Annotated in this window: 43 protein-coding genes (2 of these 43 only partly in view); 25 read left to right on the forward strand and 18 right to left on the reverse strand. The window is 73.8% G+C overall.

Going from position 1 to position 57671, the window contains the following annotated elements; genetic code table 11:
• The 7 genes from ACMXGY_RS19590 to ACMXGY_RS19620 form a co-directional block, all read left to right on the forward strand.
• A protein-coding gene (locus tag ACMXGY_RS19590) for a metal ABC transporter substrate-binding protein (RefSeq protein ID WP_483774639.1) crosses the window boundary here: on the forward strand, window positions 1–138 show its 3' end. 843 nt of this gene lie to the left of the window's left edge; 138 of the gene's 981 nt are visible here — the last part of the coding sequence; its start codon lies beyond the left edge, outside the window; it ends in the stop codon at window positions 136–138.
• A complete protein-coding gene (locus tag ACMXGY_RS19595) occupies window positions 135–887 on the forward strand; it encodes a metal ABC transporter ATP-binding protein (RefSeq protein WP_483774640.1) in 753 nt (250 codons plus the stop codon). Before ACMXGY_RS19590 ends, ACMXGY_RS19595 begins: the two co-directional genes overlap by 4 nt.
• Complete coding sequence (locus ACMXGY_RS19600; RefSeq protein ID WP_483774641.1) at window positions 884–1756, forward strand: metal ABC transporter permease; 873 nt, start codon at window positions 884–886, stop codon at window positions 1754–1756. Before ACMXGY_RS19595 ends, ACMXGY_RS19600 begins: the two co-directional genes overlap by 4 nt.
• Window positions 1757–1868: 112 nt before the next feature.
• A complete protein-coding gene (locus ACMXGY_RS19605) occupies window positions 1869–2369 on the forward strand; it encodes a hypothetical protein (RefSeq protein ID WP_483774642.1) in 501 nt (166 codons plus the stop codon).
• A 70-nt stretch (window positions 2370–2439) separates the two neighbouring features.
• On the forward strand, window positions 2440–4068 hold the full coding sequence (locus ACMXGY_RS19610; protein ID WP_483774643.1) for a phosphatase PAP2 family protein: 1629 nt from the start codon (window positions 2440–2442) through the stop codon (window positions 4066–4068).
• A gap of 171 nt (window positions 4069–4239) precedes the next feature.
• Window positions 4240–4542 carry a hypothetical protein gene (locus ACMXGY_RS19615; protein WP_483774644.1) on the forward strand — a complete coding sequence of 101 codons (303 nt, stop codon included), beginning with the start codon at window positions 4240–4242 and terminating at the stop codon, window positions 4540–4542.
• A 194-nt stretch (window positions 4543–4736) separates the two neighbouring features.
• Window positions 4737–5831 carry an LLM class flavin-dependent oxidoreductase gene (locus ACMXGY_RS19620; protein ID WP_483774645.1) on the forward strand — a complete coding sequence of 365 codons (1095 nt, stop codon included), beginning with the start codon at window positions 4737–4739 and terminating at the stop codon, window positions 5829–5831.
• 146 nt (window positions 5832–5977) lie between these two features.
• Here ACMXGY_RS19620 and ACMXGY_RS19625 read toward each other — a convergent pair whose 3' ends face one another.
• The 3 genes from ACMXGY_RS19625 to ACMXGY_RS19635 all read right to left on the reverse strand — a co-directional run bounded on the left by ACMXGY_RS19625 (window position 5978) and on the right by ACMXGY_RS19635 (window position 9250).
• Window positions 5978–7024, reverse strand: coding sequence for an NAD-dependent epimerase/dehydratase family protein (locus tag ACMXGY_RS19625; protein WP_483774646.1), 1047 nt, complete (start codon window positions 7022–7024; stop codon window positions 5978–5980).
• A 144-nt stretch (window positions 7025–7168) separates the two neighbouring features.
• Complete coding sequence (locus ACMXGY_RS19630; protein WP_483774647.1) at window positions 7169–8017, reverse strand: siderophore-interacting protein; 849 nt, start codon at window positions 8015–8017, stop codon at window positions 7169–7171.
• Window positions 8018–8122: 105 nt separating this feature from the next.
• On the reverse strand, window positions 8123–9250 hold the full coding sequence (locus tag ACMXGY_RS19635) for an epoxide hydrolase family protein (protein ID WP_483774648.1): 1128 nt from the start codon (window positions 9248–9250) through the stop codon (window positions 8123–8125).
• Window positions 9251–9382: 132 nt separating this feature from the next.
• Between ACMXGY_RS19635 and ACMXGY_RS19640 the strand changes: the two genes are divergently transcribed.
• The gene (locus ACMXGY_RS19640; protein WP_483774649.1) at window positions 9383–10333 is read left to right on the forward strand and encodes a helix-turn-helix transcriptional regulator; all 951 of its coding nucleotides are present in this window, start codon (window positions 9383–9385) and stop codon (window positions 10331–10333) included.
• A gap of 196 nt (window positions 10334–10529) precedes the next feature.
• Window positions 10530–11093, forward strand: a complete 564-nt coding sequence (locus ACMXGY_RS19645) for an N-acetyltransferase family protein (protein ID WP_483774650.1) — start codon at window positions 10530–10532, stop codon at window positions 11091–11093.
• A gap of 84 nt (window positions 11094–11177) precedes the next feature.
• Here ACMXGY_RS19645 and ACMXGY_RS19650 read toward each other — a convergent pair whose 3' ends face one another.
• Together ACMXGY_RS19650 and ACMXGY_RS19655 are read right to left on the reverse strand one after the other, a co-directional pair.
• Window positions 11178–11603 (reverse strand): PIN domain-containing protein, encoded by a 426-nt coding sequence (locus ACMXGY_RS19650; RefSeq protein WP_483774651.1) that lies wholly within the window; start codon window positions 11601–11603, stop codon window positions 11178–11180.
• A gap of 1 nt (window position 11604) precedes the next feature.
• Window positions 11605–11859 carry a FitA-like ribbon-helix-helix domain-containing protein gene (locus ACMXGY_RS19655; protein WP_483774652.1) on the reverse strand — a complete coding sequence of 85 codons (255 nt, stop codon included), beginning with the start codon at window positions 11857–11859 and terminating at the stop codon, window positions 11605–11607.
• 107 nt (window positions 11860–11966) lie between these two features.
• Between ACMXGY_RS19655 and hrpA the strand changes: the two genes are divergently transcribed.
• Window positions 11967–16868, forward strand: a complete 4902-nt coding sequence (gene hrpA / locus ACMXGY_RS19660; protein WP_483774653.1) for an ATP-dependent RNA helicase HrpA — start codon at window positions 11967–11969, stop codon at window positions 16866–16868.
• Window positions 16869–16890: 22 nt separating this feature from the next.
• On the opposite strand, the gene ACMXGY_RS19665 is transcribed toward hrpA, so the two are convergent.
• On the reverse strand, window positions 16891–17769 hold the full coding sequence (locus ACMXGY_RS19665; protein WP_483774654.1) for an endo alpha-1,4 polygalactosaminidase: 879 nt from the start codon (window positions 17767–17769) through the stop codon (window positions 16891–16893).
• A 146-nt stretch (window positions 17770–17915) separates the two neighbouring features.
• Between ACMXGY_RS19665 and ACMXGY_RS19670 the strand changes: the two genes are divergently transcribed.
• The 3 genes from ACMXGY_RS19670 (at window position 17916) to ACMXGY_RS19680 (ending at window position 20700) form a co-directional block, all read left to right on the forward strand.
• Window positions 17916–19124 carry a beta-ketoacyl-[acyl-carrier-protein] synthase family protein gene (locus ACMXGY_RS19670; protein WP_483774655.1) on the forward strand — a complete coding sequence of 403 codons (1209 nt, stop codon included), beginning with the start codon at window positions 17916–17918 and terminating at the stop codon, window positions 19122–19124.
• Window positions 19125–19212: 88 nt separating this feature from the next.
• Window positions 19213–19419, forward strand: a complete 207-nt coding sequence (locus ACMXGY_RS19675; RefSeq protein ID WP_483774656.1) for a PspC domain-containing protein — start codon at window positions 19213–19215, stop codon at window positions 19417–19419.
• 240 nt (window positions 19420–19659) lie between these two features.
• Entirely contained in the window at window positions 19660–20700 is a 1041-nt protein-coding gene (locus ACMXGY_RS19680) for a pectinesterase family protein (RefSeq protein WP_483774657.1), read from the forward strand.
• Window positions 20701–20788: 88 nt separating this feature from the next.
• Here the strand turns inward: ACMXGY_RS19680 and ACMXGY_RS19685 are convergent, their stop codons facing one another.
• Window positions 20789–23827 carry an esterase-like activity of phytase family protein gene (locus ACMXGY_RS19685; protein ID WP_483774658.1) on the reverse strand — a complete coding sequence of 1013 codons (3039 nt, stop codon included), beginning with the start codon at window positions 23825–23827 and terminating at the stop codon, window positions 20789–20791.
• 410 nt (window positions 23828–24237) lie between these two features.
• Between ACMXGY_RS19685 and ACMXGY_RS19690 the strand changes: the two genes are divergently transcribed.
• On the forward strand, window positions 24238–26265 hold the full coding sequence (locus ACMXGY_RS19690) for a hypothetical protein (RefSeq protein WP_483774659.1): 2028 nt from the start codon (window positions 24238–24240) through the stop codon (window positions 26263–26265).
• A gap of 176 nt (window positions 26266–26441) precedes the next feature.
• On the opposite strand, the gene ACMXGY_RS19695 is transcribed toward ACMXGY_RS19690, so the two are convergent.
• Genes ACMXGY_RS19695 through ACMXGY_RS19710 form a run of 4 tightly spaced genes read right to left on the reverse strand, consistent with a single transcriptional unit; the run spans window position 26442 to window position 31870 of the window.
• On the reverse strand, window positions 26442–27278 hold the full coding sequence (locus ACMXGY_RS19695) for an energy-coupling factor transporter transmembrane component T family protein (protein WP_483774660.1): 837 nt from the start codon (window positions 27276–27278) through the stop codon (window positions 26442–26444).
• Complete coding sequence (locus ACMXGY_RS19700) at window positions 27275–29035, reverse strand: ABC transporter ATP-binding protein (protein WP_483774661.1); 1761 nt, start codon at window positions 29033–29035, stop codon at window positions 27275–27277. The genes ACMXGY_RS19695 and ACMXGY_RS19700 overlap by 4 nt, the downstream gene beginning before the upstream one ends.
• A complete protein-coding gene (locus tag ACMXGY_RS19705) occupies window positions 29035–30012 on the reverse strand; it encodes a DUF8171 family membrane protein (protein WP_483774662.1) in 978 nt (325 codons plus the stop codon). The genes ACMXGY_RS19700 and ACMXGY_RS19705 overlap by 1 nt, the downstream gene beginning before the upstream one ends.
• 55 nt (window positions 30013–30067) lie before the next feature.
• Window positions 30068–31870, reverse strand: a complete 1803-nt coding sequence (locus ACMXGY_RS19710) for an HAD family hydrolase (protein ID WP_483774663.1) — start codon at window positions 31868–31870, stop codon at window positions 30068–30070.
• 175 nt (window positions 31871–32045) lie between these two features.
• On the opposite strand from ACMXGY_RS19710, the gene ACMXGY_RS19715 reads away from it, so the two are divergent.
• Together ACMXGY_RS19715 and ACMXGY_RS19720 are read left to right on the forward strand one after the other, a co-directional pair.
• Window positions 32046–32870, forward strand: a complete 825-nt coding sequence (locus ACMXGY_RS19715) for a hypothetical protein (protein WP_483774664.1) — start codon at window positions 32046–32048, stop codon at window positions 32868–32870.
• Complete coding sequence (locus ACMXGY_RS19720; RefSeq protein WP_483774665.1) at window positions 32867–33874, forward strand: LacI family DNA-binding transcriptional regulator; 1008 nt, start codon at window positions 32867–32869, stop codon at window positions 33872–33874. The genes ACMXGY_RS19715 and ACMXGY_RS19720 overlap by 4 nt, the downstream gene beginning before the upstream one ends.
• A 36-nt stretch (window positions 33875–33910) precedes the next feature.
• Here ACMXGY_RS19720 and ACMXGY_RS19725 read toward each other — a convergent pair whose 3' ends face one another.
• From ACMXGY_RS19725 to ACMXGY_RS19735, 3 genes are read right to left on the reverse strand one after another with little or no spacing between them, the layout of a single operon-like run.
• Entirely contained in the window at window positions 33911–34507 is a 597-nt protein-coding gene (locus tag ACMXGY_RS19725; protein ID WP_483774666.1) for a GNAT family N-acetyltransferase, read from the reverse strand.
• Window positions 34508–34559: 52 nt separating this feature from the next.
• Window positions 34560–35411 carry an ABC transporter permease gene (locus ACMXGY_RS19730; protein WP_483774667.1) on the reverse strand — a complete coding sequence of 284 codons (852 nt, stop codon included), beginning with the start codon at window positions 35409–35411 and terminating at the stop codon, window positions 34560–34562.
• Window positions 35408–36472 (reverse strand): ATP-binding cassette domain-containing protein, encoded by a 1065-nt coding sequence (locus tag ACMXGY_RS19735; RefSeq protein WP_483774668.1) that lies wholly within the window; start codon window positions 36470–36472, stop codon window positions 35408–35410. The genes ACMXGY_RS19730 and ACMXGY_RS19735 overlap by 4 nt, the downstream gene beginning before the upstream one ends.
• A gap of 114 nt (window positions 36473–36586) precedes the next feature.
• Between ACMXGY_RS19735 and ACMXGY_RS19740 the strand changes: the two genes are divergently transcribed.
• Window positions 36587–37462 (forward strand): TetR/AcrR family transcriptional regulator, encoded by an 876-nt coding sequence (locus tag ACMXGY_RS19740; RefSeq protein WP_483774669.1) that lies wholly within the window; start codon window positions 36587–36589, stop codon window positions 37460–37462.
• 584 nt (window positions 37463–38046) lie between these two features.
• On the opposite strand, the gene ACMXGY_RS19745 is transcribed toward ACMXGY_RS19740, so the two are convergent.
• Together ACMXGY_RS19745 and ACMXGY_RS19750 are read right to left on the reverse strand one after the other, a co-directional pair.
• Window positions 38047–39747: a tetratricopeptide repeat protein gene (locus ACMXGY_RS19745; protein ID WP_483774670.1), complete on the reverse strand. Its 1701-nt coding sequence runs from the start codon at window positions 39745–39747 to the stop codon at window positions 38047–38049.
• A gap of 7 nt (window positions 39748–39754) precedes the next feature.
• Window positions 39755–41311 (reverse strand): ATP-binding protein, encoded by a 1557-nt coding sequence (locus ACMXGY_RS19750; RefSeq protein ID WP_483774671.1) that lies wholly within the window; start codon window positions 41309–41311, stop codon window positions 39755–39757.
• Window positions 41312–41514: 203 nt separating this feature from the next.
• Between ACMXGY_RS19750 and ACMXGY_RS19755 the strand changes: the two genes are divergently transcribed.
• Entirely contained in the window at window positions 41515–42150 is a 636-nt protein-coding gene (locus ACMXGY_RS19755; RefSeq protein WP_483774672.1) for a DNA-3-methyladenine glycosylase I, read from the forward strand.
• Window positions 42151–42218: 68 nt separating this feature from the next.
• Window positions 42219–43661: an L-serine ammonia-lyase gene (locus ACMXGY_RS19760; protein ID WP_483774673.1), complete on the forward strand. Its 1443-nt coding sequence runs from the start codon at window positions 42219–42221 to the stop codon at window positions 43659–43661.
• A 66-nt stretch (window positions 43662–43727) separates the two neighbouring features.
• On the opposite strand, the gene ACMXGY_RS19765 is transcribed toward ACMXGY_RS19760, so the two are convergent.
• A complete protein-coding gene (locus tag ACMXGY_RS19765) occupies window positions 43728–45266 on the reverse strand; it encodes a glycoside hydrolase family 43 protein (protein WP_483774674.1) in 1539 nt (512 codons plus the stop codon).
• A gap of 123 nt (window positions 45267–45389) precedes the next feature.
• Here ACMXGY_RS19765 and ACMXGY_RS19770 point away from each other — a divergent pair, with 123 nt between their 5' ends.
• The 6 genes from ACMXGY_RS19770 (at window position 45390) to ACMXGY_RS19795 (ending at window position 57065) form a co-directional block, all read left to right on the forward strand.
• Window positions 45390–45989 carry a sulfite oxidase-like oxidoreductase gene (locus tag ACMXGY_RS19770; RefSeq protein WP_483774675.1) on the forward strand — a complete coding sequence of 200 codons (600 nt, stop codon included), beginning with the start codon at window positions 45390–45392 and terminating at the stop codon, window positions 45987–45989.
• Complete coding sequence (locus tag ACMXGY_RS19775; RefSeq protein WP_483774676.1) at window positions 45982–46800, forward strand: ferredoxin reductase; 819 nt, start codon at window positions 45982–45984, stop codon at window positions 46798–46800. The genes ACMXGY_RS19770 and ACMXGY_RS19775 overlap by 8 nt, the downstream gene beginning before the upstream one ends.
• A gap of 187 nt (window positions 46801–46987) precedes the next feature.
• Window positions 46988–50128, forward strand: coding sequence for an alkaline phosphatase D family protein (locus tag ACMXGY_RS19780; protein WP_483774677.1), 3141 nt, complete (start codon window positions 46988–46990; stop codon window positions 50126–50128).
• Window positions 50129–50168: 40 nt separating this feature from the next.
• Entirely contained in the window at window positions 50169–51464 is a 1296-nt protein-coding gene (locus tag ACMXGY_RS19785) for a serpin family protein (RefSeq protein WP_483774678.1), read from the forward strand.
• A gap of 43 nt (window positions 51465–51507) precedes the next feature.
• Entirely contained in the window at window positions 51508–52857 is a 1350-nt protein-coding gene (locus ACMXGY_RS19790; RefSeq protein ID WP_483774679.1) for a serpin family protein, read from the forward strand.
• 851 nt (window positions 52858–53708) lie between these two features.
• A complete protein-coding gene (locus ACMXGY_RS19795; RefSeq protein WP_483774680.1) occupies window positions 53709–57065 on the forward strand; it encodes a discoidin domain-containing protein in 3357 nt (1118 codons plus the stop codon).
• A 30-nt stretch (window positions 57066–57095) separates the two neighbouring features.
• On the opposite strand, the gene ACMXGY_RS19800 is transcribed toward ACMXGY_RS19795, so the two are convergent.
• Window positions 57096–57671 carry the 3' portion of a pyridoxamine 5'-phosphate oxidase family protein gene (locus ACMXGY_RS19800; RefSeq protein ID WP_483774681.1) on the reverse strand. It continues 12 nt past the right edge of the window, so the window shows 576 of its 588 coding nt (coding positions 13–588); its start codon lies off the right edge, out of view — the gene reads right to left on this strand; the stop codon is at window positions 57096–57098.

Genomic DNA, 57671 nt, shown 5'->3' on the forward strand with positions numbered 1-57671 from the left:
GTGTTCGGTGGGACGCTCTACGTCGACTCGCTGTCCGAGCCCGGCGGGCCGGTGCCCACGTACCTCGACCTCCTGCGCCACGACACGGACACGATCGTGGCGGGCCTGACCGGCACGACGGCCGAGGGCGACGCGTGAGCGCGGGCGGGCGGGCGCCGTCGGGCACCCCCGCGATCGACGTGCGCGACCTGACGGTCCACTACGGCGACGTGCTCGCGCTCGACGGTGCGACGGTCGCGCTCGGGCGAGGCACCGTGTGCGGGCTGGTGGGCATGAACGGCTCGGGCAAGTCGACGCTGTTCAAGGCCGTCATGGGCATGGTCCGGCCGGACCGCGGCACCGTCCTGGTCGACGGCGCACCCCCCGCGCGCGCCCGGCGCGCCCAGGCGGTCGGGTACGTGCCGCAGAGCGAGGACGTGGACTGGGCGTTCCCGCTGAGCGTGCGCGACGTCGTCATGACGGGCCGCTACGGCTACCAGGGGTTCACGCGCCGCACGCGGCCGGCCGACCGCGAGGCCGTCGCGCACGCGCTCGAACGAGTCGAGCTGACCGACCTGGCGGACCGCCAGATCGGCGCGCTCTCGGGCGGGCAGCGCAAGCGCGCGTTCGTGGCGCGCGGGCTCGCGCAGGGCGCGACGATCCTCCTGCTCGACGAGCCGTTCGCGGGCGTCGACAAGCGCACCGAGAAGACGATCACCGCCCTGCTGCGAGACCTCGCGGCGGGCGGCGCGACCGTCCTCGTCTCGACCCACGACCTGCACGCGCTGCCCGAGCTCGCGGACGAGGCCGTGCTGCTGCAGCAGCGCGTCCTGCTGCACTCGACGCCCACCGAGGTGCTGCGGCCCGAGAACCTCGCGCTCGCGTTTGGTGTGGAGGTGGCGCCGTGAACGACGTCCTCGCCGTACTCCTCGAGCCGTTGTCGTACGAGTTCCTCCGCACGGCGCTCGCCGTCACCGTCACGGCGGGGGTCGTGTGCGGGGTGCTGTCCTGCTGGCTGGTGCTCGTCGGCTGGTCGCTCATGGGCGACGCCGTCTCGCACGCCGTGCTGCCCGGCGTCGTCCTCGCGTACGTGGTCGGGGCGCCGTTCGCGCTCGGGGCGCTGGTCTTCGGGCTGCTCGCGGTCCTGCTCATCGGTGCCGTGCGGGACACGAGCCGCGTCAAGGAGGACGCCGCGATCGGCGTCGTGTTCACGACGCTGTTCGCCCTGGGCCTGGTGCTCATCTCCGTCACGCCGAGCCAGACCGACCTCAACCACATCCTCTTCGGCAACCTCCTCGGGGTCTCCCGGGCCGACCTCCTCCAGGTCCTGGTCCTCGGCGCGGTGACGCTCGCCGTCGTCGTGCTCAAGCGGCGCGACCTCACGCTCTACGCGTTCGACCCGACCCACGCGCACGCGATCGGCCTCTCGCCGCGCCGGCTCGGCGCGCTGCTGCTCGGCCTGCTCGCGCTCACGGTCGTGGTCGCGCTGCAGGCGGTGGGCGTCGTGCTCGTCGTCGCGCTGCTCATCACGCCCGGCGCGACCGCGTACCTGCTCACCGACCGCTTCTCCCGCATGCTGTGGATCTCGCCGCTCGTCGCCGCGGTGTGCGGCGTCGTCGGGATCTACGTGAGCTACTACCTCGACACCGCCTCGGGCGGGACGGTCGTCGTGGCCCTCGGCGCCGTCTTCGCGCTCGCGTACCTGTTCAGCCCGCGCCACGGCCTGATCGCCACGCGTCTCGCCGCTGCACGACGCCGCCACCTCGCCCGCGTCTGACGGCACCGGACCGGCACGGCTCGCGCCTCCCTCGTGCGCTGTGTGCGAAATCTCCATGAATTCGCCCAGGATTCCCTGGTGCTTCTCAGGTTGGACCGGGAGACTTGCGGACATGTCAGCGAGGACGAGCGAGCCCACGACGCCGCAGCGCACGCGCACGTCAGCCCGGTTCGCCGCGGCGAGCCTGCTCGCGCTGGCCATGATGCTCCCGATGTGCTCGACGGCGAGCGCCGCCGAGGTGCAGCAGCTCATCGCCGACGCGCAGGTCCAGACCGACACGATCGGCGACGACCTCGGCCGCGTCCACGCCCAGCTCCCCGCTCTGCACCCCGTGCTCCGCAACGACGTGCTCGACGCCGTCGAGTCGGTCGAGGCGGCGACCGCCGAGGCCCGCTCCGCGCTCGACCGCGCGTCCGACGACGACGAAGCGGCAGACGGCCGAGCTGCCGTCGCTCTCGCCGACGCCCAGGTCGCGCTCGACGCCGCAGCCGCGCAGCTCCGCTACGTGACCGACCTCGCGCACGACGCGGGCGAGGGCGTCGCCGTCGCGCTGGAGCGCCTCCAGACGCACATCGACGGGCTCCGCGGCCAGACGAGCCGCGCCGGGGCCTGATCGGCCCGCTCCTCCGCACGATCGGCCGGGCCGCCGCGCGGTCCGGCACGACGCTTCCTACGATGGCCAGATGCCTCGCGTCACCGGGATCGTCAAGCCGCACGAGGCGTTTCCCGGGATCGCTCGGCTCGACCGCGCGGTCAGCGCCTGGACCAACAGCCGTGCGCTCGGGCCGGTCGCGGACGCCGCCCTCTCGCGCCTGTCGACCGTCGCGGACCGCAGCGTGCTGTGGGCCGGGGCGGCCCTGGGCATCGCGGCGACCGGGCGGCGCGGGCGCGACGCGGCACTGCGCGGCTACGGCTCGCTGCTCGCGTCGAGCCTCCTCGCGAACGTCGTCGGCAAGACGGTCTTCGGTGGCGAGCGGCCGTCGCTCGAACAGCTCCCGCTGTGGCGTCGGCTCGCCGACCCGCCGACGTCTCCGTCGTTCCCGTCGGGGCACTCGGCGTCGGCCGCCGCGTTCGTCACGGGCGTCGCGATCGAGTGGCCGTCGCTCGGCCTGGCCCTCGCACCCCTCGCGGGCGCGGTGATGTACTCGCGGCTCCACACGGGCTCGCACTGGTTCTCGGACGTCGTCGCTGGCGCCGCCCTCGGTGCAGGCGTGGCACTCGTGGGGCGCGTGCTCGTGCCGGGCGCGGCCGAGCAGGGCCATGACGTGCCCGCGGGGCCCCTCGCCGCCGTGCCCGCGCTCGACGACGGTGCCGGGCTGTTCGCCGTCGTCAACCCGGCGGCGGGCTCCGGGCGCCTGCTCAAGGAGGACCCGCTCGCCGTGCTGCGCGAGGGGCTGCCGCGCGCCGACGTGCACGTGCTGGGCGAGGGCGACGACCTGCGCCGCCTCTTCGACGACGCCGCCGCGCGCGGCGCCCGCGCGCTCGGCATCAGCGGCGGCGACGGCACCGTCTCGACAGCCGCCGCCGCGGCCCGTGCGCACGACCTGCCGCTCGCCGTCTTCCCGGGCGGCACCCTGAACCACTTCGCGCGCGCGGCGGACCTCACGTCCCTCAGCGCGACGGTCGCCGCGGTGCGCACGGGCTCAGGGGTGACGATCGACGTCGCCGACCTCGAGGTCGACGGCCTCGACGGGCCACCGCGCACCGTGCTCAACACCTTCTCGGCCGGCGTCTACCCGGAGCTCGTCACGGAGCGGGAGAAGTACGAGCATCGGCTCGGCAAGTGGCCCGCGGCCGTGCTCGCGGCGGCACGGGTGCTGCGGCGGGCGCACCGCGTCCGTATGTCGGTGGAGGGGCACGAGGGCGAGTACTGGTCGCTCTTCGCGGGCGTCAACCGGTACTTCCCGCAGAGCCTCGCGCCGGTCGAGAGGCACCGCCTCGACGACGGCGTGCTGGACGTCCGCACGGCCCGCGCCGAGCGCCGGGCGAGCCGGTTGCGCACGTTCTTCGAGGTCGCGGTCGGAGACACGGGGACCCGGTTCGCGCGGCGCGTGCCCGGGGTGCGTCGGCACCTCGTCGTCGACGCGACGGTCGTCCCGTCGCTCGAGCTGCGGTTCCCCGCCCACGGTGCGGTGGTCGGGCCCGACGGGTCCGCGTCCGGGGGAGCGGAGGCCCCGACCGTGGTCCTCGCGCACGACGGGGAGACGCTGGCGCTCGACGGGGTCACGACCACGGGCCCCGTCGGCGTACGTCTCACGATGCGACGCGCTGCCCTGCGCATCTACGCTCCCGCCGACCCCACGGTCGGGTAGTTTCACCGGTCATATACTTTTTATCCGTTTTTCACAGGCTTCGGGGAGAACTCCCCCTGTTCAGACACACACCACATGCTCCACAATGAGGCCCGCAGTCGCGCGGACGGCACCGTCCGCGCCCCGTCAGGACTCGACGACGTCGGCCCCACCAGAAAGCAGAAGAGACCCATGACCCAGCAGTACCCCGCCGCCCCGCAGGCCCCCGCCGGTTACGCCGCCCCGATGGAGGACCCGGGCAAGACCCTGGGCATCATCGGCTTCGTCCTCGCGTTCGTCTTCGCGATCGCGGGCATCGTCGTCAGCGCGATCGCCCGCAAGAAGAGCAAGGAGGCGGGCTTCGACAACCAGCTCGCCAAGTGGGGCCTCATCCTCAGCATCGTCTTCACCGTGCTCGGCGCCATCATCGGCATCATCTACTTCGTCGCCATCGCCGCGCTCATCGCGAACGGCGAGGTCGCGTCGACGTACTGACGTCGCCGCGCCCCCGGCGCTCCCGACGGCCGTCGCCCCTGCCGGGGCGGCGGCCGTCGTCGTACCACCGCCCTCGCGACGGGCCCGACGGGTCGCGGAAGATCCGACGGCCGGGCACGGTTGAGACGGCGCACGACCGCGCCGCCGGTGAGAGCACCGGCCCGACGACGGTCGACCGACCGCAGGAGCAGACGATGACCGACGACACGACCTCTCCGACCGCACCCGGGACCACCGGCGGCTCACCCGCGGACCTCGCGACCGTGGAGCTGGGTCTCGACACGTTCGGCGACGTCACCGCCGAGCCGGACGGCACGCCGGTGAGCGGCGCCCGCACGATCCGCGACGTCGTCGAGGAGGCGGTGCTCGCGGACGAGGTCGGGGTCGACTTCTTCGGTGTCGGCGAGCACCACCGCGCGGACTTCGCGGTCAGCGCGCCCGAGGTGGTCCTCGCGGGGATCGCGACGCGGACGTCGCGGATCCGCCTCGGGTCGGCGGTGACCGTCCTCAGCTCGGACGACCCCGTGCGGGTCTTCGAGCGCTTCTCGACGGTCGACGCGCTGTCCGGCGGACGTGCGGAGGTCATCCTGGGACGCGGGTCGTTCATCGAGTCGTTCCCGCTGTTCGGCTACGACCTCGCGGACTACGAGGTGCTGTTCGAGGAGAAGCTCGACCTGTTCGTGCGCCTGCTCGACGAGGGGCCGGTCACGTGGTCCGGGACGACGCGCGCCGGGCTCGCCGACCAGGAGGCCTGGCCCAAGACGGACGGCGGCCGGCTGCGCACGTGGGTCGGCGTGGGAGGGTCGCCCGAGTCGGTCGTGCGGACCGCGCGGCACGGCCTCGGGCTCATGCTCGCGATCATCGGCGGCGAGCCGGAGCGGTTCCGGCCCTACGTGGACCTCTACCACCGGGCGGTCGAGGAGCTCGGCAACCCCGCGCTGCCGGTCGGCGTCCACTCCCCCGGCCACGTGTCGGAGACCGACGAGCAGGCGCAGGAGGAGGTCTACGAGCACTTCGCCGCGATGAACAACCGCATCGGGCGCGAGCGCGGCTGGCCGGCGTACCACCGCGGGCGGTTCGCGCACGACGTGCGCGACGGCTCGCTCTACGTCGGGTCGCCCGAGACCGTCGCGCGGAAGATCGCGCGCACGGTGCGCCTCCTCGACGCCGGGCGGTTCGACCTCAAGTACTCGGCCGGCACGCTGCCGCACAGCACGATGATGCGCAGCATCGAGCTGTACGGGACCCAGGTGGTCCCGCGCGTGCGCGAGCTCCTCGCCGAGGGCTGAGCCGCCGTCGGACCCTGCACCACCCCCGCGCGAACACGACGTTTCTGTCGTTGTGCGGCCGATAACGACGCCAACGTCGTGCTCGGCGGCGAGCAACGTCGTGCTCGGCGGCGCGAGGGTCTTACGTGGCGCCACCGCAGCGCCCGTCACAGACGGCGCAGCACAGTGGCCTCGAGGTTCGGAGGCAGCCCGACGGCGGGGCGGTCCGCGCGGTGCGGCGTCGCCTCGCCCGCGGCGTCGAGCTCGCGGAGCCAGGCCCAGGTGTCGTGGACCGTCTCGCGGACGTCGCGCGTGCGCAGGCCGAGCGCGAACGCGCGCGACGTGTCGGACCCGTGCAGCGCGTCGTGCAGCTCGCCGGGCGGCAGCCACACCGGGAGCTGCGACCACGGCTCGATGCCGGCCGCGAGCACCGTCTCGGGCTCGACCCAGACCAGCTCGGCGGGCGGGCTCCCGGCCGCTGCGGCGTCGTCGGCCGTCACCGCGACGCACGCGGCGAGCAGCTCCCCCATGGTCGTGTGCCCCGGCGCGCTCACGACGTCGACCGGCCCCGACGCCCCCGCGCCCGCCGCGTCGAGCGCGAACGCCGCGAGGTCGCGCGCGTCGACGTACTGCAGCGGCAGCTCCGCCGGGCCGGGCGCGAGCACCGGACCGCCCTGCGCGATGCGTCGCAGCCACCACGGCAGCCGCCCGACGTTCTCGCGCGGGCCGAGGATCAACCCCGCACGCAGCAGCAGCGCCCGGTCCCCGAGCGTCTCCACCGCGGCGATCTCGGCACCGCGCTTGGCGCGCGCGTAGTCGTCGGACGTCTCGTCGTCGGGGTCGCCCTCGACGAGAGGTGCCGACTCGTCGGCGCCCCGCGCGGTCGGGAACGGGTAGACCGAGCGCGACGACACGTACACGTACCGGCTGTCGCCCGGCAGCCGACCCGCGAGGAACCGCGCGGCGTCGCGCACGGCGGCCGGCGCCCACGACCACGTGTCGACGACGACGTCCCACTTCTGCGGGACGTCGTCCCCACCCAGCGCGTCCAGGCCGTCCGCCCGGGCGCGGTCGCCCACGAGCTGCCGGACGCCGTCAGGAACGGGGGTGGAACCGCGGTTGAGGACGGTCACGTCCCAGCCGCGCTCGAGCGCGTCGTCGACGACGGCCCGCCCCACAAAGTCGGAACCACCGAGCACGAGAAGTCGGGTCATGCGCACAGCCTCGCGCGACGACGGCCCACGCGCAGCCCGTTACGCCCCGGGCAGACACCGACAGGTCGCCCCGAACCCGGGGTTGATGTTCACGCAGCCGACGAATCGCCCCGTAGATTCGGGTTCGGCGGGTGGTCCCGCTCGTCAGTCGGGGTCGGTCGGGTCGAGCGGCGCGTCGGGGTCGAGGTTCACGACGCCGCGGCGCCAGTAGCCGTGCAGCGCGAGCTGGTCGGGACGTGCGCCGCCTCGTCGCAGGTCGCGGCGGACGGGCGCGAGGTCGGTCGCCTCGCCCGCGCCGAACACGTACTCGTCGGGGTCGAGCGCACCCAGCGCGCGGACGGCCTCCGCGAGCTGGCCGGGTCCGTCGGTGCGGTAGAGGAGCTCGAGCGACGCGCGCCCCATCTCGTCCTCGACGAACGCCTCGTCGACGTCGTCGCCGATCTCGACGATCGCAGTCACGGGGACGTCCGGGCCGACGGCCCCCACCCACCGGGCGAGAGCCGGCAGCCCTGTCTCGTCCCCGACGAGCAGAAGCCGGCCGACGCCGTCCGGGACGCCGCGGCTCGTCGTCGGGCCGGCGAGGACGACCTCGTCCCCCGGCGTCGCGCGCGCCGCCCACGCCGACGCCGGCCCGCCGGCCTCTCCGGGCGGGGCGCCCGGCGCGTCGTCGCCGTGCAGGACCCAGTCCACGTCGACCTCGCCGACGCCGTCGACGACGCGCGTCGCCCGGACCGTCAGCTCGCGCGAGATGGAGACCACGCCGGTCGGACGCTGGAGCGCGCCGTCCGCGGTGAGCGTCGGCGCGTGCAGGACGCCGGTCGTCGGGTCGGGGAGGAAGACCTTGACGTGGTCGTCGGGGCCGGGGGCGCGCAGCGTCGCGAGCGAGGCGTCGCGGAACGTGATGCGCCGCAGCGCGGCGGACGTCTCCTGGACGGCGTGCACGCGGACGTGCCGAGGGACGAGGTCGAGGCGGGTGCCGGGTCGGTCGAACACCGCCCCATTCTGCGCCGACCACGACGTTGCTGTCGTTATCCGGCCGATGACGACAGCAACGTCGTGGTCGAGGGTGCGTCACCACGTTCTCGACGGTCGCCCGTGTCAGGCGAAGAACACCCGCAGGTCCGCGACGACGTCCTCCGGAACCTCGAGCGACGCGTAGTGACCGCCGCGGGGGAACTCGGACCAGTGCTCGATCCGGGCGTTGTCCCGCTCGGCGAAGGCGCGGATCGTCTGGAAGTCGTCCTGGAACACGGCCACGCCGATCCGGCCCTGGCTGACGACGGGCTCCGCGCCCGACCGCTGCTCGGCGTAGTGGTAGCGAGCCGCCGTCGCGTAGGAGTTCGTCAGCCAGTAGAGCGTCGCCTGCGCGAGCACCTGCTCGGCGCTCACGAGGCTCGTGCCGTTGCCGAAGCTCTCGAACAGCTCGTGGTAAGCGAGGACGGCGACGGGCGAGTCCGCGAGTCCTGCGGCCATCGTCTGGGGTCGCGACGCGTTCATCGTGTTGTACGCGCCGACGGACTGGAACCACTGGAGGTGGCCGAGCGCGGCGTACTCCTTCTCCCCGAACCCGTCCATCTCGCCCGGGGCGCCGGACGGGAAGGAGAAGAGCTGGAGCACGTGGGCACCCCGGAAGCCCTCGGGGTCGAGGACGGCGAGCTCGCGCGCGACCATCGCCCCGCCGTCGCTGCCGTGGATGCCGTAGGAGTCGTAGCCGAGGTCGCGCATGAGCGTGTCGTAGGCACGGGCGACGCGCGCCATCGTCCAGTCGGTGTCCCCGACGACCGGCGTCGAGAACCCGAACCCCGGCATGGACGGGATCACGAGGTGGAACGCGTCCTCGGGCCGGCCACCGTGCGCGACGGGGTCGACGAGCGGGTCGATCATGTCGAGGAAGTCGAGCATCGAGCCGGGGTAGGTGTGCGCGAGGAGCAGAGGCGTCGCGTCCTCGTGCCGCGAGCGCACGTGCAGGTAGTGGATCGGCTGGCCGTCGATCTCGGTGAGGAAGCCCGGGTAGGCGTTGACGCGGGCCTCGACGGCGCGCCAGTCGAACGCCGTCCAGCGTCCGACCATGTCGCGCAGGTAGGACTCCGGCGTGCCGTAGTCCCAGGAATCGCCGGGCGCGGCCGGCGCGAAGCGGGTCCGCTCGAGGCGCTCGCGCAGGTCGTCCAGGTCGGCCTGCGGGACGGCGACGGAGAACGGGCGGTGCTCGAGGGCGGTGCTGCTCATGGTGTCTCTCCTCGGTCGGGCGGGGCGTCGTGCCCTGCTGTGATACCGACGTTACGCAGGGTTCCGGAACGGTTCTTTCCGTTATTCTGAGCAGGTTCGGCACTCTTTTCGGCGATCCCTCGGAGGGACCCTGTGGCCTCCACCTCGGCCCGCATGCTCGCCCTGCTCGGCCTGCTCCAGTCGCGGCCCGACTGGTCGGGCGCCGAGCTCGCCCAGCGCCTCGACGTCACCGACCGCACGGTGCGCAACGACGTCGCCCGGCTGCGCGAGCTCGGCTACCCCGTCGACGCCGTGCGCGGGCCGGGTGGCCGGTACCGGCTCGGGGCCGGTGCCCGGCTGCCCCCGCTCCTGCTCGACGACGCCGAGGCCGTCGCGGTCGCCGTCGGGCTGCGGGCGGCCACCGGGACGGCCGGGTTCGAGGAGTCGGGGGCGTCGGCGCTCGCGAAGCTCGAGCAGGTCATGCCCGACCGTCTGCGCCGTCGTCTCGCCGCGCTGCGGTCCGCGAGCGCCACCGGCCCGGCGAACACCGACTCGAACGTCGAGGACCCGGTCGTCGACCCGGACACGCTGAGCGCCCTGGCCGACGCCGTGCGCGACCACCAGGGTCTGCGCGCCTTCTACCGCGACGAGCCGGTCGAGCTCGAGCCGTACCGCCTCGTCGCCTGGCAGCGACGCTGGTTCCTCGTGGCGCGCGAGCCCGCGACGGGTACGTGGGCTCCCTACCGCGTCGACTGGCTCGTGCTGCGCGTGCCCGGCGGGCGGCGGTTCGCGCCCGCGGAGTTCCCCGGGGACATGACCGAGTTCGTCGTGCGCGAGGTCGCTCGGACGGGGTGGGTCGTGCACGCGCGGGTCGTCGTCGACGCTCCCGCCGAGGAGGTGCTGCGGCGGATCAACCCCACGGTCGGCACGGTCGAGCCGCTGCCCGACGGCCGCAGCGTCCTCGTCACCGGCGGCGACAGCGCCGAGGTGGTCGCGGTGTGGATCGGCATGCTCGGCCTCGACTTCCACGCCACCGAGCCGCCCGCCCTCGTGGCACACCTGCGGACACTCGCCGCCCGCTACGCCCGCTCGACCCCGGACTGACCCGGTCCGCGCCGCCCCCGGCCCGCCGGCTGACCCCGTCTCCCGCCGAACACGACGTTGCTGTCGTTCTGGGCTTCTTTCCGGCACTGACGTCGTGCTCGACCGCGAGCAAGGTCGTTCTCGGCACACCGGTCGGGCGGGGCGCTGCCCGACGGCGGCGCTCGCCCGTGTGGGCGGGCGCGCCTAGCGTGGCGGCATGGACGTGGAGGTGCGCGCCGCCGTCGGGCGGTTCGACGACTTCGCCACCGTGGTCGGGCCGAGGAAGCCCGGGGTGCACGGCTGCTGGTGCATGTCCTACCGCGACTCACGCGTGACGAACGACGACCGACCCGCGTTCATGGCCGACCTGTGCCGGTCCGAGCCCGGGCCGGGGGTGCTCGCGTACGTCGACGGCGAGGTCGCGGGCTGGTGCTCCGTCGCGCCGCGCAGCACCTACCGACGGCTCATGAACGCCCGGACCATCCCGTTCGTCGACGACCTCGACGCCTGGAGCGCGGTGTGCTTCGTCGTCCGGCCCGGGTACCGGAAGAAGGGCCTCATGCACCACCTGCTCGCTGGCGCCGTCGAGCACGCGGCCTCGCACGGCGCCCCGGCCGTCGAGGGCTACCCCGTGGACGCCGGCGGTGAGCGCGTCGACGTCATCTCCGGGTACGTCGGGACGGTCGCGCTGTTCGAGAAGGCAGGCTTCGTCCGCGCCGCCCCGACGACCGGCGTCAGCGGCGGCGTGCCACGAGTCGTGATGCGGCGCGCGCTCGACTGAGCCGGCCAGCTCGAAGGTTCGGGGCCCCCGAAGCGACCGGGTGACAGGCGGTCCTGGGTTCGGCGTCACGGCTCCCAGTGCACGTCAGAGCACGTCGACCTGCCACGGGTCGACGACGTGCACGCCCGTCCCGGCGAAGTCGCGGACGTTCCGCGTCGCGAGCGTCGCGTCGTGCACACGGCAGATCGCGGCGATCTGCGCGTCCGTCGTGCTGATCGGCCTGCCGACATGGTCGCGGACGGCCATGACCGCGCCGAACGCGTGCGCGGCAGGCGCGTCGAACGGGAGGATCTGCGCGGCGAGCCCCTCGAGAACCCGCTCGACTCGCCTGACGAGCTCGTCCCGACGCCGTCCAGCCGGGAGACGTGCGACGCCGTAGGACATCTCGGCGATCGTGACGGCGCTGAGGCGTACCTCGTGCGCGGGCTGCGCATCGAGCCACCGCACGACGGCAGCCTTCGGCGACGTCCTCGTGAGCTCCGAGACGACGTCGGTGTCGAGGACGATCACCTCAGTCCCCGAAGTCGACCGGTCGAGGACGATCGTCGCGACGCACGTCGAAGACGTCCGCCTCGACTCCCCCGATCCCCGCGAAGGTCTCCGCGATCCAGGTACCGAGTCCGCGTTCGATCCCGCTCCGTGAGCTCACGGCAGCAGCCAGGATCTCGCGCACCTCCGCCTCCATCGACCGCCCGTGCTCCATGGCTCGTGCTCGCAGACGCTCGCGCACCTCGTCGTCGAGCCCTCGGATCGTCAGCGTCGCCATCTCATCCACCTCCGAGCGCCACGCTAGCAAAATGACAGCACCGCTCGCCAGGGCCGCGGCGCCCCAGGCGGCAATGAAGTTGCGGCGGCTTGAGAGAATGGACCGTCGTGAGTACCGAGCCCCAGCCTGACGTGCGCCCTCCCGAGCGGGACGGCGCCGTCGAGGGCACCCCGCGCGCGTCTCGGCGACGCCGTGGGAACCGCCGGGGACGCGCTCAGGGCGACCGTGCGTCGTCGGGCACCGGCACGACGACTGACGTCCCGGGGACGACCGGCGGGTCGCGACGCGGGCGGGGCGAGCGGACGCCGTCGGGCCCGCGGCAGGTGAGCCGTGCGCAGCTCGAGCGGGCGGCGCAGGCGCGCGAGGCCGTCACGGTGCCGCCCATCACGTACCCCGAGCAGCTCCCCGTCAGCGCCCGGCGCGCGGACATCGCCGCCGCGATCCGCGACCACCAGGTCGTCATCGTCGCGGGCGAGACGGGCTCCGGGAAGACGACGCAGCTCCCGAAGATCCTGCTCGACCTCGGGCGTGGGCGGGCCGGCCAGATCGGGCACACGCAGCCGCGGCGCATCGCCGCGCGCACGGTCGCGGAGCGCATCGCGGAGGAGCTCGGCACTGAGCTCGGCGGCGTCGTCGGGTACCAGGTGCGGTTCACCGACACGTCGAGCGCGGACACGCTCGTCAAGGTCATGACCGACGGAATCCTGCTCGCGCAGATCCAGCGCGACCCGGAGCTGCTCGCGTACGACACGATCGTCGTCGACGAGGCGCACGAGCGGTCGCTCAACATCGACTTCCTGCTCGGCTACCTCGCGCGCCTCCTGCCGCGCCGGCCCGACCTCAAGCTCATCATCACCTCGGCGACGATCGACTCCGAGCGGTTCGCGCAGCACTTCTCCCCCGCGCACCTCGCGTCGCTCGGCGGCGCGCCGGACTACGTCGTCGACGCGCTGCCCGAGGCCACGCCCGTCGTCGAGGTGTCCGGCCGCACCTACCCGGTGGAGATCCGGTACCGGCCGCTGTCCCCCGACGTCGACCCCGCGTCCGGGAAGGCGACTGGCCGGGCCGGCCGGCGGCCGGACGACGAGAAGGATCTCGTCACCGGGATCGTCGACGCGTGCGACGAGCTCCTGCGGGAGGGGTCGGGCGACATCCTCGTGTTCCTCTCGGGCGAGCGCGAGATCCACGACGCCGCCGACGCGCTCGAGGGGCATCTCAAGGACCGCGTCCGCGACCCGAAGCACCCGCAGCGCGTCGAGATCCTGCCGCTGTACGCGCGGCTCTCGTCGGCGGAGCAGCACCGCGTCTTCCAGGCGCACGCGTCGCGGCGCATCGTGCTCGCGACGAACGTCGCCGAGACGTCGCTCACCGTGCCCGGCATCCACTACGTCGTCGACCCCGGAACTGCCCGCATCTCGCGCTACTCCAAGGCGACGAAGGTCCAGCGCCTGCCGATCGAGCCCGTCTCGCAGGCGAGCGCCAACCAGCGCTCCGGCCGTTCAGGCCGTGTCGCGGACGGCATCGCGATCCGCCTCTACTCCGAGGACGACTTCCTCTCCCGGCCCGAGTTCACCGAGCCCGAGATCCTGCGCACGTCGCTCGCCTCAGTGCTCCTGCAGATGATCTCGGTCGGCGTCGTCGACACGCCCGACGCCGTCGCGCGCTTCCCGTTCGTCGAGCCCCCGGACACGCGTGCCGTCCGCGACGGCGTCCAGCTCCTCACCGAGCTCGGCGCCCTCGAGACGTCCGACGGCGCCACGCGCCTCACCGAGGTCGGCCGCATCCTCGCGCAGCTCCCCATGGACCCGCGCCTGGCCCGCATGATCTGGGAGGGCTCGCGGCTCGGCGTCGCGCGCGAGGTCGCGATCATCGCCGCCGTCATGTCCATCCAGGACCCGCGCGAGCGGCCCGCCGAGGTCCGCGCCCAAGCCGACCAGGCCCACGCGCGCTTCACCGACCCGCACTCCGACTTCCTCACGTACCTCAACATCTGGGAGTACGTCCGCGAGCAGCAGCACGAGCTCTCCAGCAGCGCGTTCCGCCGCCTGTGCAAGGCCGAGTACCTCAACTTCCTGCGCATCCGCGAGTGGCAGGACGTCGTCGCGCAGCTCCGCGAGATGTCCAAGCCCCTCGGCATCGACATGTCCTACCAGCCGCGCACGCGCGGCACCGAGCGGGACGGCGACCCACGGGGACGCACGGGACGAGCGGTGGGTGCGGCGTCGGATGCGAAGGGCGTCAAGGCCGCGCTCGCGAACGGACAGCCGAACGCCGCAGGTGACGGCGCGGCCAGCCCGAGCACCGACGGCGCGCCCACCGCGGACCCGACCACGAGCGACCCGACCACGGCCGCGTACAAGCGCGCCTGGGACGGCGACACGATCCACAAGGCGCTGTTGTCCGGGCTGCTGTCGCAGATCGGGATGCAGGACACGGGCGACGTCAAGGCGTCGTCGGTCGCTCATCTCAAGGGCGAGGCGCGCGCGAAGGCGCTGCGACGTGCGCAGAAGCAGGCGCGCAACGAGTACACCGGTGCGCGCGGCGCGCGGTTCGCGATCTTCCCGGGGTCGCCGCTGAGCAAGAAGCCGCCCGCCTGGATCATGGCGGGCGAGCTCGTGGAGACGTCGCGGCTGTGGGCGCGCGACGTCGCACGTATCCAGCCGGAGTGGGCGGAGGACCTCGCGGGCGACCTCGCGCGCCGCACCTACTCCGAGCCGCACTGGTCCACCAAGCGCGGCGCGGCGATCGCGACTGAGAAGGTGCTGCTCTACGGGGTGCCGATCGTCGCTGACCGCAAGGTGCTCTACGCGAAGGTCGACCCCGAGGCCGCACGCGAGCTGTTCGTGCGGCACGCGCTCGTGCAGGGCGAGTGGACGACGCACCACCGGTTCTTCCACGAGAACCGCCGCCTGCTCGAGGAGGCGGAGGAGCTCGAGGCCCGGTCGCGCCAGCGCGGCCTCGTCATCGACGACGACGCGCTGTTCGCCTTCTACGACGAGCGCGTGCCCGACGACGTCGTGTCCGCCGCGCACTTCGACCGCTGGTGGAAGGCCGCGCGCCGGGACGACCCGGACCTGCTCACGTTCACGCTCGAGCAGCTCGTGCCCGACGCCGAGCAGATCGACACCTCGCAGTTCCCCGAGACCTGGCCGCAGGGCGAGCTCGCCCTCCCGCTCACCTACCAGTTCCAGCCGGGGACCGAGGCCGACGGCGTCACCGTGCACGTCCCGATCTCCGTCCTCAACCGCGTCGTCCCCGACGGGTTCGACTGGATGGTCCCCGGCCTCCTCGACGAGCTCGCGACGGCGACGATCCGCTCCCTGCCCAAGCCCGTGCGCGTCCAGCTCGTGCCCGCCCCGGACGTCGCGCGCGACGTCGTCGCCTGGCTGCGAGAGCACACGCCCGCATGGGAGGACATGGCCCGCGCCGGCGACATGGCCGAGCCGTTCCACGTCGCCTTCACGCGCGCGGTCCGCGCCCTGCGGGACGTCGCCATCCCCGACGACGCCTGGGGCCCCGAGCAGGAGGCGCGCCTCCCCGCGCACCTGCGCATGACGTTCCGCGTCGTCGACCCCCGCCGCCAGGGCGAGGTCGTCCTCGACGAGTCGAAGGACCTCCTCTCCCTCCAACGCCGCCTCGCCGCCCAGAACCAGGCGGCGGTCCGCGCGGCCGTGAAGGGCGCCGTCGGCGCCGCGCTGCGTGAAGCGGGTGCTCGGGCTGGGGCGCCGCACGGGGCCGGGACGGCGGTGGAGGGGGCGTCGGCGCTCGGGCTACCATCCGCATCGCTCGTTCCTCGCGATGCTCCCGCCAGCCCCACCACGCCCTTCGCCACCGACGCCCCCTCCACCGCCTCCGCGTCCGGCTCGCCGACACGTCGCGGCCAGGGCACGGCGTCCGACGGCGCGGGGTCACCCACAACGACCGGCTCGCCAGGGCGAGTCGACGGACGAGCGGGTGGTGCGGCGTCGGATGCGAAGGGCGTCAAGGCCGCGCTCGCGAACGGACGGCCGAACGACCGAGGTGACGGCGCGGCCAGCCCGAGCGCCGACGGCGCACCGCCCGCGGACCCGACCACGAACCTGGTGACCGAGCGCTCGAACCTGACCACATGGCCCGACGAGACGTTGCCGACCGCGGTGTCGACGGACCTCGGGGGTGGGGTCGTCGTCCGGGGGTACCCGGCGGTCGTCGAGGAGCAGGACGCGAAGGGCAGGCCGACGGTCGCGCTGCGGGTGCTGGCCGACGCGAACACGCAGGCGCGGGAGCACGCGCGGGGCGTGCGACGGCTGCTGCTGTCGGAGACGGCGTTGCCGACGGGGCGGATCACGAGCCGGTGGAGCTCGATGCAGTCGCTGACGCTCGCCGCCAGCCCGTACCGGAACACCGAGGCGCTGGTCGCGGACCTGCAGCTCGCGGCGGTGATCGCCCTGACGAGCGGGGGCACCGGACCGTACGGTGCGCAGCCGGAGGCCGTCGCGATCCGGGACGCCGACGCCTACGCCGCGGCCCGCACGTTCGTCCGGGCGCACCTGGAGGACCAGGTGAACCAGGTGGTGGGGCACGTCGTGGCGGCGCTCACGGCGTCGCGCAACCTCGACGCGGAGATCCGTGGGTCGAACAGCCTCGCGCTGCTCAACACGCTCACGGACCTGCGCGACCAGGCCGCGGGGCTGATCCACGACGGCTTCGTCTCGCAGACCCCGCCACGACGGCTGCCGCACCTGACCCGGTACCTGCGCGCGGCGTCGTACCGGTTGGAGAAGGCGCAGACGAACCCGAACCGCGACGCCGAGCTCGCGTGGCGCGTGCACGACGTCGAGGAGGCGTACCAGCGAGCACGCGCCGCCTACGCGAAGGGACCGACCGACCCGGCCCGTGCCGCCGATCTCGCGGAGGTGCGCTGGCTGGTCGAGGAGCTGCGAGTGTCGCTGTTCGCGCAGCAGCTCGGCACCGACGGCCCGGTGAGCGAGAAGCGCATCCGCAAGCTCCTCGCGCCCGACGGCTGGTGACGGCCCGCCTCCGACGAGTCGTTCAGCAGGTGGCGTAGACGTAGTCGGGCTCGTCGGGGGCGACGAGGTCGCGGTCGCGCACGATCGTCAGCGGGGCGCGGTCGTCGAGGGCGCACACGTCGGCGAACGTGAGGCCGGCGTCAGCGAGGGCGTCGGGGTACTCGACCTGGAGCACGTGGTCGCCGTACGCGTCGGTGTAGGCCGCGCACTCGTCCCAGACCGCGCACTCCTCGGTGACGGCGAAGTCGAAGCCGAGGTCGTCGTGCGCGAGATGTGCGATCTCTGCCGCGTTCTTCTGCGCGACCGCCAGGCCGGCGTCGTGCGCGAGCTCGACGTAGGCACGTGCGAGGGCGTGCGCTCCGTCCTCGTCGATCTCGTCGAACCGCGTCCAGGTGTCGAGGTTGTCGATCTCGACGGCGTCGAAGCCGTCGTCGGCGCAGCCCACGACGACCGGGCCGAGGAACGCGAGGATGCCCTCACGCTGCTCGGGGGTCGACGGGTCGAGGACGTACTCGTCGGGCCAGTCGGGGTCGACGACGAGCCCCCCGCCGTCGTCATGCAGGAGGAGGTCCTCGTGGTCGTCGAGCCACCGCTCCGCCTCGCCCGGCTGGGTCTGGAAGCCGTTGACGTAGCAGACCGAGTACGCCCCGGGCAGCGGGTCGGCGGTGGCGTCCCGGACGACGACGTCCGGAGCCACCGGCCCGGAGCCGTCGTCGACCACGTCGGCCGTTCCGCCGAGCTGGTAGTCGAGCACGCCGCGCGTCGGGGGTAGCTCCGGCGCGGTCAGCGGGAGCGGCGTCGCCGTCACCGTCGTGGCGGGCTCGGAGGCGCACCCGACGAGGCACGTCGCGAGAAGGCACAGCAGCAAGGCGGCACCCGCCCTCCGCACGACAGCTCTCACGGCTCGACCTCCCGCGCCGACCGTACCCGCGGACAGTCATACTCTCGAACAGGACAACCGTGACCGGATGTCATGAAATAGGACTGATCGAGAAGTTCGTCGTCACCTGCAGGACGACACCCGCGCACGCTTTGGGGGCACACACGATGACACGAGCCGTCGTCACCGGATACGGCGCGGTGACTCCCGTGGGGCTCACCGCCGGAGAGTCGTGGGAGGCGCTGCTGCGCGGAGAGCCCGGGGTGCGGGCGATCAAGGACGACTGGGCCGGCGACCTGCCGGTGCGCATCGCGGCACGGGTGGACGACGCGTTCGCCGAGTCGCTCGCGGTGCGGGAGGTGCGACGCACCGACCGGGCCGAGCAGCTCACGCTCGTCGCGGGGCGCGAGGCATGGGCGTCGGCAGGGTCGCCCGACGTCGACCCGACGCGTCTCGCGGTCGTCGTCGGCTCGGCGAACGGCGGGATCGCGACGACGCTCGACCAGTCGCGCGTGCTCGACGAGCACGGCCCCCGGCGCGTGTCCCCGCACACCGTGACCATGCTCATGGCCAACGGGCCGGCCGCCTGGCTGTCGATCGACCTCGGGGCGAAGGCCGGTGCCCGCGCACCGATCAGCGCCTGTGCCGCGGGGTCGGAGGCGATCGCGATGGGCCGCGAGATGATCCTTGCCGGCTCGGCCGACGTCGTCGTGTGCGGCGGGGTCGAGGCGGGCGTCCAGCCCTTCTCCCTCGCGGCGTTCGCCGCGGCGCGCGCCATGTCGACCCGCAACGACGCGCCCGAGCGCGCGTCGCGGCCCTTCGACGTGCACCGCGACGGCTTCGTCATGGGCGAGGGGGCGACGCTCCTCGTCCTGGAGAGCGAGGAGCACGCCCGCGCCCGGGGCGCGACCGTGCACGGTGCCGTCGCGGGCGCGGCCCTGACGTCCGACGCGTTCGACATCGTCGGGGGCGACCCCGAGAACCAGGCACGCACGATCGGTCTCGCCCTGCGGTCCGCGGGTCTCGCACCGGCCGACGTCGGCCTCGTCCACGCCCACGCGACGTCGACGCTCGTCGGGGACGTCAACGAGTCCGACGCGTTGCACGCCGCCCTCGGCGACCCGCCCACGGTGACCAGCACGAAGGGCGCGACCGGCCACCTGCTCGGCGCGTCCGGCGCGCTCGGGACGCTCGTCGCGCTCCTCGCTCTGCGGGAGGGCCGGGTACCGCCGACGCTCAACCTCGAGTCGCAGGACCCCGCGATCGACCTCGACGTCGTGCGGGGAGCCGCCCGCGACACGCGCGCCCGGCACGCCCTGGTCAACGCGTTCGGGTTCGGCGGCCACAGCACGAGCCTCGTCGTCTCGCGCGACTGACCGCCTCAGGGTCGACGGCCCGAGGATCAGGGTCGGTTCGGGGGACATCCCGATACCGCCCCGCCGGGCGTGCTCCTACCGTCGAGGTATGAGCACATCCACCGCACCCTCGTCCACGCTGTCCCGGCCGCGCCAGGGCCGGATGATCGCCGGTGTCTGCGCCGGGATCGCCCGGCGCTTCGGCTGGGACCCGACCGTCGTGCGCGTCGTCGCCGCGGTCTCGATCCTGCTTCCCGGCCCGCAGATCATCGCCTACCTGATCCTGTGGGCACTCATGCCGAACGACCGCGTCTGATCACGCGCCGACCCGCCCGCGCCGCCCCGCCCCGTCTCGGTCAGTGCGGGCGGCGAGGCGTTCGTCGCACCCACTTGTCCGCCGTCAGGCGGGGTGCGACCATCTGGGGAACCGGTTTCTCACCGGAGAGAACCGTCCGGGTCGCTGCTGACCCGCCCACCCCAGGAGGCACCGTTGCCCACCGAGTCACACCTGCCCTCGTCCCGCCGGGGCACCCACGGATACCGCACCGCATTGCCCGTGGCACTCGCCGCCGGAGCTCTCCTGCTCGCCCCCGCCACGGCCGCGACGGCCGCCCCGCGGCACGGTGAGGCCACTGGGCGGATCGTGGTCGCCACCGACGGCTCCGGCGACGCCACGACGATCCAGGGCGCCGTCGACCTCGCGCCGGCGCACTCCGCCGAGCCGGTCAAGATCGTCGTGCGCCCCGGCACGTACCACGGTCGCGTCGAGATCCCCGCCGACCGCACCAACCTGCTGCTCGTCGGGTCGACCGGTGACCCGGAAGACGTCGTGATCACCGACGACCGTGCGGCGGGGACCCCCAAACCCGGCGGCGGCACCTGGGGCACGAGCGGCAGCGCGACCGTGACCGTCTCCGGAGCGGGCTTCGAGGCGCGGCACGTCACGTTCGAGAACGCGTTCGACGAGGCGGCGCACCCCGAGTTCTCCGGCCACCAGGCCGTCGCGGTGAAGACCCGCGCCGACCGGGTCGTCTTCGACCACGTCCGGTTCCTCGGCAACCAGGACACCCTCTACCTGGACACCCCGAGCGTCGACGTCGCTGCCCGCGTCTACCTCACCGACTCGTACGTCGAGGGTGACGTCGACTTCATCTTCGGCCGGGCCACCGCCGTCATCGAGGACTCGCGCATCAAGGCGCTGCGCCGAGCCAGCACACCGTCGGGGTACGTCTTCGCACCGAGCACGTCACGCGGGTTCGCCCACGGGTTCCTCGTGACCGGGTCGCGGTTCCTCACGAACGCCGGCCCCGGCTCGTACTACCTCGGACGGCCGTGGCACCCCAGCAGCAACCCCGACACCGACCCGAGGGTCGTCGTCCGCGACTCCTGGCTCGGCGTCCACCTCCAGCGCGACGACGTGTGGACCACCATGTCGGGGTTCGACTGGTATCCCGGCAGCAACGCCGAGCGCGACAACCGCGGCCCCGGCGCCCTCACCGGACCCGGACGACCGCAGCTCTCCGACGCCGACGCCGCCCTGCACACGCGCGAGGCGTACCTCGCGGGCGACGACGGCTGGGCACCGTACGACCGCTGAGCCCACCGACCCGGCAACCACTTCCCGGGCGCCCCGGGAGACGACGACGCCCGCCCCGGTCGCGGGGCGGGCGTCGTGCGACCGCGAGCTAGCCGGAGAGCCCGCGCATCCGGCGCCGGACGACGACGATCGCCGCACCGCCGACGACGAGCACGAGGGCGATGCCCACGAGGGTGCCGGCCTGCACACCGGTCGTGGCGAGCTCGCCCGGCCCGTCCGTGCCGTCGTCCGCCCCCGCGGTCCCGTCCGCCGCGACGACCTCGAGCTCCGTCCACAGGACGCGCCCGTCCACCTGCCCGACGATCGCGAACCGGTGCGTCCCGACGGCGACGTCCGCCGGGACCGTCACCGTCGCGGTGAGCGTGCCCGACGCGTCCGCGCGGAACATGCCGAGCTCGACCGGCGCCGAGAAGAGCGTCGCGGTGACCCACTCGCCGGGCGCGAACCCGTCGGCGGTCGCGGTGACCTTCTCCCCCGGTCGCACGGTCGCCGGCGAGAGCGTCACGCCGCCGTGGTTGGCGTCGGTGAGGTCGTCGGCGTCGACGGTGTGCAGCGGGGCCGACGGCGGCTCCTCACCCGCGCCGGGCGTCTCGCCGCCGGGCTCGCCCGGGGTCTCGGCGTCGAGGTGGTCGGCGAACACGTCCGACGCCGCCCCGAGGCTCAGGAGCACCGTCTCGCCCGTCGCGTCCTCGACGCCGTCGTTGTCGGTGACCGCCCAGAGCGTGCCGTCGCCGCCGACCGTGAGTCCCTCGAGCTTCTCCTGCGTCCAGCCGTTCGTCGCGCGCAGGCCGGGAAGGACGTCGTGCGCGAGAGCCTTCTCGACCGCGACGGGTGCCGTGCTCGCCGCGCCGACCGCCGTCTCCGGGACGTCGACCGCGTAGACGCGCTTCACCGCCGCGGCAGGCCCGTTGAGCTTGTCGCGCTCGATCACGGCGAGGGTGTCGTGGTCGACGACGGTCACCTCGCTCAGGCCCATCCAGTCACCGTCCGCCGTGGTCTGCTCGAGCGGGTACGCGAACCAGTCCCAGGTCGCGCTCGCGACGTCGTAGCGACCGAGGCGCGCGGTCGTGGCCGTGCCCCCCTCGTCGGTCGTCAGACCGCGCTGGAGCGCGACCCAGACCTGCTCGGGCTCGGAGGTGTCCCCGGAGCCCGCGACCGCGACACCCTCGACGCCCTGCTTGCCGAGGCCCGCCACGACGCCGTCGGGCAGGGCCACGGTCTCGACGACCGCACCCGACGCGTCGGTGCGCACGATCGCGTTCTCCGCGCCCGTCGCGCCCTCGACACCGAGCCAGAACCCGCCGTCGGGACGTGCTGCGACGCCCTCGACGTCGAGACCCACGGCGGCCCCGTCGCGCGTCAGGGTCACGGACCGGTCGATCACGGCCGGCTCGCCGTCGCCGTAGCCGCTCACGTCGAGCGAGAGGAGCTGCGTCGTGTCGTAGGCGGCGTCGGTCGCCGTCCACAGGCGCTGGGGATCGTCCGGGTCCGCGGTCAGCGCACCGAGCGCGCCCCAGCCGATCGGCGAGCCGACCTGCGGACGGTCGGCTGCATCCGCGTCCGCGTCCGCGGAGACGACGCTCGGGAACCGCGGCGACCCTGCGCCGTCGGCCCACTGCTCGCCCCGCCCGAAGACGGTGACGGCGGACCGGACGCCCGCCTCGGCGTCGTCCTCCTCGCTCGACACCACGAGCAGGTCGCGCCCGGGCACGACGAGGAGGCCCTCGGGCCCGTTGGTCGTGGCGAGCACCTGGACGAACCGCGGGTCGGCCGCGTCGGTCACGTCGTACACGGCGACGAAGTTCGAGCGCTCCGACCCGACGAACGCGTACCGCACGCCACCGAGCGTCGCGACGGTCAGGCCCTCGGGCTCGACGCCCTTCTTGGCCGCACGGTCCTCGGTGTGCAGGCCGACGCGCACCGCGAGCCGTTCGAGCTCGGCGCCCGCGTCCCACACGACCTCGCCCGAGGTCGCGTCGAAGACCGACCAGCCGCGCGAGCCGCCCTTCCAGTCGCCCTCGTTGGCGGTCGCGACGTGGGTGTCGTCGAGCCAGCCGATCGCGTCGGGCTCGCGCGGGACGGCGGGGATCGACCCGGTCTGGTCGATCACGCCGTCCTTCTTCACGTCGATCCCGGAGACCGCGACGGCGCCGGCGGAGAAGACGTTCTCGACCTCGCCCGAGGCGATGTCGACGACGGCGACGCCGTTGTTCTCCTGGAGCGTCACCGCGACCTTCGTGCCGGCCGGGTTGATCGCGACGTACTCGACCTCGGGGTCCTGCGGGGTGTCGAGACCGGCGGCCGCGACGATCGGCAGCGGGGCGCCCGCCTCGTCGAGGAAGGACACGGCGCGCGTCGACCACGCAGCCGGGTCGTCGCCGGGCAGGTCCAGGATCTGCAGGAACCCGCCGGGGAGCTGCGGGAGGTCGCCCTCCTCGCCTCCCTCGGGCGTCGCCTCCTCGTCACGCTGGTTCTCCATCGCGACGACGGCGTGCACGCCGTCGGGCGTCACGGCGACGGAGTCGGGCTGGCCACCGAGGTCGAACGACCGCACCCGCTCGCGCGTCGCGAGGTCGACGACGTCGAGGCGCCCGCTCGGCGCGGTGAAGCTCGGGGACGTGTCCACGACGACCAGCACGTACCCGCCGACGACCGCGACCGACGTCGGCTCGTCGTGCTCCGAGCCGAGCTCGGCGAGGCTCAGCGTTCCGAGTCCCTTGGGCGCGCTCGGGTCGGAGAGGTCGAGGAACCCGATGCGCCGCGCGGCAGCGTCCGTGTGCACGACGGTCTTCCCGTCCTCGCTCACCGCGGAGATCTCGGCGACCGTCTCGGCCGCGGCGTCCTCGCCGGCCGGGCGGTTCTCGAACACGGGGTACGTCGCAAGGCGGTGGAACGTCTCGCCCGGCGCGGGCTGGGCCCAGGCGGCGTCGGCGGCGAGGGCGAGGGACGCCGTCGTGCCCGACGGCGCCGGGCCGGCCTGGTGCGCGGGTGCGGCGGCGAGCGCCGGCAGGGCGCCGAGCGTGAGCGTGAGCGTCGCGCCGGCGGCGACGAGCGCGGCGAGCCGCGACCGCCGGGCGGCGGTGCGCTCGGGAGTGCGCTCGGGAGTGCGCTCAGGGGTCGATGACATGTCTCTCCTTCGACGAGGGTCGAGCAGAGGGTGGTGGCCATCGATGACCCTGCGGCGTCGTGCGCGGAGCCGACACGTGGCCGGGGGGTGAACAGTGCGAGGTACGACCCCACGAGGCCGTGCACGAGGGCACCGTTGCCCGGAGCGACGGGTCGCGGCGCGGAGTACCTGATACTTCGGGCCCGTGACCGAATCGTGACGGCGGAAGTATCTAGTACTCGCTGTCCGCGGCGCCTCCGCGCTTGCTAGCGTCTTTCGAGATTTACCTGCTACTCCGCGTCCCGCCAAAGAGGGCGGCCGCGGCACCGACGCCCTCCCGCGTCGGCTCTCCCCCGAGATCGCCGGAATCCCGCACGCTCCCCTCTGCCGACCGCCCGGCGACGACGCCGGGCGTGAGGAAGGACCACCCGATGACGCAGCACGCCTCTCCCCGACCGTCGCGCACCCCCGCCGTCCTCACGTCCGTCGCCCTCGCCGTGCTCGCCCTCGCGGTCGCCGGGCTCGTCGCGTTCCTGCTCGTGTACAACGGCAAGGTCGCCGACGGCGCGACCCGCCTCGACGACGGCGCCGCGGAGCTCCAGGCCGGGGCGACCACGCTCGCCGACGGGACCGCCACGGCGCAGGACGGCGCCCAGCGCCTCGCCGACGGCGCCGGCGACCTGGAGGACGGTGCCGGCGAGCTCGTCGCCGGTGCGCAGAAGGCGTCCGACGGCGCGGCCCAGCTCGCGACCGGGGGCACGACCGCCCTCGACGGCGCGACCGAGCTCGCCGCCGGAGCGGACGAGCTCAACGCGGGCGCCGCACGCCTGGCGGCGGGCACGGGCGACGCCGAGAGCGGCGCGGCACGCCTCGCCGCGGGCACCCAGGACCTCGACGCCGGCGCCGCCCGGCTCGCCGCGGGCAACGCCCGCGCCGCCGACGGCGCGGCGCAGATCGCGGCGGGTGCGGGTGACCTGAGCACCGGCGCAGCCGTTCTCGACGCCGGCGCCGCCCGGGCCGCTGACGGATCGGCCGACCTCGCCGACGGCGCGAGCCGGCTCGCGACGGGCGCCGGCACCCTCGCCGCCGGGACGAGCGAGCTGCGAGCCGGTGTGCGTTCCAGTCTCGGCCAGGGTGTGCAGGACCTCGACGACGGTCAGGCCCGTCTGTCGGCGGGCGCCGCGCGGCTCGCCGCGGGAGTCACCGCAGCGCGTGACGGTGCGGCACAGATCCAGGCGGGCGTCGGGGACCTTCAGGCAGGAGCCGCCCAGGTGCGCGGTGGCACCGTCGCTCTCGGGAACGGCGCCGGCGAGCTGCAACGGTCCGCCGGCGAGCTCCAGCGGTCGGCCGTGACCGTCGGCACCCATCTCGACGGCGTCGCCGTGACTCTCGACCAGATCGCGCGGGGAGAGGTCCCAGCGACGCCCGAGACGCTCGGCGCGGTCGCGGCAACCCTCCGCGCTCTGGGTAACGGCACCGAGGCGAGCCCCGGTGCCTCCGCGAAGATCGCGGCGGGTGCGGGCGGGCTCGCGGCGGGTGCCGGGAGCCTCTCCACGGGCGCGGCCGACCTGACGGCGGGCGTCGACCGCCTTGCGGCGGGTCTGGGCAACGGGACCGCGGAGCGCCCTGGGCTCACCCCCGGGCTCGCACGGCTCCGTGCCGGCCTCGGCGAGGGCACCCCGGAGCAGCCGGGGCTGACGGCAGGCGTCCAGCAGCTCCGAGACGGCATCGACGGCGACCTGGCCGTGGGCGTCGACGCGCTGTCCCAGGGCGCCGCGACGCTGGACGGGAAGATCGGCGAGCTCGAGACGGGTGCGGCCACGCTCCACGGGAAGGTCGGCGAGCTCGATGCCGGAGCCTCTCGTCTCGCGACCGGCACCGCCGACCTGGTCGCGGGGACGGCACGCCTGAGCGGCGGGAGCGCCCTGCTCGCGACCAAGACGTCGGAGCTCGCCACGGGGACGTCGGAGCTCGCGACCGGTGCCGCCGACCTCGAGGCGGGGACGTCCCGAGCCGTGGTCGGGGCCGGCGACCTCTCCGCCGGCACGGTGCGGCTGCGCACCGGGGCGGGCGACCTGTTCGCCGGGACGACCCGACTGGAGGACGGGACGCTGCAGCTGCAGAACGGGCTCACGACCCTGTCGACGGGCGCGACGACCCTCGCCGCGGGAAACGCGGCGCTCGCTGAGGGATCGGCGACGCTCCACACGGGCACGTCGGCCCTCGCGGACGGGGCGTCCGAGCTGCACGACGGCAGCACCCGCATCGCGGACGGTGCTGCGACGCTCTCCGACGGCACCGGCACCCTGTCCGACGGCACGGCAGAGCTCAAGGACAGCGTGGAGAACAGCCCCGTCGGACGGGTGTCGCTCGGCCTGTCCGCCCTCGTCGGCGGGGCCGCGCTCGCGGGTGTCGCGGGCGTCGGGCTCGGGCTGCGCCGTCGGCTCGCGGCGGTCTGACGGGCCGACGCGCACGGCCGGGCGGTCCCTCCTCGCCGCCCGGCCGGATGCTCGGGAGCGGCTTCACGTCGACGGTGCCGCTCCCGCGGGCGGCGGTCCCGGAGGACAGGACTCCGGGACCGCCGCCCTTCCTCGTGCCGGCAGGCGGACCGCGTCCGGACGTCTGTGCGGAGCGGTCACAGCAGGACGAGCACCGCCGTGACCACCACGACGGTCACGCCGATCAGCGCGGCGTCACCTGCCGTGCAGCGCAGGTGGGCCAGACGCAGTCGGCGACCGGCGCCGTCGCGCGCCGCCGACGTGAAGCCACGCGTCTCGAGCGCCTCGACCGTGGTGCGGGTCCGCTTCGCGGTGTTGAGCACGAGCGGGTAAAACGCCTGGACGGCGATGCGCGCGCCCCGCACGACGGTGCGCCAGCCGAGGAACCCGTGCCCGCGTGGCGGCGCGCCGCGCATCCGGTGCCCGTCGACGATCGTCTGGAACTCGTCCACGAGGACGGGCACCATGCGGTACCCGTAGCTCACCGCGAACCCGAGGATCGCGGGCAGCCGCAGAGCGAGCAGCGCGTCGGAGATCTTCTCGGGGTCGAGCGAGACGAACGCCGCCATGCTCACGAGCGAGACCGTGCTCAGCTTGAGGAACGCCTGGGCGAGGCCGACGAGCGCGCCGAGGTCGCCGTCGAGCACGAACGCGAGCACGAGCACGTACACGAGCTCGCCCACGGTCCCCAGCACGAAGAGCCCCAGGAGCAGGGGCCCGATCCGCGCCGCGAGCGCGCAGCCGAGCGCCAGCACGAAGAACGCCCCGAGCACCCGCAGGTCGTAGGTGAACCACGGCACGACGGCGCACACCGCGTACCAGAGCACGACGGCGCGCGGGTCGCGCCGGGCGAGGAAGCCGCCGCGCGTCGCGTAGGCGACGCGCATGAGCTCCATGACGACCCACTCGACCGACGCGCGGTCGAGGCCGGTCCGGCGTCGGCCCTCGCGCGCGCCGGCGGTCGCGGCGGTCATGCGGGGACCTCCACGGGGGCGACGCGGGCGACGAGCTCGTCGACGGTCAGCGGCACCGGGGCGAGCCCCAGTGCGGCGCCGACCTGCGACACCTGCGGCGGCACGAGGCGCGCGGCGTCGAGCACGGCCGGTGACGCGAACAGGGTCGCGGGGTCGGTGTCCGCGAGCACGCGCCCCTCGTGCAGCACCACGACGCGGTCGGCCCACTCGGCGACGAGGTGCATGTCGTGCGTCGCGACGACCGTGCAGCGGATGTGCTCCGCGAGCGCCGCGAGCATGGCGACGACGTCGTCGCGCGAGCGCACGTCGAGGCTCGACGTCGGCTCGTCGAGGAGCAGCAGCCGCGGCCGCATGGCGAGCGCGACGGCGAGCGCCGCCCGGCGCTGCTGGCCGCCGGAGAGCAGCCGGCCGTCCCGGTCGGCGACGCCGGTGAGCCGCACCTGCTCGAGCACGCGGTCGACGAGCTCCTCGGCGTCCGGGACGCCCCGGCCGCGCGGGTGCATCGCGACGTCGCCGCGGACGGAGTCCTGCAGGAACATCTCCTCCGGGCGCTGCACGAGGTAGCAGACGGCGTCGGACAGCTCGGCGGCGGTGGTCGTGCGCGTGTCGCGGCCGTCGACGACGACCGTCCCCGCGCGCGGGAGCGCGAGCCCCGAGAGCAGGCTCAGCAGGGTCGACTTGCCGGCGCCGTTCGAGCCGACGAGCGCGACCCGCTCGCCGTCACGCAGGATCAGGTCGAGCTCGTCGAGCACGGTGGTGCGCGGGCCGGAGACCGTGCGGTAGCCCTGCGTGACGCCCCGCAGCGACGCGACCGTCCCGCCGAGCACGGGCTCGGCGAGCGGATCCTCGCGAGAACGGTCGCCGATCCCGTTCTCGGGGGTCGCCGGGCCCGTGCTCGCCCGGTCGACGCCCGCGAGCGCCGCGGCGCACGCCTCGACCGTGAGGGGCGGCGCCCCGCCGCCGCGGACCTGCGGATCCAGCGCGCGGGCGAGCGCCACGACCTGGGGGGCCGGGATGTCAGCGGCCGCGAGGTCGTCGGTCCTGGCCATGGCCTCGGCGACGGGCAGGTGCCAGCGGGCGACGCCGTCGGCCATGAGCACGACGGACCGCGCGTACCGGGCGACGAGCTCCGCGTGGTGCTCGATGACGACGACCGTCACGCCCCGCTGGTTGAGCAGCGCCAGGTGCTCGTAGATCGCGGTGGCGCGACGCGGGTCGACCTCGGCCGCGGGTTCGTCGACGACGAGCAGGCGCGGCGCGAGCGCCATCGCACCGGCGAGCGCCACGAGGTGCTGCTGCCCGCCGGACAGCTGCCACGTGTAGCGGTCGCCGATCGGGCCGAGACCGAGCACGTCCAGCGCGGCGTCGGCGCGCGCCGCCCAGTCCGCGCGGCCGAGGTTGAGCGGGGCGAACGCGACGTCGTCGCGCACGGTGGGGCGCACGATCTGGTTGCCGAAGTCCTGGAAGACGTAGCCGACGTCGTCGGCGAGGTCGGCCACCGACAGCGTGGCCGTGTCCCGGCCGAAGACCCGCACGGAGCCGGTCAGGTCGCCGTTCCAGAAGTGCGGCACGAGGCCGTTGAACGCCTTGCAGAGCGTCGTCTTGCCCGAGCCGTTCCCGCCGACCACGGCCACGAAGTCGCCAGCCTCGATCCGCAGGTCGACGCCGCGCAGGGAGTCGTCCGAGGCACCCGGGTAGCGGAACGCCAGCCCGGTGACCTCGACGGCGGCCCCGTGGCACGCGGTCGGCGAGCCCATCAGCGGTCCGCGCCCGGGGTGTCGTCGTGCGCGCCGGCGGAGGGCCGGTCGCGGCGCCGGGCGACGAGGGCGGCGATCGCGACGACCACCGCGAGCCCGACGACGAGCCCGACGACGGCGGCGACCCACCCGACGTTGTCGCCGTAGGTGTCGACGAGACCGGCGTCGAACGAGCCCATCGTCGTGACGGCGTCCTCGCGGCCCGCGTGGTCCTCCCACTGGCTGAGCACGCCCACCGCGGCGGCGAGCGCGACCCCGAGGGCCGCGACGAGCCAGAAGCTCACGCCCCACGGGCCGGCGAGGCGCGGCGGGTTCTGCGGGTCGCGGGGACGCAGCCCCATGAGCGGCTCGATCTTGCCGTAGAGTCGCGGCGCGAGCCACATCGCGGCGAGACCGCCGAACAGCACCCCGGTGACGAGGAGCGCGCCGAGCAGCTCGAGGCTCTCCGCGAGGACCACGGCGCCGAGCGTGCCGCCGGACTCGTCGAGCGCGTCGGGGTCGACGCCGACCACGACCTTGACGACGTCGATGAGCGCGGAGCTCACCTTGTCGATCGACACGAGCGCGATAGCGGCCCAGAAGAGCTGACGGCGGTTGCGCGGGTCGCGCACGAGGCAGCCGGCCACGTACGTGCCGACGAAGATCTGCAGGAAGCCCTCCACCTCGCCGAAGCCTCCGAAGCTGCCCAGCAGCATGTCGGCGATGAGCGCCTCGCCGATCGCGACGCCGAGCGCGACCCACACCGGGGTGAGCAGCGCGGCGAGCACCACGGGGATGAACGCGAAGTAGGCGATCTCGACCTCGAAGGATCCGACCTCGAACGAAGGGAGCATGTCCGCGACGATGTCGGCGACGCCGTAAAGCGTCATGGACAGCACGAGGATCATGAGCTTCTGGGAGCCGGAGATCCCGTCGGGGTCGTGCACGAGACGGCGGAGCGTGGGGCGGGGTGCGATGGTGGTCGGCGAGCCGGTCATGAGGGCCTTCCTCGGGTCGGTGGTGCTCGTCGGGCGGATGCGGGTCGGGTCGTGGTCAGGGCAGGACGAGCGCGACGACGTCGTGCATGTCGTCGACGACGTGGTCCGGGGTGGTGGCGCCGGCCGGGTGCTGCGGGTCGGGCGCGCCGAGCATGTCGAGCGCGTCGTCCGGGGTGGAGCCGCCGCGGACGAGCACGACCGTGCCGACGCCGGCGCCGCGCGCTGCGGGCACGTCGCGGCCCGGCTTGTCGCCGACGAACCACGCCCGGGCGGGGTCGGCGTCGAGCGCGACGAGCGCCGTCCGGGCGGTCGTCGGGTCGGGCTTGCGCACGCCGAGCTCGTCCGAGTAGACGTGCGCGCCGACGAGCTCGTCGAGCCCTTCCTCGACGAGCTCCTCGCGCACCGCGCGGCCGCAGACCGTGTTCGACACGACCGCCACCGGCACGCCCGCGGCACGGGCACGCTCGAGCAGCTCGCGGACGCCCGGGCGCACGGCCGGCACGGACTTGCTCCGCGCGTACCGGACCATGAGGTCGTGGCACTCCGCGCGCAGCCAGTCGCGCATCCCGGCGCGCGGGTCGTCGTCGGGCGTCGTGGTGACGACGTCGTCGAGGCACGGCCCGACGAGCTCGACCCAGAACGTCGTGGCGTCGATCTCCGGCACGGTGGACCCGACGGACCGGCCCGCGGTCTCGTGCGCGTGCTTCCACGCCCGGTGCCGGGTCCGGGCGTCGGCCAGCGCCTGCACGGTGCCGTCGGTGGACACCGGGTACCCGGCCCTCGTGAGCCGCTGGGCGAGGTGCTCGGCGAACCGGCGGCGGACCGCCTCGTCGGGCGTCGAGACGGCGATGACGCCGCCGTGGTCGAGCAGGATCGCCGACGGCAGCCGCGGGTCCGCCACGCCGTCCGGTGCCGAACCCGGGGTTGGGTGGCGATCGGGCGGCGATGTCACGCGTAACCCCGGGTTCGGCGACGGAGGGGCGGCGGGTCGGGCGTCGCGGAGCAGCGGGACCAGGCCAGCGGGCGTGTCCAGCACGACGTCGGCCGTCTCGCGGACGGGGAACGGCGGGTTGTCGGTGTGCGTGTACCGCGTGACGACGACGGCGGCCACCCCGGCGCGACGACCGGCGACGACGTCGCGGTCCTGGGTGTCGCCGACGTACCAGCACCGGTCGGCCGTCGTCCCGAGCGCCCGCGCGGCGAGGTCGATGATCCCGGGGTGGGGCTTGCGGATCCCCACCTCGTCCGAGTACACCTGCACGGCGAACCGGTCGTCGATCCCGTGCCGCGCCAGCAGGGCTCGGTGCGCCCGGCCGCTGTGCGCGTTGGAGACGATGCCGACGGGCACGCCGTGCTCGTCGGCGAGATCGAGCAGGTCCTCGACGCCGGGGCGCACCTCGTGCTCGGCCAGGGTCGCGGTGAGCCGCTCCTGCAGCGCCCCGGCGCTCCCCGCGAGGATCTCGCGCGCGGGCTCGGGCAGCGGGCCGCCGTAGAACTCGCGCCAGATCGTCCGGTGGTCGAGCTCCGTGGGCTCGAGACGCCGGGACTGCGCGTGCTTCCAGTGCTTGAGGGCGACCTGCCCGCCCTGCAGGACGGGGACCAGCTCCTCCACGGTGAGGTGCTGCCCGCCACGGGCGAGCACCTCGGCGACGTGCTCGGCCATCTCGCGCAGGCCGTCGGGGCGCTTGCGCGTCGCGAACACGACGCCGCCGAAGTCGAGCAGCAGCGCCGTCGGCCGGACGGTCAGCCCTGTGGCGAGGGCTGCCGTCGTGGCGGTCTGCGGGTCCGGCGCCGACACCGGGTCGGGCTCCCGCGACGGTGGGACGGCGGGGGCTGTCGGGGTGGTGGTGAGTGTCACGCCGGTGACGCTAGGGACGGCGCGCCAACCGCCGTCGTCCGGGCGGTAGCGCCGGGGTGAACGCCGCACGAAGATCTGGAACGTTCCAGAAGGTCCGACTCCCCCCGGCGCCGATCCCGCGCCGCCCGTCCGCCCGGCGCCGGGACGGGCGGGGGCCCGCAACTAGGGTGTCGGCGTGACGCTGCTCCTCAAGCTCGTGCTGGCGCCCGCGCTCGTCGTGGCCTCCTCGATGGCCGGGCGACGGTGGGGACCCGGGCTGACGGGTGTCCTGGTCGCGCTGCCGATCGTGGCGGGGCCGATCCTGCTCATCACGACCCTGGAGCACGGCACCCGCTACGGGGCTGCCGCAGCGTCGTCCTCGTTGCTCGGCCTCGTCACGCTCGCCCTGTTCGCCGTGGTGCTCGCCTGGTGCTCGCGCCGGACCGGCTGGGTCGCCTCGCTCGCCGCCGCCTGGGCGGCGTGCCTCGCGGCGGACGTCGCCCTCGCGCCGCTGAGCGTGCCGCCCTGGTGGGGGTTCGCCGTCGTGCTCCTGGCGCTGTGGGCGGCGTCCCGGGCGCTGCCGCCCGATGCCCCGCCGCCGGACCGTCGACCGCCGGTGGCGTGGCCCTGGTGGGACCTGCCGGGACGCGCGGTGGCGACGGCCGCGCTCGTAGTGGTCGTCACCGGGCTGTCGGGAACCCTGGGTCCGGGCATGACCGGTGTGCTCGCCCCGTTCCCCATCGCGTCGAGCGTCGTCGCCGCGTTCACGCTGGCGCAGCACGGCTCGGCCGAGACGGTGCGCCTGCTCCGCGGCCTCCTCGCCGGCCTCCTCGGGTTCGCCGTCTTCTGCCTCCTCGTCGCGCTGCTGGTCGACGAGCTCGGGACGGCCCCCGCGTTCGGCATCGCGCTGGCGGGGACGGTCGTCACCCAGCTCGCCCGGCAGCACGTGCTGCGCCGACGTCGCCTCCGGCGCCCGTCCGGGAGGAACCGCGTCCCGCGCCGGGCGAGGATGGACCCGTGACCGTCCCCGGCGCCGCTCGCCGGCCCACGCTGCTCGACGTCGCCGCGCACGCCGGCGTGTCGAAGTCGCTCGCGTCCCTCGCGCTGCGCGGCGACGACGGCGTCAGCGCGCGGACGCGCGAGCGCATCCTGGCGTCGGCCGAGGCGCTCGGCTACCGGTCCAACGCGCTCGCCCGTGCCCTCAAGCAGGGACGCAGCATGCTGCTCGGGGTGGTCCTGTCCAGCCTCGACAACCCGTACCACACGGAGATCGTCGCATCGGTCGAGGCGGCCGCCGAGGCCGACGGCCTCTCCGTGCTGCTCGCGCACGGCTCGCGCGACCGCGGTCGCCTCGCCGGGCAGGTCCAGCAGCTCCTCGACCTCGCGGTCGACGGGCTGGTCGTCGTGTCCTCGTGGGTGGAGCCGGAGGTGCTGACCGCCGCGGGGCGCCGGGCACCCGTCGTCATGGTGGGCCGCCCGGCCGCGCCGGTGGCTGGCGTCGACACCGTGAACAACGACGACGAGCGCGGTGCGGCGCTCGTCGTCGACCACCTCGTCGCGACCGGCCGGACGAGGATCGCGCACGTCACCGGGTCGCGACGCCCCGCGGGCCTCGCGCGCCGGAACGGGTACGAGGCCGCGATGCGCGCCCACGGGCTCGGCGCGCACGTGCGCGTCGTCGAGCACGACGGCGCCGTGCCCGAGCTCGGCCCGCTGGTCGCCGCCGGGTACGACGCGGTCTTCGCCCGCAACGACGTGGAGGCGTTCGACGTCGTCGACCGGGCGCACGACCTGGGCATGCACGTCCCGGGCGACCTCGCCGTCGTCGGCTACGACGACACCGCGCTCGCGACGCGGGCCCGCCCGCGGCTCACGAGCGTGCAGCAGCAGCGCGACGTCATGGGACGGCGCGCGGTCGAGCTGCTGCGCGAGCGCGCCGACGGGCGGCGCGACGACGTGCACGAGGTCCTCGCCCCCACGCTCGTCGTGCGCGGCTCGAGCGCTCGTCGCGCCGACGCGGGCTGACACCGTGGGTCCGTCCGACACCGGTGCCTCCGGCGCTCAGGCCGCGGCTGCGCGCGTGCGACTCATGGACACGTACGCGGAGAATCCCGCCCGCCCGGCGAACCGCACCGGACGGCGGTGCGACTCCGTGAACCCGAGCTTGCGGTAGAGCCCGAGCGCGGGCGCGTTCGTGTCCTTGATGTCGCGCAGCACGAGCTCGTCGTACGGCAGGTCCATCAGGTGACGTAGGAGGGCGGTCGCCACGCCCTTGCCCTGCTGGTCCGGCGTCGTGGTGACGAACCCGATCTCCGCGAGGCCTTCCCGGGCGCCGTCGTACGCGCCGAGGAACTGGCTGCGGACGATCCGGTGGCTGATGGCGCCGTGCACGCGGCCGAGCGCCGCCCGGAACGGGCCCTTCTCCGGCGCGAAGCACTCCTGCGACCCCTCCGTGACGGAGGCGACGGCGGCCGGCTCACCGTCCACGAGCGCGACGTAGAACCGCTCGAGGACGAGCATGTGCTCGAACGCGTCGGCCAGGACGCGCGGATCCTTCGAGAAGTACGCGAAGTCCTCGGCGAACCCCTGCACGAGAACCTCGGTGATCCGTCGCCGGTAGGCCTCGCCGAGCGCGTCGCCCCGCTCGATGTCGATCATTCTGTCCGTCCTTCCAGGAGATGTGAGTCGGCGGGCGAGCCGCCGCCCGTTGCTACTGCCGGCGCCGGCGCGCGAACACGAACGCCGCGGCGCCGAGGAACACCAGCACGATGCCGACGCACCACGCGAGGGCGAGCGTCGCCGTCGCGCCGAGGTCGGTGACGGGCGCACCGGTCGAGTCCGTCCCCACCAGCAGCCCGCGGATCGTCTCGATGACGGGCGTCACCGGCTGGTGCTCCGCGAACCCGCGCAGCCACGTGGGCATGGTCTCGGGCGGCACGAAGGCGCTCGACACGTACGGCAGGAACAGCATGAAGAAGGCGAACCCGCCGGCCGCCGCTGCCGATCGCACGAGCACGCCCACGAACGCCGCGACGCTCGTGATCGCCAGCACGTACAGCACGACCACCCCGACCGCGCCCAGCCACTCGAGCACGTTCGCGTCGGGCCGGAACCCGATGAGGAACGCGACGCCCAGCACGACGGCGGTCGTGACGAGGTTCTTGAGCACGCTCGCCACGACGTGCCCCACGAGCACCGTCCAGCTCGCGATCGGCATCGACCGCAGGCGGTCCATGATGCCGCCCGACATGTCCTGCTCGACGGAGATCGCCGTGTTCGACGCGCCGTAGCCCGCGCACAGCAGGATGATCCCCGGCGTCGCGTACGTGACGTAGGCCGTGCCCACGTCCAGCGCACCCCCGAACACGTAGACGAACAGGATCATGAGCATGACGGGCAGCACGAGCCCGAGGATCAGCTCGTCCGGCTCGCGGCGGACGAGCCGCAGCGAGCGCGCGACCATCGTGCCCGCGTCCATGAGCACGTGCCGCCCGGGACGGGGCGTCGGGGCGGGGAGCTGGGCCGTCGTGCCCGACGGCGCGGCAACGGTCTGGGCGGTCATGCTGCGCTCTCCTCGTGGTCGGTCGGGCCGGGCTGCTCGTCCGACCGGGAAGCGCGGTCGTCAGGGTCACGCGTCCGGGCGGCGTGCCCCGTCAGCGTGAGGAACACGTCGTCGAGCGTCGGCTCGCGCACCTCCCACCGCACCGGCTCGACGCCCGTCGCCGCGACCACGGAGAGCACGTCCCGCACGTGCGCCACCGATCCGTCGGTCGGCACCCGCAGCGTCGTGGAGACCTGGCCCCGACCCGAGCTCTCTCCGGTCGCCCGAGCCTCGTCGGTGATTCCCGCGAACCCGACCCCCGCGGCCCCGACCACTGCGGCGTCAGCGACGGAGGCGAACGTCAGCTCGATGCTCGCCTCGCCGACGCGGTGCTTGAGGTCCGACGGCGACCCCTCGGCGACGACGCGGCCGTCGTCGACCAGCGCGACGCGGTCGGCGAGCTGGTCGGCCTCCTCGAGGTACTGCGTCGTGAGGAACAGGCTCGTGCCGTCGGCGACGACGCCGCGGATGACCTCCCACATCGTCTGGCGGCTGCGCGGGTCCAGCCCCGTGGTGGGCTCGTCGAGGAACATCACCTGGGGCCGAGTGAGCAGCCCGGCGGCGAGGTCGAGCCTGCGTCGCATGCCCCCGGAGTACGTCCCGACGCGGCGGTCGGCCGCGTCCGCGAGGTCGAACGCGTCGAGCAGGCCGTCGACGCGAGCGCGCGCCGCACGCCGGGGCAGGTGCGCGAGGCGGCCCATCATCGTGAGGTTCTCGCGGCCGCTCTGCTTCTCGTCCACGGCGGCGTACTGCCCGGTGAGGCTGATGAGCCCGCGCACCCGCGCGGCGTCGTGCACGACGTCGTGGCCTGCCACGGTCGCGGTGCCGCCGTCGGGCTGGAGCAGCGTGGCGAGGATGCGCACGGTCGTGGTCTTCCCGGCGCCGTTGGGGCCGAGGAGGGCGAGGACCTCGCCGCGGTGGAGGGCGAGGTCGACGCCGTCGAGGACGCGCACGGGCCTGCGCGGGGAGCCGTAGCTCTTGCGCAACCCCTCGGCGCGGACGACGAGGTCGGTGGTGGGCACGGCGTCTCCTGGGTCGGCCGGATGCGTACAGAGCAAACTGTTTATGCAACCTACTATTGTGCTTACGGTAGACACGGTTTCGTGGACGGTCAAGATCCGCGGGAGGATGACGGGATGAGCGAGAACGACGACGCAGGTCGACCGCAGGACCCGGCGGCCCGTGCGGACGCCGCCGTCTCCCCCACGCTGCGACGCCTGTGGGGCCATGCCGCGCCACCCCGCCGCGGCCCCAAGCCCGCCCTCAGCGTGGAACAGATCGTGCGCGCCGCGATCGACCTCGCCGACGCCGAGGGCCTCCCCGCGGTCTCCATGGGACGGGTCGCCGAGTCGCTCGGCTACTCCTCCATGGCGCTCTACCGGTACGTCGAGAGCAAGGACGAGCTGCTCGTGCTCATGTCCGACGCCGCCTCCGACGTCCTCGAGATGCCGAGCGTCGACGGCAAGGACTGGCGCGCCGGGCTCGAGGCCTGGACGCGCGCCCAGATCGAGGGCATCCTCGCGCGCCCGTGGTACCTCGACCTCCCCGTGACCACGGCCCAGGTCGGCCCGAACCGGCTGCGCTGGATCGACCGCGCGTTCGAGATCCTCGCCCCGGTCGGCCTCACGGTCGACGAGAAACTGCAGGTCGTGGGCCTCCTCGCCCAGTACGTCCTCGGCGAGGGGCGCGTCCAGGTCGAGACGCGACGCGCCGCCGCCGGGACCGTCCGACGCACCCAGGGGCTCCCGCCGGACACGCCCGAGGACGAGCTCGACCAGCAGGCGCTCGCGGCCGCGAACCCGTACGCCGACTACGAGGTCGTGCTCTCCCGCTTCGTCGACCCCGCGACGTACCCGGCGCTCACCAGGGCCCTCGCCGCGTGGCAGCCGGCGGCGATCGCGCCCGACTCCTGGAAGAGCGACATCGACTTCGGCCTCGACATCGTCCTCGACGGCATCGAGGCCTTCATCGCCAAGCGCACGGCAGCCCGCAGCAGTTCGTCCGGCGGCTGACGCCCTGGGGTCGTGTGCGTGCGGGGCGGCGTCGGTGCTGTGGTCGCGCGGGCGTGCTGTGGTCGGGTCCCGCGGGTGGGGCGGCGTCGGCGCTCTGGCTGTCCGCGCCGAGGTAGAACGGTGGTCCGCCGAAGTAGAACCGTGGTCGCGCGAAGTAGAACCGTGGTCGCGCGAAGTAGAACCGTGGTCTGCCGAGGTAGAACCGTGGTCCAGCGATGGCGATGGCGGGAGCGGCAGTGCCGAGCCGGGCGAGCATGCGGTTGTCGCCCGTCAGGCGCCCAGGACGAGCCACAACGACATGCTCGGCGCAGCACCCGGGGGCCGGTCGCCCAGGTGAGCACCGACCTGGGTGGGTCGACGCCGGAGGGGTGGGTGGGGGCGCCGCGTCGTGGTCGGGCCTGGCGGGAGCCGCGAGGAACGAGCGGCGGATGGAAGACGCGGCGCCCCCACCCGCCCCGACACCCAAGCCGACCCACCCCCGTCCGACAAGGAACCACGGTTCTACCTCGCGCGACCACGGTTCTACCTCGCGCGACTGCGGTTCTACCTCGCGCGATCTGGACCGGTGGCCGCGGGGCGGAACCTCAGGGGGTCGGCTGGGCCGGGACTTCGATCTCGGGAATGTCGAGCTGCTCCAGGTCGGGCACGTCGAAGGTCGGGACGTCGATGTCGTCCATCTGTTCCCGCAGCTCCTCCTGCCGGATGCGGTTGTTCTCCTGGATGCACGCGAGCCGGCTCGCCGGGCGCCCGCCGCAGGACTGCACGTCGGAGTCGGGGTCGCGCGGGGTGGGGGGCGCCTGGACGTATCGGCCGTCGGCGTCGTGCTCGTTGGGCGTGACGGGGACGGCGGCGAGGGCGGCCACGGTCGCGAGGGCGAGGACGGCCGTCGTGACGACGAGGACCGCTGCCCCGAGCCCTGCACGGACAGAAGCGGCCGCGCTGACGGGCGGGCGGTCGTCGGTCGCCGCGCGCTGGCGGGCGGCGAGCCGCCATGCGACCCACAGGCCGAGGGTCGCGGGGAGCACCCAGGCGACGGCGGCGAGCGCGGCGACGGGCCGTCCGTCCTCGCGCGCGAGCGCGCCCGGGCCGATGCCGGCGACGACGGTCGCGACGAGCCCCATGACGACGGCGCGGCGTATCGCGGTGCCGCGCAGCCACGCCCGCAGCGAGGCGACCCGCGCGGCCCCTGCCGGACCGGGCGGGAGGTAGCCGAGGTCGCGCGACTGGACGAGCATCGACCGGTACAGCGTCGACGACGTCACGGCGGCCACGAGGAGCACTGCACCGAGCCCGACGAGGAACCAGCGCACGACGACGGCGTCGCGCACCAGGTAGAGGAGCGCGAGCGCGGCGAGGACGCCCGCCCACAGCACCGCGAGCGCGACGACCGTGCCTCCCCGCAGCGGTGTCCAGCGCAGGGTGCGCCGCACGAGTCCGCGCGGGGCCTGGAGGAGGACGGGCAGGACGCGCATCGCGGTGATCCCGACCCACAGCACGACGGCGATCCCCCAGACGGGCATGCTCCCGACGTGCGCGTCGCTCATCGAGAAGATCACGACGAGCAGGACCGCCCCGATGAGCAGCACGGGCATCTCGGCGAGCCGCAGCACCTGCTGCCAGACGCTGACGTGGAGCAGGTAGCCGGCCTCGGCGTGCTCGGGGTTGAGCGCCAGCACGCCGCTGTACCCCTTGGCGCTGCGGCCCGCGTCGCCGGCGAGCGCGGCGTCGAGGTAGAGCAGGTCCTCGTGCTCCGGCGCGACGGCGAGGCCTTGCCGCACGAGGGCACGCGCCCGGTCGTCGTCCCCGAGGCGCGACCACAGCCGCGCCGCCTGGACCAGCCGGTCGGGGTCCTCGGGCGCGAGCTCGAGCGCGGACGCGATGCGCTCGCGGGCGAGCGCACGGTCGGCGGACCGGACGCGTCCGGACAGGTGGGTGTCGGCGAGCTGGAGGTGGTAGCGCGCGTCGTCGGGCGTGATCTCGAGGGCCTTCGCCGCCGCGTCGCGCGCCCCGGGCACGTCGCCGGTGTTCTGCCGCGCGATGGAGAGCAGGTACAGCGGCCCGGGCGCGTCCGGGTGCAGGCCGACGACCTGCTCGAGCATCGGCAGCGCCTCTGCGGAGCGCTGCAGGCGCAGGCGGACCCACGCGCCCGTCGCGAGGAGCTGCGCGTCGTCGGGCAGGGACGCCAGGGCGGCGTCAGCCTCCTCGAGCGCCCGCTCGGGGCGCCCCATCTGGACGAGCAGCTCCACGCGCGAGACGACGGCGCGCGGGTCGGTCGCGGTGCTCACCCGCGCCTCAGAGCATCCGCCGCGAGCGCAGGTACGCGGCGAGGTCGTCGTAGCGGCCGTCGTTGTTGGCGAAGGTGACGACGTTGCGCGCGGACTGCAGCCACGCCGTCGTCGAGGGCCGCACGTCGGCGAGCGCCGCGTTCATGTCGGCCATGGTGATCGGGCGCACCTGGCCCGTCGCGATCGAGTCCATCATGGCCTTCTCCGCGGCGGTCGCCGCGAGGTGCTCGAGGTCGGCCCCGGAGAACCCGTCGGTGCGCTGCACGATCGAGCGCAGGTCGATGCCTGCGATCGGGCGCCCGTCGAGGTGGTGGCGCAGGATGGCGTCGCGCGCGGGCTCGTCGGGCGGCAGCACGAGCACGACCCGGTCGAAGCGCCCGGGGCGCAGGAGCGCCGTGTCGACGTCCCAGGGGTGGTTCGTCGCACCGAGGACGAACAGCCCGTCGTTGTCCGATCCGATGCCGTCCATCTCCTGCAGGAGCTGGTTGACGACCGTGCGCATCCCGGACGACCCGGAGTACTGCGCGCGCTTGCCGCCGATCGCGTCGACCTCGTCGAGGAACAGCACGGCGGGCGCGAGCTGGCGCGCCTTCTGGAACAGGTTGTGCAGGTTCTGCTCGCTCTCCCCGATGTACTTGTCGAGGATGTCGGCGAGCGTCACGGTGAGGAACCGCGCACCGAGCTCGCCCGCGACCGCGCGCGCCATGTACGTCTTGCCGGTCCCGGGCGGCCCGTAGAGCAGGAGCCCGCCGCGCAGCGACTTGCCGAACGCCTTGGCGATGGCCTGGTTCCGCATGGGCTCGAGGAACGCCTCGCGGATGCGCTTCTTCACCGGCTCGAGGCCGCCCACGTCCGCCAGGGTGATCGTCTCGCGCGAGACCTCGAGCAGGCCCGAGCCGTCGTCCGCGGCGTCGTCGCGCGCGGGGACGAGGAACGGCTGGCCGGCCGCCGGAGCCGGGCCGGCGTCGCCGTCCGCGGGTGCGGGGGCCGACGGCTCGTCGGTCGCCGACGCTCCGGCGTCGTCCGGCTCGACGAACGGCGGCGGCACGCGCACGCCCAGCTCGTGCTCCAGCCGGTCCCAGTCGATGCCCGACGGCGGCACGGACGGTTCCGACGCGGTCGGCGGCACCGACGGGGTGGCACCGGGAGAGTCAGGTTCGCGGAGGGCCGGGTGGGGCGCGCGGGGCGCACGGGGAAGGGTCTCGTCCGACGGCACCCCCGTGATGAGGTCGTCGCCACCGTCCCGGTCCGACGACGGTGCGCGCGGTGCGCTCGCGACCGGCGGGACGGAGGGGGCTGCCACCGGCGGGTCGGACGGAGCCGCGACCGGCGCGACGGCGGGCGTCGCAGGGCCGACGGGCCGGGCTGCGGCGGCCGCCGACTCCTGCACGAGTCGCAGCGCCTCGCCGTCTGCGGGGTCGAGCCGGAGCGCGGCGCTCGCCTGCTCGAGGGCCTCGACGGGACGCCCGTCGGCGAGCAGGAGGCTCGCGTAGTGCACGCGCAGCGGCGCGCTCTCGGGCGCGGCCGCGACGGCGGCGGCGAGCGCGGCCAGGGCGTCGGACATGGGTGCTCCTCGGGAGGGCGGTGGGCGAGGCGTCCGGCCGCACCATGGAGAGCGCGGCCGGGGCCAAGTCTGCACCGGACGGACGGCACGCGGCGACGGGGACCACTCCCCGTCGCCGTCCACAGCCGGTGGTCACCGACGCTCGTCCACAGAGCTGCTGCCCGGACGTGCCGCGTGTCGGCGGGAGACGGCACAGTGGACGCATGACGACCGAGACGACCAGCCAGTCGGGGACGACTCCCCGCGCCGTCCCTGACGACGCACCCCCGCGCCCGCAGCCGGGCGCCCGCTGCTTCGGCGACGGCGACCCGCTCTACGAGGAGTACCACGACACGGAATGGGCCGTCCCCGTCCACGGGGACACGGCCCTGTTCGAGCGGATCGCGCTCGAGGGCTTCCAGTCGGGGCTGTCGTGGATCACGGTGCTGCGCAAGCGCCCCGCCTTCCGCGAGGTCTTCGCGGGGTTCGACCCCGCAGCCGTCGCCGTGTTCGGGGAGGACGACGTCGCGCGCCTCCTCGCCGACGCCCGGATCATCCGCAACCGGCAGAAGATCGAGGCGACGATCGACAACGCGCGCGCGGTGCTCGCGCTGCACGAGCAGGGCCGCACGCTCGACGAGCTCGTCTGGTCGTTCGCCCCGCCGCCCCGTACGGGCCGTGCGGCGACGTGGGCCGACGTCCCCGGGTTCTCCCCCGAGTCGGTCGCGCTCTCGAAGGCGCTCAAGAAGGAGGGCTTCCGGTTCGTCGGCCCCACCACCGCGTACGCGGCGATGCAGGCCTGCGGGCTCGTCGACGACCACCTCGCGACGTGCCCGGTCGTGCTCGCGCGGGAGCGCTGAGCACCGCGACGACCGTCGCTATAGCAAAAATCGTTCACATCGTGGGACGAGGTGCGACGATGGTGCCCATGAGCTCTTACGTGTCGGTCCTCGACCTGTTCTCGGTAGGCATCGGCCCGTCGAGCTCGCACACGGTCGGGCCGATGCGGGCGGCCCGGGCGTTCGTCGCGGGGCTCGACGCGAGCGGGACGCTCGAGCGGGTCGCCGGCGTCCGGGCCGTGCTGTGCGGGTCGCTCGGCGCGACGGGGGTTGGGCACGGGACGCCGGACGCCGTCGTCGCCGGCCTGCTGGGCCTCGACCCGGAGACGTGCGACCCGGACCAGGTGCCGGGCGCGTGGGAGAAGCTCGGCGACGGCGCTCCGGTCGCGCTGCTCGGGCGGCACCGCATCACGATGACGACCGAGCACGTCCGGCTCGCACCGCTCACGCGGATGCCGGGTCATCCCAACGGGATGCGGTTCACCGCGCTCGACGCCGACGGCAAGGTGCTCGCCGAGGAGGCGTACTACTCCGTGGGCGGCGGCTTCGTGCTCACCGCCGTGGACCTCGAGCGGGCTGCCGCGAACGAGGCCGCGCAGGTCGGTGCCGAGCTCGCGGGAGCGGCGATCGACCCGGGCACCGAGCCCGACGGGGTCCCGTTCCCCTTCGCCAACGCCGCCGAGCTCCTCGCGGTGTGCGAGCGCGAGCGCACGACGGTCGCCGCCGTCGCGTGGGCCAACGAGACCGCGCTCCGCCCGGTCGCGGAGGTCGAGGCGGGCGTCGACCGCATCTGGGACACGATGAGCACGTGCGTCGACGCGGGCCTCGCACGCGACGGCGTGCTGCCCGGCCGGCTCGGGGTGCGCCGTCGGGCCCGGGCTCAGCGCGAGAAGCTCGAGCGAGCCGACGAGCGCGGCGCGGACACGACGATCGAGTGGCTCCAGGCGTTCGCCATGGCCGTCAACGAGGAGAACGCCGACGGCCGTCGGGTCGTCACCGCCCCCACGAACGGAGCGGCGGGCATCATCCCCGCCGTGGGCCGCCACTTCCTGCGCACCCACCCGGACGTCGCTGCCGATCCCGCCCGCCGGCGTCGGGCGATGCGGACCTACCTGCTCACGGCGGCCGCGATCGGGGCGCTGTACAAGCGCAACGCGTCCATCTCCGGTGCGGAGGCGGGCTGCCAGGGCGAGGTCGGGTCCGCGTGCTCCATGGCCGCGGGCGCGATCTGCGCCGTGCTCGGCGGCACGCCGGCCCAGGTCGAGAACGCCGCGGAGATCGCGATGGAGCACAACCTCGGGCTCACGTGCGACCCGGTCGGCGGACTCGTCCAGGTGCCCTGCATCGAGCGCAACGCGATCGCCGCGTGCACCGCCGTGTCCGCCGCGCGCCTCGCCCTGCAGGGCGACGGCTCGCACGTCGTCTCGCTCGACACCGTCATCGAGACGATGCGCCAGACCGGCGTCGACATGTCGACGAAGTACAAGGAGACCTCGACGGGAGGCCTTGCGGTCAACGTCATCGAGTGCTGAGCCGGAGCGCAGCGAAGCCAGCGCAGGCTTCAGCACGACCGACAGATCGTGTGCTGAGCGCGCCCCCTACTCGTCGTCGAGAGTGACGCACAGGGGGCCGAACGTGGCGCTCCCCGTCGCGGGCGACCCCCAGGGCGCCGCGGCGAACAGCCCTGCCTGGTTGCCCGTCCAGTGCCCGGCGGTCAACGGCAGGCCTCGTCCCACCTCGGTCCACGTCGACCCGTCGACGGACCAGGCGAGCCAGGCGGCAGGCTCGTCGTCGAGCTGAGCGCGTACGTGCAGCGGGCCGCGGGCCGGTGCCCCGACGCGCAGCACGCGTTCCTGCTCCCCCGGCGCACCGGACGCCCGTGCGACCGGGCGGAGCGCGCCGTCGACCCGTTCGAGGCCGACCCAGACGTACTCGCGCCCGAGCAGCACGAGACCCGCGCGGGAGCCGTCGAGCCCGTCCGCGTCGAGGCCGTCGGCGTCGATCGTCACCTCGAGCGTCCCGGTCTGGCCCGGGAGCCGCTGGACGAGGACGTGCCCGAGGCGGCGCAGGTCGCCCGAGTCGTCGGGGACCGCGTGGAGCGTGAGCGACCCGCCCGCGGGCGCGTCGGCCCAGCGGGCGTCGGGGTTCGCCTGCCACGACCACTGCGGGCCGTCGAACGCGTCATCGGTGTACGGGAGGCGCCGCTCCGGGCCGGGGCGCGTCGCGCCGTCGGGCACCTCGTGGCGCACGACGGGCTGCCCGACTCCGTCCGGGCCGGGCTCCCCCACGCTCGGCCAGCCGTCGTCGTCCCAGCGCATCGGCTGCAGGTGCACGACACGTCCCGCGGGGCCGCGGTCCTGGAAGTGCAGGAACCAGTCCTGCCCGGACGGGGTGTCGAGCCAGGCGCCCTGGTGCGGGCCGTTGACGTCGGTGTCGCCCTGCGCGAGCACGATGCGGTGCTCGTACGGGCCGTACGGGTCGCGCGAGCGGAACACGGTCTGCCAGCCCGTCGCGACGCCGCCCGCGGGGGCGAAGATCCAGTACCAGCCGTCGCGCTCGTACAGCTTCGGCCCTTCGAGGGTGTCGAAGCCCTCGATCGTCGCGCCGTCGACGACGTCCCGCGGCGCCCCGACGACCTCGCCGAGGTCGGCCGATACCTCGACGAGGGTCAGCCGGTTCTTGAAGCCCGCGCGGCTCTTCGCCCACCCGTGCACGAGGAAGGTGCGGCCGTCGGACGCCCACAGCGGGCACGGGTCGATGCGGCCGCTGCCCGGGATGAGGCAGCGGGGCTCGCTCCACGGCCCGCGCGGGTCGACGGCGGTCGTGACGAAGATCCCGTGGTCGGGGTCGGGGTAGACGGCGTGGAAGAGGCCGTCGTGGTGGCGCAGGCTCGGTGCCCAGACGCCGCCGCCGTGCCGCGGGAGCGCGAAGTGCTCTTCCGGGGTGATCCGCGGCAGGGCGTTCGTCACGTGCTCCCAGCGGACCAGGTCGTCCGAGCGCAGGACGGGCAGCCCCGGTGCGAGGTTGAAGCTCGACGCGATCATCCAGTACTCGTCACCGACGCGGATCGCGTCCGGGTCGGAGTAGTCGGCGTCGACGACCGGGTTGACGTAGGTGAGCGGGCTGCCGGTGACCATGGGTGGGAAGGATGTCAGGAATCTCCGTGACGTGCCGGTGTGTCCATGCCTCAGCCGACCTCCCGGCCGCGACGGGCGCCGCCCGCCGTGGCGCGTCGTCGTGCAGGAGGCCTACCGTGTGCCATGAGCACCCTCACCCCGGGCTTCCAAGGCCGGCCGCGGCCGCAGGGCGTCGCGCTCCCGCCGGGCCAGTACGTCGAGAACGGGTTCCCCGTGCTCTCGGCGGGCCCGACGCCCCGCGTCGACACGAGCACGTGGCGCCTCGACGTCACGACCGAGACCGGCGAGACCCGCTCGTGGTCCTGGGCCGACCTCATGGCGCTCCCCCAGGACGAGCCGACCGTCGACATCCACTGCGTCACCCGCTGGTCGAAGTTCGGCACGACGTGGCGCGGCGTCTCGCTCGACACGCTGCTCGCCGAGGTCGAGTCGACGGCGGACTTCGCGATGGTCGGCGCCTACGGCGGGTACACGACGAACCTGCCCGTCGCGGACCTGCTCGGCGGCAAGGCGTGGATCGCGCACACGTTCGACGGCGCCCCGCTGCACCCCGTGCACGGTGGCCCGGCGCGGCTGCTCGTGCCGCACCTGTACTTCTGGAAGTCGGCCAAGTGGGTCAACAGCATCACCCTCCTGCCCATGGACCGGCAAGGGTTCTGGGAGCGGCTCGGCTACCACGACCTCGGCGACCCGTGGCGCGAGCAGAGGTACCAGGGTGACTGAGGCGCCCGTCCGCCTCGGCGCGCGGTACGCGACGCCGTCGGGATGGCAGGTCGCGACGCTCGTCGACGCGTGGGACGAGAGCCCGTCGGCGCGCACCCTCGTCCTGGAGATCCCGGGCTGGTCGGGGCACCTGGCCGGGCAGCACGTCGATCTCCGGCTCACCGCGCCCGACGGGTACACCGCCGAGCGCAGCTACTCGATCGGCAGCGTCGCCACGCGTGAGCCCCTGCCCGACGCCGCCCCGCGCCCCGGCGGCTCGCCCGCCCGCGTCGAGGTCACCGTGCAGCGCGTCCCAGGTGGCGAGGTCTCGACCTACCTCATGGACGTCTTCGCGGTCGGGGACGCGATCGAGCTGCGCGGACCGATCGGCGGCTGGTTCGTGTGGTCGCCCGAGCGCGACGCCGGGACCCCCGTCCTGCTCGCAGCCGGAGGGTCGGGCCTCGTGCCGCTCATGGCGATGCTCCGCACGCGGCGTGAGGCCGGCGACCGGACGCCGTTCCGGCTCGTGTACTCGGTCCGCCGCCCCGAGGACCGGCTCTACGTCGACGACCTCGACCGGCTCGCGAAGGCCGGGGACGGCCTCGACGTCCAGACGGTGTACACCCGGTCGTCGCCGCTCGGCTCCATGCGCGGACCCGGCCGCCTGGAACGGCGCGACCTCGCCGCGTGGGGCTGGCCGCCCGAGATCGAGCCCGCGTGCTTCGTGTGCGGGCCGACGGGGTTCGTCGAGGCGGTCGCGCGGCACCTCGTCTCGCTGGGCCACGACCCGGCGCGCGTGAAGACGGAACGCTTCGGGCCGGCGGTCGACTGACGGCCGTCACGGCCCGGCGCGGTTCGCTCCCAGCTTGCCCGGACAAGTGGGCGCGGTCGCCGCCCGCGTGCCCCTCTCCGTTCACCTCACGATCGGCTGCCGGACATCCGGTACCGGTCGGATCGGGACCGTGCGCGTCGGCGCACGCCCAGTCCTCTGGGTCCCCCTGGTGACGGAGAGATGTCCCGTGAAGAAGCGCGCACCCGAACAGGCCGGCCCGACCCCCGCCGGCACCAGCCGACGGACGTTCCTCGGCGGGGCCGCGACGGCCGCTGCCGCCGCCCTGCTCGCACAGAACGGCGCGCCCGCCCAGGCGGCCGACGACGTCCCGCTGCGCGCGGCGGTCCTGGAGCTCCGCGACCAGTGGACCAACGCGACCGGCCTGCGCGAGCTGCTGACGAAGGCGGGCTTCGCCGTCGTCGCGCTCGATCCCGCGAAGCCCGCCACCGAGCAGGGCGTCGACGTCATCGCGTTCGGCACGTTCACGAACAACACCCCGGCGTACGGGCGGTACATCACCGACCAGGCGACGTCGCTGCAGGAGTTCGTCGCCGCAGGCGGCGTGGTGCTCGACATGGCGCAGTCCGACCAGTTCCACCCGACGGCGTCGTACCTGCCCGCGCCGATGTCGGCGAGCCGCAACGACTCCGACTACGACACGATCTTCCCCGTCGTCGCCGAGCACCCGCTGGTCGCGCACCTGCGGCTCGTCGACGGCAAGGTGTTCACGGGCCGGTCGACGCAGATCCGCGTGAGCTGGGAGTCGCTGCTCGACTGGCGTCAGATGCGGGTGCTGCTCGCGTGCGGCGCGAACGGGCGCCCACCCGCCCTGCTCGAGGGGGCGCACGGGCGCGGGCGGTTCGTGCTGTCGAGCCTGACGATCGACAAGATCTACAACGCCGCGGGCCAGACCGTGCAGCCGGCCCCGGCGGTGGCCGACAGCGAGATGTTCTTCACGGCGTTCGCCTCCTACGTGCGTCTCGTCATCGCGGGCACCGCGCCCGTGGTGACCCCGACGATGCAGGAGATCGCGGGCCCGCTGGTCGGCGACACCGGCACGACCCACTCGCGCGTCCTCGTCCGTCCCGGCAGCGACCTGCACGACCGTGAGGTGTGGAACCTCGAGTACTGGACCGAAGGCGGTCCCCGCCGGAGCGTCGGCGCCGTCCTGTCCCCCGACAACGACTCGACAGTGCTCTTCGACATCGCGGGGCTGACAGCCGCGACCACCTACTCGTACGCGGTCGCCCCCGACGGCGACCAGATCCCGGGGCTCGACATCTCGGGGTCGTTCACGACGGCGCCGCCCGACGACGCGCCGACCAAGCTCGTCGTGGGCCTGGGGTCGTGCGTGTGGACGGAGGAGAACCACATCTGGGACACGATCCGGGCCGAGGGCTGCGAGGCCTTCGTCTTCATGGGCGACACCCCGTACATCGACAGCACGAACCTGCAGACCGCGCGCGACAAGCACCGCGCGTTCCTCCAGGTCCCGCAGGTGCGCGAGGTCACCCGGTCGATGCCGGTCTGGGGCACGTGGGACGACCACGACTTCGGCGGCAACGACGTGCACGGCGACCTGCCGGGCAAGCGCAACAACCGCACGGCGTTCGTCGACTACCGCGCGAACGCGACGTTCGGCCACACCGCGGACGGCGAGCCCCTGCGCGAGCGCACCGTCGACGGCGAGGGCATCTACACGTCGTTCCGCCGCGGCCCGCTCGAGGTGTTCCTGCTCGACCCGCGCTGGTTCAGCCGCACGGAGCAGAGCTGGGCGGACGCGACGAAGACCACGGGCATCGGCCGGGTGCAGTGGGAGTGGCTGCAGGAGAGGCTCCTCGCGAGCACCGCGCCGTTCAAGCTCCTCGCGAGCGGGATGATCTGGGACGACAAGCAGAACGGCGAGGCCGACGACTGGGGGACCTACTCCTACGAGCGTGAGGCGATCTTCGACCTCGTGCAGGAGCACCGCATCCCCGGCGTCTTCCTCCTCGGCGGCGACATCCACGTCTCGCGGGCGCTCAACTACGGCCCCCGCGTGGGCTACGACCTGTGGCAGTTCATCGTCTCCCCGATGCACAGCTCGGTGATCCCGAGCCTCAACGTCCCGAACCCCGCCCTGGTCCACAGCGCCGTCGAGCCGCACGTGTTCCTGCGCCTCGAGATCGACTCGACGGTGGAGCCTGCGACGATGACGGCGACCTGGATCAACCGCGACGCGGAGCGCGTGTTCGAGGTGCGGACCGACGCCGCACAGCTCACGCCGCTCCCCGTCCTCGTGGGCTTCCCGTCGGCCGCGACCGAGCTCCTCGCCGCGCAGGGGTCGACGATCACGACGAGCGTCACCAACCAGTCGGACCGCACGCTCGACGAGGTGACGACCGTGCTCGAGGCGCCCCTCGGCTGGCAGGTCACCGCGACGACGGAGACGACCTTCCGGGGCCTCTCCGACGGGGAGGCGCGGACGACGAACTGGACCGTCGAGCCGCCCGTGGGGGCCGAGCCCGGCGAGTACGCGCTCGTCGCACGGTCGACCTACTCCCCTGCCGGCGCCTACGGCACGGCCACGCGACAGGCGACGGTCGCGGTGGTCGCGGACGGGACCGTGCCTCGCTCGCGGCTCGCGATCGCCGGGTTCAGCAGCGAGGAGCCGACGAGCGACCCGGCGGCCCGCGCGATCGACGGCACGCCGTCGACGTTCTGGCACTCGCGGTGGGCCTCGTCGCCCGCGCCCGGCTACCCGCACTGGATCGCCCTGGACCTCGGGTCAGCCCACCTGCTCGACGGCCTCGGCTACCTGCCCCGGCAGTCCGGCACGAACGGGCTGATCAAGGACTACGAGGTCTACCTCTCGCAGGACAACACCACGTGGGGCGACCCCGTCGCGACGGGGACGTTCGCCGCGGGTACCGCGCTCGCGCGCGCGGACTTCACCGAGACCGCGGCGCGCTACGTCAAGCTCGTGGCGCTCAGCTCGCAGAACGGACTGCAGTTCGCCGCGGCCGCCGAGCTGACCCCCTACGGCCGGGCGGCGGAGCGCGAGCGTCCCGAGGCGGTCGTCACGGCGGAGACGCGCACGATCGCGGACAAGGTCGTGGTCGCGGTCCGGGTCGAGAACACCGAGTCCGTCCCGGTCGACGTGAAGATCACGACCGACTACGGCACGAAGTCGTTCCTCGGCGTCCAGCCGGGCAGGAACGCCTACCAGGCGTTCGCCACCCGGCGGACCGCGGTCCCGGCGGGGGCGGTGACGGTCGAGCTGAGCGGTCGGCTCGACCAGCTCGCGGTGCGCAACACCCTCACGGCGCTCTACGACGCTCGAGGCTGACGTCTCGCAAGCACTCGGCCCGACGCGACACAGACGGGGCATGGGGAGACGACGCGGTTCGAGCACGGTCCTGCGCACGGCGTCCGCGGGCATCGCCGTGCTCGGGCTCGCGATCACCCTGGGTGCGTGCGCGACGTCACCTGGCGCGCCGCCCGAGACCTCCGCCGCGGCAGGCACGGAGCGGCGCGTCGTCGCGGTCGCCGACGCGTCTACCGTGCCCGGCGTCGTCGAGGCGACGGACCGGCTCGACCTGACGATCCTCGGCTCGGGCCCTCGGGACAAGAACGTCGTGGTGTCGCCGGCGAGCGCCGTCGTCGCGCTGTCCATGCTCGCCGAGGGTGCGCGCGGCGAGACGACGGCGTCGCTCGACGCCGCGCTCGGCGCATCGGGGTCCGGGCGCACCGACGCCGTGAACGCGCTGCTCGCCGCGCTCGAGGAGTACGACGGCGACCCGGCCGTCGTGCAGGACGACGAGCTCCCGGTCCGGCCGCTCGTGCACGTCGCGAACCAGGTCGTCCTCGACGACCAGGCCCAGGTCCACGACGCGTACCTCGAGGCGCTCGCGGCCGGCTACGGCGCGGGCGTGCTCGAGACCGACCTCGGCACCGAGGCCGGTCTCGAGCCGCTGCACCGGTGGGTCCGGCACCACACGGGCGGGCTCATCGAGAGGTCCGCGATCCAGCCCGACCCGCTCTCTCGCGTCGCGCTCCAGAACGCCGTCCTGCTCGCGGCGCGGTGGGACGCGCCGTTCGAGGAGCACGCGACGCGGTCGCGGCCGTTCGTCCTGACCGACAGGACGCAGGTCGAGGCCGAGGCGATGCAGCAGACGCACGAACGCGCGTACGCCGAGGTCGACGGATGGCGGGCCGTGCGGCTGCCGTACACCGAGGGGTTCCACGCCGACGTCGTGCTGCCGCCCGACGGCGTGGACCCCGCCTCGATCACGCCCGACCAGAGCGCTGCCCTGCGCGACGCGCTCGCCTCCGCCGCACCGCGCGCCGTCGACCTCACGCTGCCGACCCTCGACGTCGACGCCGAGCATCCGCTCGACCTGCTGCCCGCCTTCGCCGCCGCCGGGCTCGAGCTCTCCGACTTCAGCGGGATCAGCGACCAGGACCTCGCCCTGACGCAGGCGTGGCAGCAGGCCGTACTGACGGTCGACGAGGAGGGCACCGTCGCCGCGGCCGTCACCGAGTTGGCGCTCACCGAGTCGGCAGCCGTGGCGCCGCCGGACGTCGTCGAGCTGCGCGTCGACCGTCCCTACCTGTTCACGGTGTCGCACACGGACACCAGCTGGGCCCTGTTCACCGCCGCGATCCGCGACCCCCGGCACTGACCGAACCTTGAACGCTGACGACGACCGGGAGACGGAGCGCCTCATGACGGCTCGGACGACGACGCCCGGCAGGACTGCACGCCGCACAGGAGAACGGACGGCGAGGATCGCCGCGACCGGTGTCGCCCTCGCCCTCGCTCTCGTCACGACGGCCGCCGCGTGCACGACGGGCGTCCCCGACGGACCGGACCTCCCACTCGCTCGTGCGGACGTGAGCCGGCACGTCGTGTCGGTCTCCGACGCCGACGCCACGCCCGCCGTCGTCGACGCCACCGAGCGGCTCGGGACCACGATCCTCGACGCGGCCCCGCGAGAGGGGAACGTCGTCGTGTCCCCGGCGAGCGCCGTCGTCGCGCTCTCCATGCTCGCGGAGGGCGCGCGCGGCGAGACGGCCGCCGCCCTGGACGCCGCGCTCGGCGCGAGCGGGCCGGAGCGCACGGACGCGGTCAACGCGCTGCTCGCGGAGGTCGAGGCGTACGACGGCGACCCGGCGACCGTGCAGAAGGCCGACCTTCCGAAGAAGCCGCTCGCGCACGTCGCGAACCAGGTCGCCCTCGACGACCAGGCGCAGGTTCACGACACCTATCTCGAGGCGCTCGCGACCGGCTACGGGGCCGGCGTGCTGCACACGGACCTCGAGACGCCGTCGGGCATCGCACCGCTGAGCGACTGGGTCCGGTTCCACACCGGAGGACTGATCGAGCAGAGCGCGATCGAGCCGGAGGACGACCTGCGCCTCGTGCTGCAGAACGCCGTCCTCTTCGCCGCCCGGTGGGAGGCGCCGTTCGACGAGGGCAAGACCACCCCGTCCCCCTTTGCTCTCGGCGGCGGCGAGGAGGTAGACGTCGAGTCCCTGCGCCTCACGGAGAGCTGGGCGCACGCGGAGGACGACGGGTGGCGCGCCCTGCGGCTCCCCTACGTCGACGGCTTCCACGCGGACGTCGTGCTGCCACCCTCAGGTACGGACCCGGCAACGATCACGCCGGAGCGCGCCGCCGCCCTCCGAGAGGCCCTCGACGCCGCCCCTCGCCAGCAGGTCGACCTGACCATCCCGACGCTCGACGTCCACGCCGAGGCCCCGATGGACCTGCGACCGGCACTCGTCGACGCCGGGCTCGGAGGCCTGCTCGACCCCGTCGCCCCCCCGGACCTCAGCGGCATCAGCGCGGAGGACCTGTTCGTCTCGCAGGCGAAGCAGCAGGCACTCCTCCAGGTCGACGCCGAGGGCACCGTCGCGGCGGCGGTGACCGAGATCGGCGCCCAGGCGGTCTCCGCCGAGGCGGAGATGGTCGCCCTGTCGTTCCGGGTCGACCGCCCGTACGTGTTCTCCGTCTCCCACTCGGAGACGGGCTGGCAGCTCTTCACCGCCGCCATCCGCGACCCCCGTTCGTGACCCACCGAGCAGCCGAACCATCGCCCGGTCTGCCGAGGTAGAACCCTGGTCGGCCGAAGTAGAACCGTGGTTCGTGGTCGGGTCCGCGTGCGGGGCGGCGTCGGTGCTCGGGCTGTCCGCGCCGTCACCGTGGTCTGTCGGGCGTGGGTCTGGGGAGCGCGGCCTTGACGCCCTTCGCATCCGACGCCGCCCCACCCGCTCAGCCACCACCGCACCTCGTGCAGCACGCGGCCAGGCCCTGACGAAGTAGAACCGTGGTCCGCCGAGGTAGAACCCTGGTCGCGCGACGTAGAACCGTGGTCGCGCGAGGTAGAACCGTGGTCGCGCGAGGTAGAACTGTGGTCCGCCCGGTCAGGGCGTGGTCACGCGCCGAGCACGACATCAGTGTCGTTATCCAGGCCGTGGCGACACCAAGGTCGTGTTCGACCGCGAGCCACGTCGGCCCGGGTGAGCACAGACCGGGGTGGGACGACGCCGGGAGGGGTGGGTGGGGGCGCCGCGTCGTGGTCGGGCCTGGCGGGAGCCGCGAGGAACGAGCGGCGGATGGGAGACGCGGCGGCCCCACCCACCCCGACACCCAGGGTGTGCGACCGCCGTCGGGCAGCCGTGACCACGGTTCTACCTCGGCAGACCAGGGTTCTACCTCGCGCGACCAGGGTTCTACTTCGGCGGTCCGAGGTCCATCTCGGGGACGTGCGACGTCTCTTGACGGTCCGTGCGGGCAGAAGTAGCGTTCTTGCGTGTTGATGCAAGAATTCAACACTCATCTGTGCGGTGCGGCACGGGTGGACCGCAATTCTCGAAGGTACTGACCCAACCCCCGTCGACGACGACGGAGATCGAGGACACCCATGAGAAGTCGACCCAGCACGTCGCACCCCCGCTTCCGCGCCCTCGTCACGACGGCGACAGCGGCAGCCCTGATCGTCCCGCTCGGTCTCACGACGACGGCCGCCGCGGCACCGACGGTCCTGTCGGCGGGAAAGCCGACGGCCGCGAGCAGCAACAACTCCCCGTACCTGTCGGGCAACCTCACCGACGGCAACCCGGGCACCTACTGGGAGTCGACGAACAACTCCTTCCCCCAGTGGGCCCAGGTCGACCTCGGCGCGGCTGCGACCGTCGAGGACCTCGTCCTCAAGCTGCCCCCGGGGTGGGAGACCCGGAACCAGACGCTGAGCGTCCAGTCGAGCACGGACGGCTCGAGCTTCTCCACGCTCAAGGCCACCCAGGCGTACACGTTCAACCCGACGTCGGGCAACACCGTCACGGTCGACGTCCCGGACACGTCGGCGCGCTACGTCCGCCTCCAGATCACGGCGAACACGGGCTGGCCCGCCGCGCAGCTCTCCGAGCTCGAGGTGCGCGGCACCGCGGGCAGCACCGACCCGGGCGGACCGGGCAACCCCGAGCCCCCCACCGGGACGAACCTCTCGCTGAACAAGCCGATCGAGGGGTCGTCGACCGAGTGGCAGTTCGTCGCGAAGAACGCGAACGACGACAGCACGTCGACGTACTGGGAGGGCGCGGGCGGCCAGTACCCGAGCACCCTCACGGTCTCGCTCGACGCCGCGGCCCAGCTCACGGGCGTCGTCGTCAAGCTCCCGCCCGCTGCCGCGTGGGGCCCGCGGACGCAGACGTTCGAGGTCCAGGGCCGCGCGACCCCGACCGGCGCGTGGCAGACCCTCAAGCCGTCGGCGGGCTACCAGTTCTCGCCGGCCACCGGGAACACGGTGACGATCCCGGCGACCGGCACCGCGAAGGACGTCCGGCTCCGGTTCACGGGCAACACGGGCTCGGGCAACGGGCAGGTCGCCGAGCTCCAGGTCTTCGGGACCGCAGCCCCCAACCCCGACCTCGTCGTCACGAGCGTCACCGCGACCCCGGCCTCGCCGCTCGAGTCGCAGGCGATCACGCTGTCGGCCGTGGTCAAGAACATCGGCACCCAGGCCTCCGCCGCGACGGACGTCGCCTTGACCGTCAACGGCCAGACCGTCGCGACGAAGCCGGTCGGTGGCCTCGCCGCCGGCGCGCAGGCGACCGTCACCGCGGACATCGGCGCACGCCCCGCGGCGAGCTACTCGATCGGCGCCACCGCGGACGCGGCAGGCATCGTCGCGGAGCAGAACGAGGGCAACAACGCCTACGCCAACCCCACCCCGCTCGTCGTCACCGCCGTCCCGAGCTCCGACCTCGTCCCGACCCTCACGTGGACGCCGAGCAACCCGGCAGCGGGCAACGCCGTGACGTTCTCCGCGACGATCGCCAACCAGGGCAACGTCGCGACGTCGTCGGCCGCCCACGGACTCACCGTCACCGTGACGAACAAGGGGACGGGCGCCGTCGTGCGCACCCTCACGGGCTCCGCGAGCGGCGCGATCGCCGCGGGGGCGAGCAGCGCGAGCGTGAACCTCGGCACGTGGACCGCCGCGAACGGGAGCTACGACGTCAGGGTCGTCGCCGCCGCGGACTCCACAGAGGTCGCCGCCAAGCAGGCCAACAACACGGCGACCCGGCCGCTGTTCGTCGGTCGCGGCGCCAACCTGCCGTTCGACACCTACGAGGCCGAGGACGGCGTCGTCGGCGGCGGGGCGACCGTCCTCGCGCCGAACCGTGTGGTCGGCGACCTCGCGGGCGAGGCGTCGGGCCGCAGGGCCGTCACGCTGAACAGCACGGGCGCGTACGTCGAGTGGACCACCAAGGCCCCGACGAACACTCTGCTGACCCGCTTCTCCATCCCCGACTCGACGGGCGGCGGCGGCACGAACGCGAACCTCGCGATCTACGTCGACGGCCAGTTCCTCAAGAACATCGACCTCACGTCGCGCTACGCGTGGCTCTACGGGAACGAGACCAACCCGGGCAACCAGCCCGGCCAGGGCGCGCCGCGCCACGTCTACGACGAGGCGAGCGTGCTGCTCGGCACGACCGTCCCCGCCGGTGCGAAGATCCGACTCCAGAAGACGGCGCAGAACACGTCGCAGTACGCGATCGACTTCGTCGACCTCGAGCTGGCGACGCCGAAGGCCAACCCGAACCCGGCGCAGTACACCCAGCCCGCGGGCTTCACGCACCAGGACGTCCAGGCCGCGCTCGACCTCGTCCGCATGGACTCGACCGGCACGCTCAAGGGCGTCTACCTGCCCGCGGGCGACTACCAGACCTCGAACAAGTTCCAGGTCTACGGCAAGGCCGTCGAGGTCGTCGGTGCCGGTCCGTGGTTCACGCGGTTCTTCGCGCCCCAGGGCCAGGAGAACACCGACGTCGGGTTCCGCGCCGAGGGCACGGCCAACGGGTCGTCGTTCCGCGACTTCGCATACTTCGGCAACTACACGTCGCGCATCGACGGCCCCGGCAAGGTGTTCGACTTCGCCAACGTGAAGGACATGACGATCGACAACATCTGGGTCGAGCACATGATCTGCATGTTCTGGGCGTCCAACATGGACGACTCGGAGGTGAAGAACTCGCGCATCCGCAACACGTTCGCGGACGCGATCAACATGACCAACGGCAGCGCGAACAACCACGTGCACAACAACCAGGCGCGCGGCACCGGTGACGACTCGTTCGCGCTCTTCGCGGCCACCGACAACGGCGGCAGCGGGCAGCGGGGCAACGTGTTCGAGAACCTCACGTCGACCAACACGTGGCGCGCCGCAGGGCTCGCGGTCTACGGCGGGCAGGACAACACGTTCCGCAACATCTACATCGCGGACACCCTGGTCTACTCGGGCGTCACGATCAGCTCGCTCGACTTCGGGTACCCGATGGAGGGGTTCGGCCCGGCACCGACGGTGTTCGACGGTCTCACCGTCGTCCGCTCCGGCGGGCACTTCTGGGGCGACCAGGTGTTCGGGGCCGTGTGGATGTTCTCGGCGTCCAAGGCGTTCGGGAACATCCAGGTGAACAACCTCGACGTCATCGACCCGACGTACTCCGGGATCATGTTCCAGACGAACTACGTCGGCGGCCAGCCGCAGAACACGTTCCAGAACCCGACCTTCACCAACGTCACCATCACGGGGGCGAAGAAGAGCGGCGACCGGTACGACGCGAAGTCCGGCTACGGCATCTGGGTCAACCCCATGCCCGAGCAGGGCCAGGGCCCGGCGGTCGGCACGGCGACCTTCACCAACCTCACGTTCTCGGGCAACTACCGGGACATCGAGAACCCGACGTCGACCTTCACCATCACGCGCAACTGAGCGCGTCCCGGCCCGACGCCGCAGCCCGCCTCACGAGGCGGGCTGCGGTGCGTCCGGGGCACTCAGGGCGGACGCCTCGCCGGGACCGAACCGCCAGCGCATCGCCGCGTGCTCGGCCGTGCGCTCGTAGGCGAACACGACCTCGGGCCGCACCGAGAAGACGAACGCCGGGTCCCCGCCGTTGACGAACGTGCCGTCCTGGACGGTGAACGACCACTCGTCGCCGTACTTGCAGCGCCATCGCTCGGCGAGCCGGTGCAGCGCGGCATCCTCGGTGACGCGGACGGCCGTCCCCTCCACGACGACGTCGAGCGCGTCGGTGTACACGTTCGTCCCGGTCGTGAGGACCACGCGCGCGTTCTGTGCGAGGTTGCGGGCCTTGCGCTCCTCGGGCCCGGTCGTGACGTGCAGGCAGCCGTCGGCGACGACCGTCATGAGCGGCGTGACGTGCGGCCGCCCGTCGGGCCGCACGGTCGAGATCCAGGAGATCTCGGCGCGCTCGAGCGCCCGCCGGACGGTCTCCCAGGGCACCGGGCTCGCGCCCGGAGAGCTGTAGCCGGGTATCAGCGTCCCCTCCGGTTCCGTCGCCGCTGGGTGGTCGGTGGT

The sequence above is a fragment of the Cellulosimicrobium sp. G4 BAM 1002 genome, from assembly GCF_057126935.1.

Coding starts and splice junctions, on each gene's coding strand:
- ACMXGY_RS19785 (WP_483774678.1), top strand. CDS start 50,169: ATGGGGAGACGACGCGGTTCGAGCACGGTCCTGCGCACGGCGTCCGCG.
- ACMXGY_RS19750 (WP_483774671.1), bottom strand. CDS start 41,311: ATGTCCGACGCCCTGGCCGCGCTCGCCGCCGCCGTCGCGGCCGCGCCC.
- ACMXGY_RS19730 (WP_483774667.1), bottom strand. CDS start 35,411: ATGACCGCCCAGACCGTTGCCGCGCCGTCGGGCACGACGGCCCAGCTC.
- ACMXGY_RS19770 (WP_483774675.1), top strand. CDS start 45,390: ATGAGCACCCTCACCCCGGGCTTCCAAGGCCGGCCGCGGCCGCAGGGC.
- ACMXGY_RS19625 (WP_483774646.1), bottom strand. CDS start 7,024: ATGACCCGACTTCTCGTGCTCGGTGGTTCCGACTTTGTGGGGCGGGCC.
- ACMXGY_RS19690 (WP_483774659.1), top strand. CDS start 24,238: ATGACGCAGCACGCCTCTCCCCGACCGTCGCGCACCCCCGCCGTCCTC.
- ACMXGY_RS19760 (WP_483774673.1), top strand. CDS start 42,219: ATGAGCTCTTACGTGTCGGTCCTCGACCTGTTCTCGGTAGGCATCGGC.
- ACMXGY_RS19790 (WP_483774679.1), top strand. CDS start 51,508: ATGACGGCTCGGACGACGACGCCCGGCAGGACTGCACGCCGCACAGGA.
- ACMXGY_RS19700 (WP_483774661.1), bottom strand. CDS start 29,035: ATGGGCTCGCCGACCGCGTGCCACGGGGCCGCCGTCGAGGTCACCGGG.
- ACMXGY_RS19765 (WP_483774674.1), bottom strand. CDS start 45,266: ATGGTCACCGGCAGCCCGCTCACCTACGTCAACCCGGTCGTCGACGCC.
- ACMXGY_RS19655 (WP_483774652.1), bottom strand. CDS start 11,859: ATGGCGACGCTGACGATCCGAGGGCTCGACGACGAGGTGCGCGAGCGT.
- ACMXGY_RS19670 (WP_483774655.1), top strand. CDS start 17,916: ATGACACGAGCCGTCGTCACCGGATACGGCGCGGTGACTCCCGTGGGG.
- ACMXGY_RS19705 (WP_483774662.1), bottom strand. CDS start 30,012: ATGACCGGCTCGCCGACCACCATCGCACCCCGCCCCACGCTCCGCCGT.
- ACMXGY_RS19755 (WP_483774672.1), top strand. CDS start 41,515: ATGACGACCGAGACGACCAGCCAGTCGGGGACGACTCCCCGCGCCGTC.
- ACMXGY_RS19740 (WP_483774669.1), top strand. CDS start 36,587: ATGAGCGAGAACGACGACGCAGGTCGACCGCAGGACCCGGCGGCCCGT.
- ACMXGY_RS19675 (WP_483774656.1), top strand. CDS start 19,213: ATGAGCACATCCACCGCACCCTCGTCCACGCTGTCCCGGCCGCGCCAG.
- ACMXGY_RS19645 (WP_483774650.1), top strand. CDS start 10,530: ATGGACGTGGAGGTGCGCGCCGCCGTCGGGCGGTTCGACGACTTCGCC.
- ACMXGY_RS19610 (WP_483774643.1), top strand. CDS start 2,440: ATGCCTCGCGTCACCGGGATCGTCAAGCCGCACGAGGCGTTTCCCGGG.
- ACMXGY_RS19685 (WP_483774658.1), bottom strand. CDS start 23,827: ATGTCATCGACCCCTGAGCGCACTCCCGAGCGCACTCCCGAGCGCACC.
- ACMXGY_RS19635 (WP_483774648.1), bottom strand. CDS start 9,250: ATGAGCAGCACCGCCCTCGAGCACCGCCCGTTCTCCGTCGCCGTCCCG.
- ACMXGY_RS19725 (WP_483774666.1), bottom strand. CDS start 34,507: ATGATCGACATCGAGCGGGGCGACGCGCTCGGCGAGGCCTACCGGCGA.
- ACMXGY_RS19795 (WP_483774680.1), top strand. CDS start 53,709: ATGAGAAGTCGACCCAGCACGTCGCACCCCCGCTTCCGCGCCCTCGTC.
- ACMXGY_RS19620 (WP_483774645.1), top strand. CDS start 4,737: ATGACCGACGACACGACCTCTCCGACCGCACCCGGGACCACCGGCGGC.
- ACMXGY_RS19605 (WP_483774642.1), top strand. CDS start 1,869: ATGTCAGCGAGGACGAGCGAGCCCACGACGCCGCAGCGCACGCGCACG.
- ACMXGY_RS19695 (WP_483774660.1), bottom strand. CDS start 27,278: ATGACCGCCGCGACCGCCGGCGCGCGCGAGGGCCGACGCCGGACCGGC.
- ACMXGY_RS19615 (WP_483774644.1), top strand. CDS start 4,240: ATGACCCAGCAGTACCCCGCCGCCCCGCAGGCCCCCGCCGGTTACGCC.